The 57671-nt window shown below is 59.7% G+C and carries 50 protein-coding genes and 1 tRNA gene (2 of these 51 only partly in view); 24 read left to right on the plus strand and 27 right to left on the minus strand.

What is annotated here, in order from left to right:
- Positions 1-68 carry the end of a hypothetical protein gene (locus V8G57_RS02760; protein ID WP_342828123.1) on the plus strand. The gene continues 175 nt to the left of window position 1, outside the view, so only the last 68 of its 243 coding nucleotides appear in the window; its start codon lies off the left edge, out of view; its stop codon occupies positions 66-68.
- A 2-nt stretch (positions 69-70) separates the two neighbouring features.
- Here V8G57_RS02760 and V8G57_RS02765 read toward each other — a convergent pair whose 3' ends face one another.
- A complete protein-coding gene (locus V8G57_RS02765) occupies positions 71-346 on the minus strand; it encodes a hypothetical protein (RefSeq protein ID WP_342828124.1) in 276 nt (91 codons plus the stop codon).
- 143 nt (positions 347-489) lie between these two features.
- Here V8G57_RS02765 and V8G57_RS02770 point away from each other — a divergent pair, with 143 nt between their 5' ends.
- From V8G57_RS02770 to V8G57_RS02785, 4 genes are read left to right on the plus strand one after another with little or no spacing between them, the layout of a single operon-like run.
- A complete protein-coding gene (locus tag V8G57_RS02770; RefSeq protein ID WP_342828125.1) occupies positions 490-1401 on the plus strand; it encodes a ParB/RepB/Spo0J family partition protein in 912 nt (303 codons plus the stop codon).
- Positions 1398-1805: a hypothetical protein gene (locus V8G57_RS02775; RefSeq protein ID WP_342828126.1), complete on the plus strand. Its 408-nt coding sequence runs from the start codon at positions 1398-1400 to the stop codon at positions 1803-1805. Before V8G57_RS02770 ends, V8G57_RS02775 begins: the two co-directional genes overlap by 4 nt.
- The gene (locus tag V8G57_RS02780; RefSeq protein WP_144740464.1) at positions 1802-1999 is read left to right on the plus strand and encodes an excisionase; all 198 of its coding nucleotides are present in this window, start codon (positions 1802-1804) and stop codon (positions 1997-1999) included. The genes V8G57_RS02775 and V8G57_RS02780 overlap by 4 nt, the downstream gene beginning before the upstream one ends.
- Positions 1978-3111, plus strand: coding sequence for an Arm DNA-binding domain-containing protein (locus tag V8G57_RS02785; protein ID WP_342828127.1), 1134 nt, complete (start codon positions 1978-1980; stop codon positions 3109-3111). The genes V8G57_RS02780 and V8G57_RS02785 overlap by 22 nt, the downstream gene beginning before the upstream one ends.
- 81 nt (positions 3112-3192) lie before the next feature.
- Here V8G57_RS02785 and V8G57_RS02790 read toward each other — a convergent pair.
- The 4 genes from V8G57_RS02790 to V8G57_RS02805 all read right to left on the minus strand — a co-directional run bounded on the left by V8G57_RS02790 (position 3193) and on the right by V8G57_RS02805 (position 5418).
- Positions 3193-3269: transfer RNA gene (locus tag V8G57_RS02790), tRNA-Val, on the minus strand.
- 66 nt (positions 3270-3335) lie between these two features.
- A complete protein-coding gene (gene dnaQ / locus V8G57_RS02795; RefSeq protein ID WP_342828128.1) occupies positions 3336-4073 on the minus strand; it encodes a DNA polymerase III subunit epsilon in 738 nt (245 codons plus the stop codon).
- Between the two features lie 73 nt (positions 4074-4146).
- Positions 4147-4581: a ribonuclease HI gene (rnhA, locus tag V8G57_RS02800; protein ID WP_092398366.1), complete on the minus strand. Its 435-nt coding sequence runs from the start codon at positions 4579-4581 to the stop codon at positions 4147-4149.
- Between the two features lie 51 nt (positions 4582-4632).
- Positions 4633-5418: a class I SAM-dependent methyltransferase gene (locus V8G57_RS02805; RefSeq protein ID WP_092398368.1), complete on the minus strand. Its 786-nt coding sequence runs from the start codon at positions 5416-5418 to the stop codon at positions 4633-4635.
- Between the two features lie 22 nt (positions 5419-5440).
- On the opposite strand from V8G57_RS02805, the gene gloB reads away from it, so the two are divergent.
- The 4 genes from gloB to V8G57_RS02825 all read left to right on the plus strand — a co-directional run bounded on the left by gloB (position 5441) and on the right by V8G57_RS02825 (position 10925).
- Positions 5441-6247 carry a hydroxyacylglutathione hydrolase gene (gloB, locus tag V8G57_RS02810; RefSeq protein ID WP_425458212.1) on the plus strand — a complete coding sequence of 269 codons (807 nt, stop codon included), beginning with the start codon at positions 5441-5443 and terminating at the stop codon, positions 6245-6247.
- A 214-nt stretch (positions 6248-6461) separates the two neighbouring features.
- Complete coding sequence (locus V8G57_RS02815; RefSeq protein WP_092398372.1) at positions 6462-7973, plus strand: transglycosylase SLT domain-containing protein; 1512 nt, start codon at positions 6462-6464, stop codon at positions 7971-7973.
- Between the two features lie 215 nt (positions 7974-8188).
- Positions 8189-8971, plus strand: a complete 783-nt coding sequence (fabI, locus tag V8G57_RS02820; RefSeq protein ID WP_092398374.1) for an enoyl-ACP reductase FabI — start codon at positions 8189-8191, stop codon at positions 8969-8971.
- Positions 8972-9518: 547 nt separating this feature from the next.
- Entirely contained in the window at positions 9519-10925 is a 1407-nt protein-coding gene (locus V8G57_RS02825; RefSeq protein WP_092398376.1) for a DEAD/DEAH box helicase, read from the plus strand.
- 105 nt (positions 10926-11030) lie between these two features.
- Here V8G57_RS02825 and V8G57_RS02830 read toward each other — a convergent pair whose 3' ends face one another.
- The 8 genes from V8G57_RS02830 to edd form a co-directional block, all read right to left on the minus strand.
- A complete protein-coding gene (locus tag V8G57_RS02830; protein ID WP_342828130.1) occupies positions 11031-11894 on the minus strand; it encodes an EamA family transporter in 864 nt (287 codons plus the stop codon).
- 148 nt (positions 11895-12042) lie between these two features.
- The gene (locus tag V8G57_RS02835) at positions 12043-13161 is read right to left on the minus strand and encodes an ABC transporter ATP-binding protein (RefSeq protein WP_092398379.1); all 1119 of its coding nucleotides are present in this window, start codon (positions 13159-13161) and stop codon (positions 12043-12045) included.
- A complete protein-coding gene (locus tag V8G57_RS02840; RefSeq protein ID WP_092398381.1) occupies positions 13158-13811 on the minus strand; it encodes an ABC transporter permease in 654 nt (217 codons plus the stop codon). The genes V8G57_RS02835 and V8G57_RS02840 overlap by 4 nt, the downstream gene beginning before the upstream one ends.
- Positions 13812-13820: 9 nt before the next feature.
- On the minus strand, positions 13821-14726 hold the full coding sequence (locus V8G57_RS02845; protein WP_342828131.1) for a glycine betaine ABC transporter substrate-binding protein: 906 nt from the start codon (positions 14724-14726) through the stop codon (positions 13821-13823).
- Positions 14727-14754: 28 nt separating this feature from the next.
- Positions 14755-15447: an ABC transporter permease gene (locus tag V8G57_RS02850; RefSeq protein WP_425458222.1), complete on the minus strand. Its 693-nt coding sequence runs from the start codon at positions 15445-15447 to the stop codon at positions 14755-14757.
- Between the two features lie 621 nt (positions 15448-16068).
- Positions 16069-17610, minus strand: a complete 1542-nt coding sequence (locus V8G57_RS02855) for a catalase (protein ID WP_425458213.1) — start codon at positions 17608-17610, stop codon at positions 16069-16071.
- Positions 17611-17971: 361 nt separating this feature from the next.
- Complete coding sequence (locus V8G57_RS02860; RefSeq protein WP_092398389.1) at positions 17972-18628, minus strand: bifunctional 4-hydroxy-2-oxoglutarate aldolase/2-dehydro-3-deoxy-phosphogluconate aldolase; 657 nt, start codon at positions 18626-18628, stop codon at positions 17972-17974.
- The gene (gene edd, locus V8G57_RS02865) at positions 18625-20505 is read right to left on the minus strand and encodes a phosphogluconate dehydratase (protein WP_342828133.1); all 1881 of its coding nucleotides are present in this window, start codon (positions 20503-20505) and stop codon (positions 18625-18627) included. Before edd ends, V8G57_RS02860 begins: the two co-directional genes overlap by 4 nt.
- 312 nt (positions 20506-20817) lie before the next feature.
- Here edd and pgi point away from each other — a divergent pair, with 312 nt between their 5' ends.
- The 6 genes from pgi to V8G57_RS02895 all read left to right on the plus strand — a co-directional run bounded on the left by pgi (position 20818) and on the right by V8G57_RS02895 (position 28705).
- Complete coding sequence (gene pgi, locus V8G57_RS02870) at positions 20818-22473, plus strand: glucose-6-phosphate isomerase (RefSeq protein WP_092398393.1); 1656 nt, start codon at positions 20818-20820, stop codon at positions 22471-22473.
- Between the two features lie 100 nt (positions 22474-22573).
- Positions 22574-24046, plus strand: coding sequence for a glucose-6-phosphate dehydrogenase (gene zwf, locus V8G57_RS02875; RefSeq protein WP_092398395.1), 1473 nt, complete (start codon positions 22574-22576; stop codon positions 24044-24046).
- A 22-nt stretch (positions 24047-24068) separates the two neighbouring features.
- Positions 24069-24923 (plus strand): SIS domain-containing protein, encoded by an 855-nt coding sequence (locus V8G57_RS02880; RefSeq protein ID WP_092398567.1) that lies wholly within the window; start codon positions 24069-24071, stop codon positions 24921-24923.
- Between the two features lie 44 nt (positions 24924-24967).
- The gene (locus tag V8G57_RS02885) at positions 24968-26188 is read left to right on the plus strand and encodes an AGE family epimerase/isomerase (protein WP_342828134.1); all 1221 of its coding nucleotides are present in this window, start codon (positions 24968-24970) and stop codon (positions 26186-26188) included.
- Between the two features lie 66 nt (positions 26189-26254).
- Positions 26255-27211, plus strand: a complete 957-nt coding sequence (locus tag V8G57_RS02890) for a carbohydrate kinase family protein (protein WP_342828135.1) — start codon at positions 26255-26257, stop codon at positions 27209-27211.
- A 369-nt stretch (positions 27212-27580) separates the two neighbouring features.
- Entirely contained in the window at positions 27581-28705 is a 1125-nt protein-coding gene (locus V8G57_RS02895) for a porin (protein ID WP_342828136.1), read from the plus strand.
- A 275-nt stretch (positions 28706-28980) separates the two neighbouring features.
- Here V8G57_RS02895 and V8G57_RS02900 read toward each other — a convergent pair whose 3' ends face one another.
- Positions 28981-30954, minus strand: coding sequence for a glucokinase (locus tag V8G57_RS02900; protein WP_342828137.1), 1974 nt, complete (start codon positions 30952-30954; stop codon positions 28981-28983).
- Between the two features lie 91 nt (positions 30955-31045).
- Positions 31046-32521: a glucose-6-phosphate dehydrogenase gene (gene zwf / locus V8G57_RS02905; RefSeq protein ID WP_342828138.1), complete on the minus strand. Its 1476-nt coding sequence runs from the start codon at positions 32519-32521 to the stop codon at positions 31046-31048.
- A 359-nt stretch (positions 32522-32880) separates the two neighbouring features.
- Here zwf (V8G57_RS02905) and V8G57_RS02910 point away from each other — a divergent pair, with 359 nt between their 5' ends.
- From V8G57_RS02910 to tal, 5 genes are all read left to right on the plus strand, one after another.
- Positions 32881-34134 carry an ABC transporter substrate-binding protein gene (locus tag V8G57_RS02910; RefSeq protein ID WP_342828139.1) on the plus strand — a complete coding sequence of 418 codons (1254 nt, stop codon included), beginning with the start codon at positions 32881-32883 and terminating at the stop codon, positions 34132-34134.
- A gap of 161 nt (positions 34135-34295) precedes the next feature.
- A complete protein-coding gene (locus V8G57_RS02915) occupies positions 34296-35249 on the plus strand; it encodes a carbohydrate ABC transporter permease (RefSeq protein ID WP_342828140.1) in 954 nt (317 codons plus the stop codon).
- Positions 35239-36132, plus strand: coding sequence for a carbohydrate ABC transporter permease (locus tag V8G57_RS02920; RefSeq protein ID WP_092398411.1), 894 nt, complete (start codon positions 35239-35241; stop codon positions 36130-36132). Before V8G57_RS02915 ends, V8G57_RS02920 begins: the two co-directional genes overlap by 11 nt.
- A gap of 58 nt (positions 36133-36190) precedes the next feature.
- Positions 36191-37336, plus strand: a complete 1146-nt coding sequence (locus V8G57_RS02925; protein ID WP_092398413.1) for an ABC transporter ATP-binding protein — start codon at positions 36191-36193, stop codon at positions 37334-37336.
- Positions 37337-37480: 144 nt separating this feature from the next.
- Positions 37481-38416, plus strand: a complete 936-nt coding sequence (gene tal / locus V8G57_RS02930) for a transaldolase (RefSeq protein WP_342828141.1) — start codon at positions 37481-37483, stop codon at positions 38414-38416.
- Between the two features lie 70 nt (positions 38417-38486).
- Here the strand turns inward: tal and purU are convergent, their stop codons facing one another.
- Positions 38487-39356: a formyltetrahydrofolate deformylase gene (gene purU / locus V8G57_RS02935; RefSeq protein WP_342828142.1), complete on the minus strand. Its 870-nt coding sequence runs from the start codon at positions 39354-39356 to the stop codon at positions 38487-38489.
- Positions 39357-39541: 185 nt separating this feature from the next.
- Positions 39542-40072 (minus strand): bactofilin family protein, encoded by a 531-nt coding sequence (locus V8G57_RS02940; protein WP_092398419.1) that lies wholly within the window; start codon positions 40070-40072, stop codon positions 39542-39544.
- Between the two features lie 345 nt (positions 40073-40417).
- On the opposite strand from V8G57_RS02940, the gene V8G57_RS02945 reads away from it, so the two are divergent.
- Complete coding sequence (locus V8G57_RS02945; RefSeq protein ID WP_342828143.1) at positions 40418-41212, plus strand: thymidylate synthase; 795 nt, start codon at positions 40418-40420, stop codon at positions 41210-41212.
- Between the two features lie 6 nt (positions 41213-41218).
- Here the strand turns inward: V8G57_RS02945 and V8G57_RS02950 are convergent, their stop codons facing one another.
- The 6 genes from V8G57_RS02950 to V8G57_RS02975 form a co-directional block, all read right to left on the minus strand.
- Positions 41219-42622: an efflux transporter outer membrane subunit gene (locus V8G57_RS02950; RefSeq protein ID WP_342828144.1), complete on the minus strand. Its 1404-nt coding sequence runs from the start codon at positions 42620-42622 to the stop codon at positions 41219-41221.
- 44 nt (positions 42623-42666) lie between these two features.
- Entirely contained in the window at positions 42667-43929 is a 1263-nt protein-coding gene (locus V8G57_RS02955) for an efflux RND transporter periplasmic adaptor subunit (RefSeq protein ID WP_342828145.1), read from the minus strand.
- Positions 43930-43993: 64 nt separating this feature from the next.
- Positions 43994-45865, minus strand: a complete 1872-nt coding sequence (locus V8G57_RS02960) for an ABC transporter ATP-binding protein (protein WP_342828146.1) — start codon at positions 45863-45865, stop codon at positions 43994-43996.
- Positions 45866-46012: 147 nt separating this feature from the next.
- A complete protein-coding gene (locus V8G57_RS02965; RefSeq protein ID WP_342828147.1) occupies positions 46013-47608 on the minus strand; it encodes an OpgD/OpgG family glucan biosynthesis protein in 1596 nt (531 codons plus the stop codon).
- Between the two features lie 34 nt (positions 47609-47642).
- Entirely contained in the window at positions 47643-50264 is a 2622-nt protein-coding gene (gene mdoH / locus V8G57_RS02970; protein ID WP_425458223.1) for a glucans biosynthesis glucosyltransferase MdoH, read from the minus strand.
- Positions 50237-51799, minus strand: coding sequence for a glucan biosynthesis protein G (locus V8G57_RS02975; RefSeq protein ID WP_305763970.1), 1563 nt, complete (start codon positions 51797-51799; stop codon positions 50237-50239). The genes mdoH and V8G57_RS02975 overlap by 28 nt, the downstream gene beginning before the upstream one ends.
- A 170-nt stretch (positions 51800-51969) precedes the next feature.
- On the opposite strand from V8G57_RS02975, the gene V8G57_RS02980 reads away from it, so the two are divergent.
- From V8G57_RS02980 to V8G57_RS02990, 3 genes are all read left to right on the plus strand, one after another.
- Positions 51970-52167, plus strand: coding sequence for a hypothetical protein (locus tag V8G57_RS02980; protein WP_139220068.1), 198 nt, complete (start codon positions 51970-51972; stop codon positions 52165-52167).
- Positions 52164-52676 (plus strand): dihydrofolate reductase, encoded by a 513-nt coding sequence (locus V8G57_RS02985; RefSeq protein WP_342828149.1) that lies wholly within the window; start codon positions 52164-52166, stop codon positions 52674-52676. Before V8G57_RS02980 ends, V8G57_RS02985 begins: the two co-directional genes overlap by 4 nt.
- Positions 52677-52971: 295 nt before the next feature.
- Positions 52972-55236, plus strand: a complete 2265-nt coding sequence (locus V8G57_RS02990) for an arginine/lysine/ornithine decarboxylase (protein WP_092398435.1) — start codon at positions 52972-52974, stop codon at positions 55234-55236.
- Between the two features lie 89 nt (positions 55237-55325).
- On the opposite strand, the gene V8G57_RS02995 is transcribed toward V8G57_RS02990, so the two are convergent.
- From V8G57_RS02995 to hrpA, 4 genes are all read right to left on the minus strand, one after another.
- A complete protein-coding gene (locus tag V8G57_RS02995; protein WP_092398437.1) occupies positions 55326-55538 on the minus strand; it encodes a DUF1653 domain-containing protein in 213 nt (70 codons plus the stop codon).
- A gap of 69 nt (positions 55539-55607) precedes the next feature.
- Entirely contained in the window at positions 55608-56828 is a 1221-nt protein-coding gene (locus V8G57_RS03000) for a hypothetical protein (protein ID WP_342828150.1), read from the minus strand.
- Position 56829: 1 nt separating this feature from the next.
- Positions 56830-57396: a dCTP deaminase gene (gene dcd / locus V8G57_RS03005; protein WP_092398441.1), complete on the minus strand. Its 567-nt coding sequence runs from the start codon at positions 57394-57396 to the stop codon at positions 56830-56832.
- 113 nt (positions 57397-57509) lie between these two features.
- Positions 57510-57671 carry the final stretch of an ATP-dependent RNA helicase HrpA gene (gene hrpA, locus V8G57_RS03010; RefSeq protein WP_342828151.1) on the minus strand. Its footprint extends 3873 nt past the window's final position, so 162 of the gene's 4035 nt are visible here — the last part of the coding sequence; its start codon lies beyond the right edge, outside the window — the gene reads right to left on this strand; the stop codon is at positions 57510-57512.

Raw genomic sequence — 57671 nt, forward strand, 5'->3', positions numbered from 1 at the left:
ACGAGGCCACCGGCATGTCCACCAAGGAAATCAAAGCGCTGGCGGGTGTTATGGCGAAGGTTGCATGAAATTAAAGATGCTTAACCGAGTGCAGAGGATCATTTCCGTCAACGATCGATTTCGCTCTTTTGAGCCCCGCTGCCAGCGCATCAGCTTCATTAGGAAACGTTGGAAGTGCCTGGGAGAAAAGGAATTTCTTGCCTCCCTCACGAGATTCGGTTTCTCCCGATCTGCAGATGTATGCACTGTACCAATACTTCGGATCCCTGAGCGGCGGCCCATATTCCGAAAGTGGAAGTACAGAAATTTCGAACCCGTTGTAATGAACACTCACCCGTTCAGCCATAACACCTCCCAAAAAGGACAAGTAATCCTGCCATGACTATAAAACGGAAAACAGTATCACAGCCTCCATCATTGCGGACTTTTCACAGCATTCAGTGAACAAATCTTATTCGCATTTATTCATAAAAATAAGGACAAAATGAAATGACCGAAAACGTATCAGGAGCTGTATCGCTCAAGGTGCTGGCAGAACGCAAAGCTGACGGCGTTCAGAAAACTACCAGATTCCAAGTAGATCCACGCATCATCGAAATTGAACCTGGATTCAATGGACGCCCAATCGACCAGGAGCATGTTGACTCCATTAAAGCATCTATCAAGGCCGGAGCTGAACTAGATGCATTGGTTGTGCGCGTCGAGGACGGTCGAATCATTCTAGTCGACGGCCACCATCGCCTGACAGCAATCCTGCAGCTAATCGCCGAGGGCTTAGAAATATTGCGGATCGATGCACGCCAGTTCCGTGGCAACGACGCCGAGCGTATCGCCCACATGCTTACCAGCGCCCAGGGTAAGCCGCTGACACCTCTTGAGCAAGGCTTGCAGTACCGCAAGCTGATCGGATTCGGCTGGACGAATCAAGAAGTCGCTTCGAAGGTGGGTAAATCTGCGAGCCACGTTTCGCAGATGCTGACACTGGCAGAGTCCAATAGCGACGTACAAGGTATGGTGGCGCGCAAAGAGGTCGCCGCTCATGTAGCTCTTGATGTTGTAAAAAAGCACGGCAGCGGTGCTGGGAAAGTACTCGCAGGCCATTTAGAGACCGCCAGATCCTCAGGAAAAATCAAGGTAACCAAAAAGACGGTAACGCCTACCGAGCAGCCTACGCCGCGCCCCATTTACGGTGACCTGCTAGATACACAGCGCCTCGACTATCTGATCGATCAGAAGGCTGTTGTTTTCCACGGCGGGAAAACGGTTTCCGGCGAGACCAAGAAGGGTTTCTGGTTATTGTGGCCGAATATTGACGAAACGCAGCCAGGTGTTTTTGAGAACTCCCGAGCAGCCATTGACGTCGCCATGCAACCCCAAGCGGAGAAAGAAAAAGCACAATGATTACAATTTTACCTGACGAATTCGCAGCGCTGCGCCGCATGAAGGATTGCTTCGAAGATGGCGAAGGTCACAATGTCGCTGTGCCAATGGTGCAGCGCCTCGCGTGCTTAGGCCTCATCCGTAGAACACATGCGCAACACTATGACTTTACTGAATTCGGCCGAGCCGTCGTGCAACACGGAAATTATCCAGCAACTGAATTGGGTGGCGATGACACTTTGCGCATAGATTGGCTTGATGCGCAGGAGCATATCCACGCGCAACAATGGCAGCATGGTCCGCGAGGTACTCCAATAAAGACTAGCTTCTACGATCGAAACCGTGTGCTGATTGCAGAGGGTATATCGCTGCGCCATGCCATCGATACGGCTATGCAGTCTTCGATAGCTAGGGAAAAATCATGAGTGCCATTGCCGCAAATATACGCTACACGCTAATTCCAGTATTTTGCGCCATCACTGGATATACCGATAAGGCCGTACGACGAAAAATCGAAGACGGCATTTGGATTGAAGGAACGCACTACCGGCGTGCGCCGGATGGACATATAACAATGAATGTTGAGGAATATTACAAATGGGTCGAGCAAGGGGCGTAGAGCTTCGCGAAAAGAGCATCCGTGTAGTTTTTATCTGGCGGGGGAAGCAGCGACGCGAGAAACTGGATTTACAGCCAACGCCAGCGAATATTAAATACGCTGAACGCCTGGTCGCAGAAATAAAATCAAAAATTTCGGTTGGGACATTCGACTACGCTGCCACTTTTCCAAACTCACCCCATGCGGCGGAGAGTACGACCGACACACCTACTTTCGCCGATGCTTGTGAGTTGTATCTTGAAACCAAAGGGAGACTGGCGGGTGCCACACAGTCGCAGTACAAAAACGCCTTAGAGTTCTGGAAGCGGAAGTTTGGCGCCGACACGCGAATCAACCTTATTACGCACGGAAAAATCGCCGCGGCTGTCGGTGGTCATCCATGGCCGTCGGCAAAATTATGTAATAACTACTTGATTCCGTTGCGCGGAACCTTTCTTCTTGCTGGCCGTGACATGCGGGACGTTGTCAATCCGATTGAGGGTATAGAGAACTCAAAGCATCAGAAAACACCGCCTGATCCACTGACTATTGTGGAGATGGAGCGCATTCTGGCCGATATGACCGAACGGTTCGATCGGCAAGTTACCCACTATTTCATTTTCGCTTTCCTAACTGGAATGCGGCCCGAGGAAATAATCGCGCTACGCTGGGATGATATCGACTGGAACAATCGGACGATTTGCGTATCGCGCGCGAAAACGTTCAAGGGCGGCCTCAAGGATCTAAAAACGAGTGAGGTCCGCGACGTCGACCTAGTTGATCGGGCCGTTAATATGCTTCAAGCCCAAAAAAGGTTTACTTACATGAAACGGGCGGAAATCTTTGAAAATCCGGTCACGGACAGGCCATGGCACGACGAGCGATCACAACGGGACCATTATTGGAAGCCATGTCTTAAAAAATTGGGGATACGAGCCAGGCGGGCCTATCAGACCCGGCACACCTATGCGACGACCGCGCTAATGGCCGGCGTAAATCCAGCCTATATTGCTAGACAGCTCGGCCATGCAAATGCCAAAATGCTATTTACAGTCTATGCGAAATGGATTGATGCCGCGGATCGCGGAAGGGAAAAAGCAAAAATGGAAGCCGTACTGCGCTTCCATTCATGATTTGCTAACGACGTTTTCACAACAATTTCTTTTGGAAAAAACCCAAAAAAAACCCAGAACCCTCGCAAACGTCGAGAATACTGGTAGGCACGATTGGACTCGAACCAACGACCCCTACCATGTCAAGGTAGTGCTCTAACCAGCTGAGCTACGCGCCTAAAGAAGCGAAATTATAATGGCAAATCTCGTTCGTGGCTAGTGTCTTGTATGGATTTTTTACAAGATCAGTTTTGCGGCGGGTTTTCCACCGCATCTGCAGCCGACTGGCGCCAGATGCACGCGCCCTTGGCATCCTTGTCCAGGCCATTGAGCAGCAGCTCATGTTCAGCCAGTTCTTCCGCGCTCGCCGCGCGCACCACGATTTCGGCCAAAGGCAGCAGCTCCAGCGCCGCACCGCCGCCATCCGCATCCTCATGCCCTGCTCCGAGATCGATGCTGAAACTGTTCTGGCCGCGCGTCATCGCCAGGTACACTTCGGCCAGCAATTCCGAATCGAGCAAGGCGCCGTGCAAGGTGCGGTGGGCGTTGGAGATGCCGTAGCGGTCGCACAGGGCGTCCAGCGAGTTGCGCTTGCCGGGGTACATTTCCTTGGCTTGCACCAGGGTGTCGATGACGCCGGCGATATCGCCGGAAAATGCGCCCTTGCCTAGCAGCTTGTACTCGGCATCGAGGAATCCCAGGTCGAAGGGGGCGTTGTGGATGATGACCTGGGCGCCGCGGATGTACTCGCGCAGCTCATCGAATATTTCGGCAAACTTCGGTTTGTCGCTGAGGAACGCGGTGGTCAGGCCGTGGACTGCCAGCGCGCCTTCTTCCGAATCGCGCTCGGGATTGATGTAGCGATGAAAATTATTGCCGGTCAGGCGCCGGTTCAGCAGTTCCACGCAACCGATTTCGATGACGCGGTCGCCGGTGCGCGGGTTGAGGCCGGTGGTTTCGGTATCCAGAACAATTTGTCGCATGGTCACTTAATCTTCAATACAAACATCTATTTATAGTAGCGCGCCGCAAACAGCGCGGCTGGCCATGGCGGCTTTATACAACCGTGGTCACGCCGCGGTTGGCGAGCTGGTCGGCGCGCTCGTTGCCGACGTGGCCGGCATGGCCCTTGACCCATTTCCACTCGATTTTATGCTGGGCCTGGGCGGCGTCCAGCGCTTGCCACAGGTCGACATTTTTCACCGGTTCGCGCGCCGCGGTTTTCCAGCCGCGCGCCTTCCAGCCATGGATCCATTCGCTGATCCCTTTTTGCACATACTGGCTGTCGGTAAATACCGTCACCTCGCAAGGACGAGTCAGGGCGGTCAGCGCTTCGATCACCGCTTTCAGTTCCATCCGGTTGTTGGTTGTATTGCGTTCGCCGCCAAACAATTCCTTTTCCTTGCCATCCGCTACCAATAGCGCACCCCAGCCGCCGGTCCCGGGATTGCCCTTGCAGGCGCCATCGGCATATATCTCTACTTTATCCATGCTTGTCTGTTTCACTTTCGCTGCTTGTTATATTTGAGAACCTTGCCTTGGCTACTCGGCGCCATTCCGGTCCGTCTTGTGTATCTTGTTGGTGGCCGGCACGCCGCGCGCAGCCTTGATCACCTGCTTGCTGAACGCCGGGCCGACCAGGTGCATGCCCTTCACCCGCTTGATCGCCTGCACGATATATACCGCGCCGAAATACGGCCACCAGCGATTGCCGGCCTTTTCCATGAACGCAAACCGGTGCAGCCATTTGCTGCTGGTGTACGGCGGCGCGTAGCAGCCGAAATGGCCGCGGTTGACTTCCATGTTCAGCAGTTTCAGCCAGTCTTTCAGGCGCAGCAGGCTGATGAATTCAGCGTTCTGCGGCAGGAAATGCACGCCCGACATGCGTCCGGCGGTCTGGCGCACGCCCCACAAGCTGGCCGGATTAAAACCGCAGATGATAACCTGCCCTTCCGGAATCAGCACGCGTTCGACCTCGCGCAAGATCTGGTGCGGCTCGGCTGCGAACTCAAGCACATGCGGCAATACCACCAGGTCCAGGCTTTGCGAGGCAAACGGCAGTTCGGCAAAATCGTGGGTCACCACCACGCCGGATTGCGCTTCGCCCGCTTCCGGCAGGCGGCTGTCTGTCAGCCATTTGTGGCGCATCCGGTTCGCTTGCAGGGATTTGATTTGCGGCACGCCGATCTGCATCGCGTTGAAACCGAAGATATCCGCCGTCATCGCGTCCAGGCGCGCCTGCTCCCACTCCAGCATGTAGCTGCCGGTGGGCGTCTGCAGCCAGGGGCCGAGCGCTATAATGGACTTTTCTGACGACGGATGTGCCATGCCTGCCTTAATTGATAACTCATTGAGTGAACCATCGGATAAGCCGTTAAGTGTATTGGCGGTGCCGGCGTTTAACGACAATTATCTCTGGCTGATTCACGATGGCCGCCATGCGGCGGTGGTCGACCCCGGCGATGCCCAGCCGATCCTGGCTGCGCTCGACGCCAATGGCCTGACACTTGTCGCTATTTTACTGACACATCACCATGCTGACCATGTCGGCGGCGTACAAACTTTGCTGCGGCACTTCGACATACCGGTATTCGGCCCTGCCGGAGAAGACATCGCCGGCGTCAGCCAGACGCTCAAGGAAGGCGACACTGCCACCGTTCCTCAGTTAGGCCTGACGTTGTCGGTGCTGGATGTGCCAGGCCACACCAGCGGCCACATTGCTTATGTGGCGCAAGGCCAGCCATGGCTGTTTTGCGGCGACACGCTGTTTGCCGGCGGTTGCGGCCGCCTGTTTGAAGGCAGCCCGGCGCAGATGGTCGACTCGCTGGCAAAGCTGAGCCGCTTGCCGTCGGACACGCAGGTGTATTGCGCGCATGAATATACCGTGTCGAACCTGCGTTTTGCGCTGGCGGTGGAGCCGGACAATCCGGCCCTGGTCGCCCGCATGGCCAGCGAACAAGCCAAACGCAAACGCCAGCAAGCCACCGTGCCATCGACCATCGCCCTGGAAAACGCCACCAATCCCTTCCTGCGCTACCAGCAAGCAACCATTATTGCCAGCCTGCAAGCCAGCGGCCGCCTCGGCGACCAGGCCAGGCAAGCCGATCCGGTGGCGGCATTCGCTGCCCTGCGCGAGTGGAAAAACAATTTCAAGTAATCCGGCAATCCGAGGCCGCACTCATCGTCATTGATTGTGATTGCCGGTTAGATAGTCTCCGCATATCGATTTATTAAAAGTAATACCTGATAAATCAATCACTTATCTCTTGTAACAGTGCAATTTCCGCTTGACGGGAGAAAACCGCCTTACGTACACTGCGTCTAATCCATTATTACCGGTTGATTACATCCCGGTCACATAAATTGAACCCATGTATCAGCTAAAACTCAAGACATTCGCTTTTGCCGCGCTCGCTTTTTTCGGCACTCCGCTCTTGGCCCAGGCCAACGACATTTCCATCTATACCCCCACTTTCAGCCTGATCGACCCGAACGACCCCAGCGCCGGCATGCTCGGCATGGAACAGATCGATATCTGGGCGCGCATCCGCAAAGGTTTCGGCATCCCTGACCTGGACAACCAGCAGGTAGTCAGCCAGACCGATTTTTACAGCGCCCGCCCGGAATATTTCGAACGCACCACGGTGCGCGCTTCGCGCTACCTGTTCCATGTAGTGCAAGAACTGGAAAAGCGCGGCATGCCGACCGAACTGGCTTTGCTGCCGTTCATCGAATCGGCGTTCAACCCGCAAGCCTATTCGAGCGCCAAGGCCGCCGGCATGTGGCAGTTCGTGCCCGCCACTGGGCGCGACTACAATCTCAAGCAAAACATGTTCAAGGATGACCGCCGCGACGTCCTGGCCTCAACCGATGCAGCGCTGACTTACCTGCAAAAACTGTACGGGATGTTCGGCGACTGGCAACTGGCGCTGGCTGCCTATAACTGGGGCGAAGGCTCGGTGCAGCGCGCCATCAACAAGAACCAGGCCGCCGGCCTGCCGATCGACTTCAACAGCCTGGCGCCGCTGATGCCGGCGGAAACCCGCAATTACGTACCCAAGCTGCAAGCCGTCAAGAACATCATCGCCGCGCCGGAGATGTACAACATCGCGCTGCCCAAGGTCGACAACCAGCCGTACTTCGTCACCATCGGCAAGACCCGCGATATCGACGTCAAGGTAGCGGCCCAGCTGGCGGAGCTGTCGCTGGATGAATTCAAGGCCCTGAATCCGCAATTCAACCGTCCGGTGATCATCGGCAGCAGCGACACCAAGATCCTGCTGCCAGAAAGCAATGCGGAGAAATTCAAGAACAACCTGACCAAATGGACCCAGACGCTTTCTTCCTGGACCTCGCATACAGTCAGCAGCGCCCGCGAACGGATTGAAACCATCGCCGCCCGCTTCGACACTACGCCGGCGATCATCCGGGAAGTCAACCACATACCGCCAAGAATGCTGCTCAAGGCCGGCTCTACCATCCTGGTGCCGAAAACCGAAGCCGCCAGCAGCGACATCACCGCCGAAGTAGCCGACAACGCCACCATGGCAGTCACTCCGGACGCGCCTGAAACCCGCCGCATCTATGTCAAGGTCGGCAAGCGCGACACCCTGGCTTCGATCGCCTCGCGCTATCGCGTCAGCGTGGCGCAGGTGAAAGCCTGGAACGGCTTGCACCGCGACAGCGTCAGCCATGGCCAAAGCCTGCAGCTGCAAGTGCCGAACCGCATGGTGGCCTCGAATTCCGGCGGCAGGAAAGCCGGCCACAACGTGCAATACCATAAGGCAACGGCAAGCGCCAGCCGCGGCAGCAAGAACAAGGTCGCGGCCAAAAAGAACACCAAACCGGTGGTCCTGGCGTCCTCCCGGGGCTCGCGCGGCTGATAGCTCCAGCAATGCCGGTCAAAAAGGCCCATGGCGCCGCCTTGCGCGCACCATGGGCTTTTTTCACTCGATGCCCGATATCAAAAATGCATGATTGGTGAACAAGCCGCCAGAGTTGCCGTGAGCGCGGCGAACCCCTACAATCTTGCCCTGTTCAACAAGAACTACACACCCAAGCGTCCGCAGCACCCGCGGCGCGCATCTCTGGAGTCAATATGGCATTCCTGCAAGGCAAAAAAATTCTGATCACGGGCTTGCTGTCCAACCGTTCGATTGCTTACGGCATTGCGCAAGCTTGCAAGCGCGAAGGCGCCGAGCTGGCCTTCACCTACGTCGGCGAGCGCTTCAAGGAACGCATCACCAATTTCGCCAAAGAGTTCGGCAGCGAACTGATTTTCGACTGCGACGTTGGCAGCGACGAGCAGATCAACGCCCTGTTTGCCGACCTCGGCAAGTCCTGGGACCACCTGGACGGCCTGGTCCATGCCATCGGTTTTGCTCCCGCCGAAGCCATTGCGGGCGATTTCCTCGACGGCTTGTCGCGTGAAGGCTTCAAGATCGCGCACGACATTTCCGCCTACAGCTTCCCGGCGATGGCGAAAGCCGCGCTGCCGATGCTGCGCCCGAATTCGGCGCTGCTGACGTTGACTTACCTGGGTTCGGAACGCGTGGTCCCCAACTACAACACGATGGGCCTGGCCAAGGCGTCGCTGGAAGCCAGCGTGCGCTACCTGGCAGGCTCGCTGGGCCCCAAGGGCGTGCGCGTGAACGGCATTTCAGCCGGGCCGATCAAGACCCTGGCCGCCAGCGGCATCAAGGGTTTTGGCAAGATCCTGGGGTTTGTCGCCGAGCACGCCCCGCTGCGCCGCAATGTGACCGTAGAGGATGTCGGCAACGCCGCCGCCTTCCTGCTGTCGGACCTGTCCAGCGGCATCACCGGTGAAATCACCTATGTCGACGGCGGTTTCTCGCACGTGGTGGGCGGCATCGCCGAATAATCTGCAGCAGCACGCTGCCGCACGCGGTTGGCACAAACAAATCAAACGCCCGGCATAGCTGGGCGTTTGTCTGCAGGTTATCCAGGCGATGGCATTATCCGACTGCAGCAACAGTTGCCTATGCTTCAACTGCAATCCCTGAAAATGCGCCGCAAACAACGGTACAGCCGCAAACCCGGCCTAATTTGCGGCAATCGCATGAATAAGGTGCATCAACCGTAAAAGTATTGTATTATTCTGTGCTGCGTTGCAATAACGAACGCAGGCAGCAAGTTACCGGGTCCTGATCCGGTGGCGCTGTAAAAACAATAAGTAGCTGCGCAAGCCTAAGCGTGTTCCGGCCTCAAATTGGAACATCGCATTGTAAAAGCCCTCCCGCCTTGTGTGTCGATCCTGACACCGTCCCGGCGCAAAGCTTTTGTGCCGAAATTTCTTTGTATTTGTTTCTTAGTCATTTCGTTGGTTGGCGTTGCTTTTTTGCGTTCGCTGCATTCATCGCATAGCGATTGTCTGTAGTTCATGACGCTGCACTTTACGAAAGAAAAAAATGACTTTTGAATCACTAGGCCTCCACACGTCCGTTATCAAAGCACTGACCGAAGCTGGCTACACAAAACCGACAAGCGTCCAAGAACAAGCCATCCCTGCTGCCATCGAAGGCCGTGACCTGCTGGTTTCCTCGCAAACCGGCTCCGGCAAGACCGCAGCATTCATGCTGCCTGCGCTGCACAAATTCGCCTCGGAGCAGCAAGCTGCCCCGGCCGCCGCAGGCAAGACACCGAATCAAGAAATGCAAGCTTCCCGTTCACGCGGCGAGCGTCCACGTTTCAAGCCTGCACAGCCAAAGATGCTGGTATTGACGCCGACCCGCGAACTGGCCCTGCAAGTAACCACTGCGACCGACAAGTACGGTTCGCACATGAAGCGCGTCAAGGCAATCTCGATCCTGGGCGGCATGCCTTACCCTAAGCAGATGCAATTGCTGGCGAAGAATCCTGAAATTCTGGTTGCTACTCCAGGCCGCCTGATCGACCACATGGAATCGGGCAAGATCGATTTCTCGCAACTGCAAATCCTGGTGCTGGACGAAGCTGACCGCATGCTGGACATGGGTTTCATCGACGACATCGAAAAAATCGTCGACGCAACGCCTGAATCGCGTCAAACCATGCTGTTCTCCGCTACGCTGGACGGCGTGGTCGGCAACATGGCAAAACGCATCACCAAGAACCCGATGATCATCCAGATCGCCGGTTCGGCCACCAAGCATGAAAACATCCAGCAGAAGGTTCACTTCGTCGACGACCTGTCGCACAAGAATCGCCTGCTGGACCACCTGCTGCGCGACGTCACCATGGACCAGGCAGTTGTATTCACTGCCACCAAGCGTGACGCCGACACGATCGCCGACCGCCTGAACATCGCCGGTTTCGCTGCTGCCGCACTGCATGGCGACATGCACCAAGGTGCGCGTAACCGCACCCTGGACAGCCTGCGCCGCGGTCAAGTCCGCGTGCTGGTGGCTACCGACGTTGCCGCTCGCGGTATCGACGTCCCGGCCATCACCCACGTATTCAACTACGACCTGCCGAAATTCCCGGAAGACTACGTCCACCGTATCGGCCGTACCGGCCGTGCAGGCCGTAACGGCGTTGCGGTATCGCTGGTGAACCACGCTGAAGGCGTCAACGTCAAGCGTATCGAACGTTTCACCAAGCAACTGATCCCGGTCGATGTGGTTGAAGGCTTCGAACCAAAGCGTTCGGCTTCGGCTCCGCGCTCGAACCACAAGCCAGGCGGCTGGAAACCAGGCGACAATCGTGGCGGCCCTGCCAAACCAGGCGGCCGTACCTTCAGCAAGCCAGGCGCACCGCGCAAAGACGGCGGTGGCGGCGGCTACAAAGGCAATCGTTCGAACGACAGCGGCGCACGTCGCTCGTTCGGCGACCGCTAAGTAGCTTGGGCGATCTTGATGATCACCCTGCAATCCTCGTAATAAATGAAAAGGCCGCTGGAAATTTCCAGCGGCCTTTTCTATTGTCTTGCCGCCAGCGTCAATTCAAGCCGACCAGCCCAGCAGCACGGCGCCCAACGCAATCACCGCGCAGGACAACAGCCTGCGCAAAGTCAGCGCTTCGCCCAGGAACATGCGCGCGATCAATGCAGCAAACAGCACCGAAGTTTCACGCAGGGCCGAGACCGGTCCCATCGGCGCCAGCGTGATCGCCCATATCACGATGCCATATGCCAGCAGAGACATGGCGCCGCCGCCCAGCGCATTCCAGGTAGCGCGCTCGCGCAAGCCAATCCGCAGGCTGCCGTGCATCGACAGGTAAATCGCAAGCAAGGGCAAACCGTCCAGCAGGAACATCCAGCCGGCATAGGACGCAGCGCTGCCGGCCAGGCGCGAACCGAGGCCGTCGACGATGGTATAGCCGGCGATGAAAACGCCGGTGGTAAACGCCGACAGCGGCGCATCCCACTGCTGCCAGCCGCCAGCCACGCTGCTGCCGCGCCTGAATTTGATTTGCGCCAGGCTGATGATGCCGGCCGAGATCAGCACCACCCCTGCCAAGGTCAGGACTCCCAGCTGCTCGCCGGCAAACAGGGCTGCGCCGAGCGACACCAGCAACGGCGAGGAACCACGCGCGATCGGATAAGACTGGCCGAAATCGCCGGCCCGGTACGCACGGACTAAAAAGAGGTTGTAGCCGGCATGCAGCACCACCGACATCAGGATATAAGGCCAGCTGGCAGGGGCCGGCAGCGGCGCCCAGAGCACAATGGGAACAGACGCCACCGCAGAACCGATGGTCATCAAGGTGATGGCCCATAAACGATCGCCGCTGCTTTTCAGCATGGCGTTCCAGGACGCATGCAGCAAGGCCGCGCACAATACCAAAGCAATCACGCCAGCCGTCATGCGCTAGCTCCGTGGGAACACCTTGGGTACCTGATCATGGATTTTGAAATGAGAAATGAGGCTGGCAAAACCTTGCATTGTAAATGCAACGCGGGGTTTACGCCTCATGACGTAAACCCCGCGCATTTCCCTGCCCGGACGAAACCGGTTAAGCGCGCGTGCGGCCGGAACTCAGGTAATCGGCGATCGAATCCTGGGTAACCTCGCCCAGGTAGCTGTTGTCCTGGCCGATCACCGGCATCCAGCTGGTGCTGTGCTTGTACATCTTGGACAGCACCACGCGCAGGTTTTCATCCGGTGCCGCGCTGACCGGGAACGGCTTCATCTTGTCGATGCAAGCGCCCTGCCCGCTGCGCGCATCGCGCCTGGCGACATAGCCGAGCGCATGGTTGGCGGCGTTGGTGACCGTCACGTAGCGGTAGTCGTTATCGTCCATCACGCCATAGGCGGCAGCCATGCTGGCGTCTTCCAGCACCGTCGCCGAATTGGCGGCGGCGTCGCCGGCGCGCACCAGCAGCAGCCGTTTCAAGGTAGCATCCTGGCCGACGAACGAGCCGACGAATTCATCTTTCGGACGCGCCAGCAAGGTATCAGGATGGTCCACCTGCACCAGCTTGCCGGCGCGGAAAATCGCGATCTTGTCGCCCAGCTTGATTGCTTCGTCGATATCGTGGCTGACCATGATGACAGTCTTGTTGAGCGCCCGCTGCATCTGGAAAAATTCATTCTGGATCGATTCGCGGTTGATCGGATCGACCGCGCCGAACGGTTCGTCCATCAGCAAAACCGGAGGATCGGCCGCCAGCGCCCGGATCACGCCGATGCGCTGCTGCTGGCCGCCCGACATCTCGCGCGGATAGCGGCTCAGGAATCGCTTGGGATCAAGCGCCACCATCGCCATCAGCTCGGTAGCGCGCTCGCGGCAACGCTTCTTGTCCCAACCGAGCAGGCGCGGCACCACGGTAATGTTTTCTTCGATGGTCATGTTGGGAAACAAGCCGACCTGCTGGATGACATAGCCGATTTTCCGGCGCAGGCTGACTTCATCCAGGCCGGTAGTGTCTTCGCCGTCCAGCAGCACGCGGCCGGAAGTCGGCGTGATCAGGCGGTTGATCATTTTCAGGGTAGTAGTCTTGCCGCAGCCGGAAGGCCCCAGGAATACGCAGATCTCCCCTTCGGCAACCGTCAGGTCAACTTCGTTCACGGCCTTGACCTTGCTGCCGTCTTTTTGGGTGAATACTTTACTGAGCTGGTCGAGTTGAATCATGGTTTTTGCATTCCTTTCGGTGTAAGCAGCCGCTGCAGCACTTGCAGCAGCATGTCGGCGACAATCGCCAGCACGCTGATCAGCACCGCGCCGACCACCAGTTTTTGCATGTTGCTTTGACTGATGGCGTGCAGAATCAGGACCCCGAGACCGCCGGCGCCGATGATCGCCGCCACCGCCATCACGCCGATGTTCATGACCACGGCGGTGCGGACGCCGCCCAGGATGACCGGCACCGACAAAGGCAGGTCGACCAGCCGCAAGCGCTGCCAGAACGTCATGCCGATGCCGATGCCGGCTTCCTTGATGCCGTGGTCGATGCCATCCAGCGCCAGGTAAGTGTTGCGCATGATCGGCAACAAGGAGTACAGGAATACCGCGGTAATCGCCGGCAGCGGCCCCAGTCCCTGGCCGAAGCGGGAAAACAGCGGAATCATCAAGCCGAACAAGGCGATCGACGGCAGCGTCAGGATGACTGTCGCCAGGCCCATCATCGGACTGGCCAGCCAGCGGTGGCGGATCATCACGATGCCGAGCGGCACGCCGATCAGGATCGCCAGGCCGACCGCTATCCCCACCAGCATCAGGTGCTGGATCGTGAGCTGCAGGATTTCTGGCCAGGCGCTCGTCAAATAATCAAGAAAATTCATGCGGCATCCTTATATCAAGCCTTCGGCGCGCAGGAAATCTGCAGCGACCTGGGCTATCGGCAGCTGGTCGATATCCACTTTTTTATTCATCTCGGTCATCTTTGCGGTATCGATCTTTGCCGACAGCGCGTTGAGCTGTTCGGCAAGCTTCGGATTGGCGTCCAGGATCTCCTGGCGCACTACCGGCACCGCGCTGTAAAAGGCGAAGAACCCCTTGTTATCCTGCAGCAGCTTCAGGTTGAAGCCCTGCACCCGGCCGTCGGACGAATAAGTCAGGCCGACATTCAGCTGGTCGTTGCGCAGGGCGGTATACACCAGGCCGGCATCCATCTGCTTCACCTGGCTGCGGTCCAGGCTGAAACCGTACAGTGCTTGCAGCGGCTCAAGGCCGTCGGGGCGCGAAGCGAATTCGAAATCCATGCCCATCAGGTATTTTTTATCCGGATCCTGTTTGCCTGCCTGGTTGATTCTATCGGCCAGGTCCTCGATGGTGTTCAAGCCCTCGTCCTCGGCGCGTTGCCGCGGGACCGCCAAGGCATAGGTATTGTTCAGTTCGGATGGCTGCAGCCAGACCAGCTTGCGCGGCGCGTCCAGTTCCTTGACCCGCTGGTAGGATTGGTCCCGGTCCAGCTTTTCATCTATCTTGTTGTACACGACCAGCGCGGTGCCGGTGTAGTCCCAGACGATGTCGATCTGCCCGCTTTCCAGCGCCTGGCGCATGATGGTGGTGCCAAGGCCGTTTTTCAGGCTGGCCGTGTAGCCTTTCGCGTTCAGGTATTGCTGCGTCATGGACGACAGGATCAGCTGCTCGGTAAAGTTCTTGCCGCCGACCACCAGGCCGGCCGCATTCGCTTGCATCGCGCCGAACAGGCCGAGCGCAAAAGCCAGCAATGCTGTCATACGGAATTTATGCATGTTTGTTCCTTGTCAGAATAGGTGGCGCTCAGCGCAGCAGGCCGCGCTTGCTCAGGTAAGCATTGCTGCCCAGCGAAACGATCGCGTCCAGCATCAGCGCCAGCACGGCGGTGGCGGTGGCGCCCAGCAGCAACTGCCCATGGTTGTTCAGGTAAATGCCAGGGAAGATCAGGCCGCCCAGGCTCTCGCCGCCGATCAGGATGGACAACGGCGCGGTGCCGACATTGATCGCCAGCGCGGTGCGGACGCCGCCGACGATGATCGGCAAGGCATTCGGCAGCTCGACCCGGAACAGCACCTGCAGCGGCCGCATCCCAATGCCCTTGGCCGCCTCTTTCATCGCCGGAGAAACCTGCTTCAGGCCTTCATAGGTATTGCGCACGATAGGTAGCAGCGACGCCAGCCACAAGGCGAGGATGGCCGGCTTGTCGCCGATGCCGAACATGGCCAGCGCCAGCGCCAGCACCGCCATGGAGGGGATGGTGTTGCCGATATTGAAGATCTGCATCCATTTTTCGGCATGGCGGGAAAAGTACGGCCGGCTCAGCACGATGCCGGCGGGGATCCCGCACAGCAGCGCCAGCGACATCGACCAGGCCACCAGCACCAGATGACGGCCGGTGTAGTAGACCAGGTCGCCCTGGTACTGGCGGATGACGGCAGGGCCGATCGACCAGCCGATGGCGGCCACGACCAGTAATGTGACGGCGGCGCCGACCATGGCGTTGCGATAGCGATTCGTCATGCTTACTCCCTTGCACAGGCAGCGGCGGCAAACGCGTGGCGCCGCACGCCGGCTTTTTGCCTGCGGCTACGCCAACGGTTTTTCTTTTCCGCTGCATATTGCATGACCGCAAAACACGGAACGGCATAGCCGGAACCTGTCAGCGCGACATGCAAACTCAATTTTTTATAATCTCGTCCGGTCTTCCCGCAGGGAGGACATTGAACAAGCCGACTGCCGCATGGGGCGGCAAAGAATGCGAGGAATTCCCCGACTTTGGCGACACTCCGGCGTTGCCGAAGCGTGAGACAACCCGCTGACGCGAGTCACGAAACCCAAAAATGTGCCGTTGAGGCAGCACCATGTTGTTGAGAGTTTGCCATTATAGCCAATTTTCTTGATGACGTCCAGTAATGGGTTTGTCGAAAGCTATTACCCAAATGTCTGAGAAGAGATCGAAAGAGGCCTTTTCGCCCGCGACAAGCCTGTTTTCCGCCGAATAAACAAAAATGCGAGACCGCCGGAAAACGGCGATCTCGCATGTCATTGTGATGCCGGCGACGCGGCATGCAGGCCAGTTTCAGCTGCATGCCTGGCTGGCTACCGAAGCCCGGGCAATCAGCCCTCGAGCTTTTTCGCCCGCGCCTGGACGTCAGCCAGGTTGCCGTTCACCGCGGCAGTCAAGCGCGTACCGTAATCAGCGTCGGCCTTGTAAAAATGGCTTAGCATGATTTGCTTGATTTCCGGATTGGCGACCTTTACCAGGTCGCTGGCAAGATTGCCGATCAGGTTCTCCTGCTCCTGCCGGGACAATGCGCGGTAGAAATCGCCGGCCTGGCTGAAGTTGTCGGTTCTGGCGACACGCGCCTGTTGCGTGCTGCCGCTCAGCGGCGTCTGCACCGCCTTGTATTGCGCATCGTCGGCATAGCTGCCGGCCTGGCGCGACGGCTGGTAATTGACATCGCCGGGCGGATTGGCGACAGCGCCGGCGCCGTTGGAGTTGTAGTTATTCACCTTCACCAATGGCTGGTTGATCGGCAAATGCTGGTTGTTTGCGCCCAGGCGGTGGAACTGCGTGTCCGCATACGAGAACAGGCGGCCCTGCAGCATGCGGTCTTCCGACGGCTCGATGCCCGGCACCAGGTGCGAGGGCGCCATGGCGACCGATTCGGTGGTTTCAAAGAAATTCTCCGGCACCTTGTTCAAGGTCATGGTGCCGATCCTGGTTTCGGCGATGCCGGGCCAGATCTTGGTGGCGTCCAGGGCATCGAAAGCAAATTTGCCCAAATCTTCTGGCTTCACCACCTGCACGTACAGATCCCATTTTGGAAATTCGCCACGCTTGATGGCAGCGTAAAGGTCATCGGTCAGGTTATTGAAATCTTCGCCCTGTACTTTGGCCGCTTCGGCACGCGTGAGATTCTTCACGCCTTGCTGGCTTTTCCAGTGGAATTTCACATAACTGACCTGGTTCTGCGCGTTGACCATTTTAAATGCGTGGACGCCGTTGCCATCCATCATGCGGTAAGAAGCCGGGATGCCGAGGTCGGAATACACGCGCGTCAGCATGTGGGTGCTTTCCGGCTGGTGGCTGAAAAAATCGAAGAAGCGGTTTGGATCCTGCGTATTGGTGATCGGCGACGGTTTCAGCGAATGGACCATGTCGGGAAACTTGATGGCGTCGCGGATAAAAAATACCGGCAGGTTGTTGCCGACCAGGTCCCAATTGCCTTGGTCGGTATAAAACTTGGTGGCAAAACCGCGCGGATCGCGCAGCGTCTCCGGCGAGCCGCTTGGGTGGATCACGGTAGAGAAACGTACGAACACAGGTGTCTTTTTACCGGCGGCGGCAAACAGGCTGGCGCGTGTCAGTCCGGACAAATCGCCGGAGGAGACAAACTCGCCTGCGGCGCCGGTGCCGCGCGCATGGACCACGCGCTCTGGAATCCGTTCGCGGTCAAAGCGCTGCAGCTTTTCAATCAGATGCGTGTCTTGCAGCACATCCGGCCCGCTCGGACCGGCGGTCTGCGAATTCTGGTTGTCGCCGATCGGCGAGCCATTGTCTCGAGTCATGGTTTGGGCGGTAGCAGTGGATGCCAGCAATGCGCCGAAGCCCAAGGCCGCGATGCGCGAGAGTGAAAACTGTCTGGATATCTTCATAATTTGGCCTCTATGTTTTGTCATGTGCGGGGATACGCCGGCAAATTATGAAGTTCCAAAACATCTTTTCATATTGATAATTTCCAATGGGAAATATAGTCAAATACTATCAATATGCGCAATTCAATTTATAACAATGAATAGCATCCGGCGGCCGATGGGATCAAAACAATCGCCCCAACCAAGCCCTCCTCATCCGAAAAAGCGGGCAGGCAGAAGCATGGCCGAAGACCTGCGGATTCCGGTTGGCGAAATTCCAGGATTAACGCGGCAATAGAAAAACAGAAGGGAAAATGAGATGCGGCTTGCAGCCGCCGTCACTATTGGCTAACCGTGACGGCGGAAGAATGAGGAGGATGAATCAGAGCGCCTTGCGCAATTTGCTGGCGGCAGCGGCCAAGGCGGTGATGCGCGCCCAGTCGCCGGACTTCAGCACATCTTTCGGCGTCAGCCAGGAACCGCCGACACAGGCGACGTTCTTGCAGGCGAGGAAATCCGGTGCGCTTTCCAGCGAAATGCCGCCGGTCGGGCAGAACGTGACGTCGCCCAGGGGGCCTGCAATCGCATTGAGCATGCCGACGCCGCCGGCCGGCACTGCCGGGAACAGCTTCAGCTGGCGGAAGCCGGCTTCGCGCGCCGCCATCACTTCGGACGGCGTCATCACGCCAGGCAAGAGCGGCAGGCCGCTGGATTTGGCGGCGGCGATCAGGGCCGGCGTCAAGCCGGGCGAAACGCCGAACACCGCTCCGGCATCGCGCGCGGCGACGAATTCGTCAGCCTGGGTCAACGTGCCGACGCCGACAATCGCGCCCGGCACCTGCTCGGCGATGGCACGGATGGCCGGCAAGCCATGCACCGTGCGCAGGGTCACTTCAAGCACGCGGATCCCGCCCGCGACCAAGGCTTTGGCCAGCGGCACCGCATGCTCGATATCGTCGATCGCGATCACCGGGATCACCGGCGACGCGCGCATGATGTCCAGCAGCTGGTTGCCGTAAAGGAGATTTGTGGATGTCATATCGTTGCTTTCTGTGGTTGTTCTGAATGTGCGGCAGCTTCCGGATTGTGCAGGACGGGCGGCAAACCAAAGCTGGTGGCGCCCTCTTCCGCTGCGCTCACCGTGGTGCGGAACATGGCAAACAGCTCGCGGCCCATGCCGACGTGGTTGGCAGTCAGGTCGATCGCCAGCGGCTGGCGCTGCGCCCATTCTTCGGCCGGCACCAACGCTTCCAGTATACCTTGCTCGGCATCCATGCGGATCATGTCGCCGTCGCGCACCAGGCCCAGCGGGCCGCCGGCCAGTACTTCGGGCGTCACATGGATCGCTGCCGGCACTTTGCCGGAGGCGCCTGACATGCGGCCGTCGGTGACCAGGGCGACATGGCGGCCGGCGTCCTGCAGGATGCCCAGCGCCGGCGTCAATGCATGCAGCTCCGGCATGCCGTTGGCGCGCGGGCCTTGATGGCTCAGGACGGCGACAAAATCGCGGTCCAGCTCACCGGCGCGGAACGCCTTCATGAACGCTTCTTGCGAATGGAACACTACTGCCGGCGCCTGCACTACCCAATGCTCTTTCTTGACCGCGGAAATCTTGATGACCGAGCGTCCCAGGTTGCCGGTCAGCAGCCGCAAGCCGCCATCGGCGGAAAATGGCGCAGTGGCCGTGCGCAGCACCGAATCGTCGCCGCTCACTGCGGGAGCCGGCTTGAACACCACCGCTTCGCCATCCAGGAATGGTTCGGCGCAATGGGCGCGCAGGCTGCCGCCGAGGATGGTTTTGACATCCTCATGCATCAGGCCGGCATCCAGCAATTCGCGGATCACGAAACCGGTGCCGCCGGCGGCATGGAAGTGATTGACGTCGGCGTCGCCGTTCGGATAGATGCGGGTAACCAGCGGCACTACCGCGGACAGCGCATCGAAATCGTTCCAGTCGATGACGATGCCGGCCGCCTTGGCGATCGCCACCAGGTGCAAGGTGTGGTTGGTGGAGCCGCCCGTCGCCAGCAGCGTGACGATGGCGTTGACGATGCTCTTCTCGCTCACTACATGGCCGACCGGCAGATACTGGTTGCCGCGGTCAGTGATTTTCAATGCCTGGCGCGCCGCCTCGGCCGTCAGGGCATCGCGCAACGGCGTGTTTGGCGTGATGAATGCGGAACCCGGCAGATGCAGGCCCAGCGCTTCCATCAGCATCTGGTTGCTGTTGGCGGTGCCGTAGAAAGTACAGGTGCCGGCGCTATGGTAAGACTTGGCTTCCGCCTCCAGCAGTTCGGCGCGGCCGATCTTTCCTTCAGCGTAGAGCTGGCGGATCTTCACCTTCTCCTTGTTGGTCATGCCGCTGGTCATCGGCCCGCCAGGGATGAACACCGCCGGCAGATGGCCGAAATGCAGCGCCCCGATCAGCAATCCCGGCACGATCTTGTCGCAAATGCCGAGATAGACCGCAGCGTCGAACATGTTGTGCGACAACGCAATCGCAGTCGCCATCGCAATCGCGTCACGCGAGAACAGCGACAGTTCCATGCCAGGCTGGCCTTGGGTCACGCCATCGCACATCGCTGGCGTACCGCCGGCAAACTGGGCGACGCCGCCGGCAGCATGGACTGCATCCTTGATGATTTGCGGGTAGCGCTCGAACGGCTGGTGGGCCGACAGCATGTCGTTATACGAAGAGACGATCGCGACCGATGAACTTTTGTCCTGTTTCAGCCTCAATTTATCATTCGTTGGAAACGCGGCGAAACCGTGTGCAAGATTGGTGCACGACAGCGCTCCGCGCTGTACATCCTGGCGACGCGCATGCTCGAGGCGCGCCAGATAAGCGCTACGATAAGGCTGGCTGCGCGCAACGATACGTTCGGTGACTTTGGCGACGCTGGCTTGAACAGACATGATTAGATCCTTGAAACAGTAGGAATTTGAAATTTTACTACAAAATAATGCAGCAACGCTAATTTGCCGCCCTTTTTTCCACCCTTGCCTGCCCCCATCCATCTTTTACGGCAGCCCCGCCTCACCTACGAAGCAGCACTCTTAGCCGTACGACAAGCTATGACCGTTATCTGGAGAAAACCACAAGCCGCCCGACCAATGCGGACCGCAAAGCCACGCTAAACAAGCGCGCTACAAAATATTTTGTAGTGAAATTACCGATAACTGTTGTATAGTCGTATAAATTCCTGACCGACAATAAAGACTCCGGATATGCCACAACCAGCGCTTAATACTACCGCCAGCTTCCAAGCCTTGCATGCCCATTACGCAGCAGTCAAAGATACGTCGTTGCGCGAACTGTTCGCCGCCGCCCCGTCGCGCTTTGAACAGTTCTCCGTCAAGGCAGCCGGCCTGTTCCTCGATTATGCAAAAAACAATGTCACCGCGGAGACCATGGGCCACCTGTTTGCCCTGGCCCGGGAACGCCAGCTCGAAACCCGGCGCCAGGCGATGTTTGCCGGCGCCAAAATCAACACCACCGAACACCGCGCAGTCCTGCACACAGCCCTGCGGGCGCCGCGCCTGCCAGCCCTGGAACTTGACGGCCAGCAGGTCAGCGCCGATGTGCATGCGGTGCTTGAAAGAGTTCAGACTTTCACCGCCGCAGTTCGTTCCGGTACTTGGCTTGGCTACAGCGGCAAGCCGATCAAGGATATCGTCAACATCGGCATCGGCGGCTCCGACCTCGGCCCCAAGATGGTGTGCCAAGCCTTGCGTCCTTATCAACAGGCCGGCCTCACGCCGCACTTCGTATCCAATGTCGACGGCGACGACCTTGACGCCGTGCTCACGCAGGTCGATCCGCAAACCACGCTGTTCGTGATCGCCTCGAAAACCTTCACCACTGCAGAAACCATGATGAATGCGCATTCGGCGCGCAACTGGTTTTTGCAGAATGCCGCCGGCGCGCAAGAATCCGACCTGCGCAAGCATTTCGTTGCCGTTTCCACCAATGTCGAGGGCGTCACCGCGTTCGGCATCGATGCCGCCAATATGTTTCCGTTCTGGGACTGGGTCGGCGGCCGTTATTCAGTATGGTCGTCGATCGGCTTGCCGGTTGCGCTGGCGGTCGGCTTCGAGCATTTCAGCGAATTCCTGGCCGGCGCCCACGCCATGGACCGGCATTTCCAGGATGCGCCGCTGGAACAGAACATGCCGGTGATCCTGGCTTTGCTGGGTGTCTGGTACCGCAATTTCTTCGATTACCGCTCGGTATCGATCGCCCCCTACCACCAAGACCTGGGCAACTTCCCGTCCTACCTGCAGCAGCTGGAAATGGAAAGCAACGGCAAGCGCGTCAGCCTCGACGGCGCCACGCTTGAGGCAGCATCTTGCCCTATCATCTGGGGCAATGTCGGCACCAATGGCCAGCACGCTTATTTCCAATTGCTGCACCAGGGCACGGACGTTACGCCGGTCGATTTCATTGCAACCCTGCACGCCAGCCACCAGCTGCCAGGCCACCAGGCGGCGCTGCTGGCCAACTGTTTCGCCCAGTCGGAAGCCCTGATGCGCGGCAAGCACGCGGACGAAGTGCAAGCGGAAATGCAAGCCAAGGGCATGCCGGCCGACCAGGTCGCCGCCCTGCTGCCGCACCGCACTTTCCCCGGCAACCGCCCTAGCAACACGATCCTGATGGAAGCGCTGACGCCGGCCAGCCTCGGCGCGCTGATCGCCTTGTACGAACATAAAGTGTTTGTCCAGGGCGTGATCTGGGACGTCAACAGTTTCGACCAGTGGGGCGTCGAGCTGGGCAAGGTCCTGGCGAGCAATATCCTGGGCGAACTGACCACAGCTCCTGATCCACAAGGCCATGACAGTTCAACCAACGGCCTGATCGCGTTGGCGCGTACAGCTTTGTCATAACAGGGTTATATTTCTCGGCAGGATGGGAAGGCCCAAGGCTGCGCCAACCATCCTGCATCTATCTCTCAATAGCGGCAGCAATTTATAGGTCTTAATTATCATGGCTCTTGCAGAATTCGATTTGGCAATCTTTGGCGGTACCGGCGACCTGGCGATGCGCAAGCTGCTGCCGGCAATGTATGCGCGCGACCGCGCCAACGACTTGCCGCCGGGAGCGCGCATCCTGTGCATCGGGCGCCATGAAAGCAGCGACGCGGATTTCCTCAAGCACGTAGAACAAGACGCCAAGCCGCACATCAGCAAGGAAAGCCTGGACGCCACGGTCTGGCAGCGTTTTTGCAAACGCATCAAATATGTCGGCATGGACGCCACCGATACCGCCTCCTACAAGGCGCTGGTGGAAGCCATGCGGCCTGACCACGCGATCACCAATGTGTTTTACCTGGCGACTCCGCCCAGCCTGTTTTCAAAAATCTGCAAGAACCTCGCCGCCTGCGGCCTGGCCACTTCCAATTCGCGCGTAGTGCTGGAAAAGCCCTTGGGACGCGACCTCGCCAGCGCCAAGCAGATCAACGCCGAAGTCGGCGAGGTATTTGCCGAATCGCAGATTTTCCGTATCGACCACTACCTCGGTAAAGAGACGGTGCAGAACCTGCTGGCGCTGCGCTTCGGCAACGTGCTGTTTGAACCGTTGTGGCGCCGCGAATGGATTTCCGATGTACAGATCACGATTGCCGAAGAGCTGGGCGTCGGCAACCGCATGGGTTACTACGAGACTTCCGGCGCCCTGCGCGACATGCTGCAGAACCACTTGCTGCAGCTGCTGTGCATCGTTGCCATGGAACCGCCGGTATCGATCACGCCGGATGCGGTCCGCGATGAAAAGCTGAAAGTCCTGCGCTCGCTGAAGCCGTTCACGCCGACTACGCTGGCGCAAAACGTGGTGCGCGGCCAATACCGCTCCGGCCACGTCGAAGGCGTCGCCGTACCGGGCTATCGCAAGGAAGCCGACGCCAATCCGCACTCGCGCACGGAAACCTTTGTCGCCCTCAAGGCTGAAGTCGATACCTGGCGCTGGGCCGGCGTGCCGTTTTACCTGCGCACCGGCAAACGCATGGCCGATTCGCTGGCGGAAATCGTGATCCGTTTCAAGACCATTCCGCATTCGATCTTCGCCCAGCCGAACAGCAGCTTCGAGCCGAACTGCCTGGTGATCCGGCTGCAGCCGGATGAAGGCCTGACCCTGAACCTGATGGCCAAGACTCCCGGCGACGGCATGCGCCTGAAGCCGGTCGAGCTGGAACTGAATTTCCGCGAGAGTTTCAAATCGCCGCGCATGGAAGCTTATGAACGGCTGCTGCTGGACGTCTTGCGCGGCCAGCTGACGCTGTTCATGCGCAGCGACGAACTGGAAGCGGCATGGGAGTGGGTAGAACCGATCCTGGAATTCTGGGACCAGGAAGAAGACGATCCGATTCCGTACACCGCCGGCACCTGGGGCCCCGCTGCGGCCAGCGCCCTGATTGCGCGCGACGGCTTGCAATGGCGTGAAGAAGCGCTGCCAGAACTTTGACCGGGCTGGAACTCGAATGACGATGCTGCTGGACGCGATCCGGACCCAGATCGACTTGCTGTCGAAGTCGGAGAAGAAGGTCGCACTGACGATTCTCGACAATCCGCAGCTGGCGCTGGCGGAAAACATCACCGCCCTGGCCAAGAACGCACAAGTGTCGGAGCCGACGGTAGTGCGTTTTTGCCGCGCCATCGGCTACGAAGGCTGGCACGATTTCAAGCTCAAGCTGGCGCAAAGTCTGGCGGTGGCGCTGCCGGGCGCGAACGAAATGCTGGCGCAGGACGATATCGCCGCCGACCTGGTCAACAAGATCTGCAGCCGCTCGATCAACACCCTGCTCGACCTGCGCAACCACCTGAGCGCCGATGCGATCCAGAAGGCGCTGGACGTCCTGCTCAAGGCGAACAAGATCGAGTTCTACGGCCAGGGCACTTCCGGTATTGTGGCAGCAGATGCCCAGCACAAATTCTTCCGCTCCGGCGTTCCCACTGTCGCCTACTCCGATCCGCATATCCACAGTATCGCTGCGTCGCTGCTGCAACCGGGCGATGCAGTGGTAGCCATTTCGCAGCGCGGCGGCAATGCCGCCCTGCTGCGCAGCGTGCAGCTGGCCAAAAAAGGCGGCGCCGACATCATCGTGCTTGGCCCCAGCGGCACGCCGCTGGCTGAGCTGGCCACGGTGCTGGTGCCGATCGACCTCAGCTTCAACATCGATCCCTATACGCCGATCTCGGCGCGCCTGGCGCACCTGGTGGTGATCGACATCCTGGCGGTCGGCCTGGCGCTCAAGCGCGGCCCAGAATTCCGCAAGAAAATGCAGAACGCGCAAAAAGCCTTGCAGCAGTTCGACATGCAGTTCGATTCGTTTTTTCGCTGACGCCGCCCTGTGCCGCCTGCGACGCATCTATAAAAAATACATACATGAGACCAGATTCCCCAGCGCCCGATTACCGCGATCCAGAATTCCTGCGCGACAGGATGCGGCGCGACATCGCCTTCTTCCATCCGCGCGCGATTGATCCAGCCGGCGGTTTTTTCCATTACCTGAACGACGACGGCAGCGTCTACGACAGCGCCAGCCGGCACTTGGTCAACAGCAGCCGGATGGTGTTCTGCTACGCCCTCGCCTGGCGCCTCGACGGCAAGGAAGAATATCGCGAGGCAGCCCGCCATGGTTTGCGCTTCCTGCAGCAACAGCACTGGCAACCGTCATACGGCGGTTACGCCTGGGTGCTCGAAAACGGCGTCGCCGTCGATCGCACCCAGCATTGCTACGGCCTGGCGTTCGTGCTGCTGGCGCATGCCCATGCCCTGCGCATCGGCATCAGCGAAGCCGCCGACGGCATCGCCGCCACTTTTGACCTGATGGAAAAACTGTTCTGGTCAGAAGCAGACGGTCTGTACGCCGACGAGGCGACGCCGGCAGGCGTGGTGTCGCCTTACCGTGGCCAGAACGCCAATATGCACAGCTGCGAAGCCTTGATTGCGGCGTTCGAGGCCACCGGCGAGCAACGCTACCTGCAGCGCGCCGAGCTGCTGGGGCACAACGTCACGGTGCGCCAGGCGGCGCTGGCGGACGGCTGGATCTGGGAACACTACCATGCCGACTGGAGCGTGGACTGGGAATACAACCGCCACGACAGCAGCAACATGTTCCGCCCGTGGGGCTTCCAGCCCGGCCACATGACCGAGTGGTCCAAGCTGCTGTTGCTGCTGGAGCGCCATCGTCCGCATTTGCAAGGCGACGCCGGCTGGCTGCTGCCGCGCGCGCGGCAGCTGTTCGATGTCACCATGCCGGCCGCCTGGGACCAGGCATCCGGGGGCATGGTGTATGGACTGGCGCCGGATGGCAGCGTCTGCGACGGCGACAAGTATTTCTGGGTACAAGCCGAATCGCTGGCCACCGCGGCGCTGCTGGCCGCGCGTAGCGGCGACCAGGCTTACTGGGTCAGCTACGGCAAATTGTGGGATTACAGCAGCGCGCACCTGATAGACCAGGAACGCGGCGGCTGGTACCGCATCCTGCGGCAGGACAACCGGCGCTATGGCCCGGAAAAACCGCCGCACGGCAAAACCGATTTCTATCATCCGATGGGCGCGTACCTGGAAGCACTGGCGGCGGTCGGCAGTCCGCTTGAATAAGTTGAATAAGCACTCAGTTGAATAAGCACTTGAATCAATTCCTTTAAACATTGCATGGATGCTGTCATGTCTGACAAACCCGTTCTCACTTTTCCTCAATTCATCAGCGCCGGCGAAGCACTCACCGACCTGATACGGGTCGGCGCCGACCAGTGGCTGAGCAAGACCGGCGGCTCGACCTGGAACGTGGCCCGCGCCGCCGCCAGCCTGGGCGTTTCATCGGCGTTTGCCGGCGCCATCAGCCAGGACTGGTTCGGCGACGAACTGTACGCTGCCAGCCAGGAAGCCGGCCTCGACCTGCGCTTCCTGCAGCGCGCCGCGCGTTCGCCGTTGCTGGCGGTGGTCTATGAAACCTCGCCGCCGCAATACAATTTCATCGGTGACAACAGCGCCGACCTGTCGTTCGACCCGGGAGTGCTGCCGAGCGGCTGGCAGCAGGCGGCACAATGGGTGCACTTCGGCGGCATCAGCCTGACCCGTTCACCGCTGGCGGAGCGCCTGATCGAACTGGCGGAGGACCTGCACAGCCGCGGCGTGAAAATAAGCTACGACCCGAATTTCCGCAGTGTAATGGGCCAGCGTTACGACGCGGTGCTGAAAAAGATGGCGCAACTGGCCGATGTCATCAAGGTTTCGGACGAAGACCTGGCCGGCCTGTTCCGCACAAACGACACCGAAGCCGCCCTGGCGACGCTGCGCGGCTTCAATCCGGACGCAACCGTGCTTCTGACCTTGGGCTCCAAGGGCGCCGCGATCCATGCCGGCGACCAGTACTGGCAGGTAGCGCCGCCGCCGATCACCGTGGTCGATACGGTGGGTGCGGGCGACGCCGGCATTGCCGGCCTGATCTATTCGCTGATACAGGAAGCTGCTGCACCTGCAGCATCGGACAGCCAAAATACAGCACCCGACTGGCTGCAACACCTGCGTTTTTCGATTGCCTGCGGTTCAGCCGCCTGCCTGAATGCCGGGGCCAAACCGCCGCAACTGGGGCAGGTTCGGGCCTTGCTGGAAAAAATATAAGGTGTTGGCCCGCCATCCCGCACTGCAAGATAAATGTATCTAAATTACTTGTAGTAAAAATACAGATAAAAAAATTTCCACAAGAAAACAAATAAAAAAATCACCAAACAAGGGCATTTTTTAATAGACCTTTCCGTTGCCACAACTATGCATTCGACGCATGAAAAATTTGCCGGTGCTGTAAATTAGCAACACAAATATAGTAAAACTACACAAATAAAACAAAAATTTCATAAACAGGTTTACCATTCTTAACAACAAAGAAATCGGCATTACAAGAAGCAAGAACGAAGGTCCGGTTCAAGAATTTCGAGCTACACAAGACTCGGAAAGCAGTGGTCAACGCCACATTTTTACTTAGGAGATGAAATGAGAAAATCTGTTCTGAAAGCCATGCCGTTGGCCAAGCCACTCGCGGTTGCAGCAGCCCTGGCTTGCGCCCTTGTCGGCTCGGCCCAAGCGCAAACCAGCGTGACCATCTACGGTCGCGTTGACGCAGGCATCAACTACCAAAGCAATCAAGTAGGCAAAGACGCAAACGGCAACACCATCCGCGGCGGCCAATGGGGCATCGGCGGCAATGAGTGGGGCACCAGCATGATCGGCTTCAAGGGTGTTGAAGATCTGGGCGGTGGCCTGAAAGCGCTGTTCACGTTAGAAAGCGGCTTCCAAGCCGACACCGGCCGTTTCAACGGCACCGGCCTGTTTAATCGTCGTTCGACCGTTGGTTTGAACGGTGGCTTCGGTACCGTGAAAATCGGCCGCGACCTGGCGCTGCCAAGCGACCGGGTATGGAGCATCGATCCTACCGGCCAGCAGAACATGAGTACGTCGACCTTGTTCAAAGGTCGTAACTGGCCACAAACCAGCAACCAGATCCAATACGTCACACCAGACATGGGCGGCCTCTACGTGCACCTCATGTACGGTGCGGGCGAAGCTGCAGGATCGACTACACGCGGACCAACTGGTTCAGGAATCGGTAACAGCACCGGTATCGCAGTCGGTTTCGTACAGCCTACCTATGAATTGCTGGCGATGTACGATACGGCACATGACGAAAACGGCACTTACGACAGCTTGTTCTCCCGCTCCAAGGAAATCACTGTCGGCGGCAACGTTACGTTCGGCGCTACAAAACTGTATGCCGGCTGGCAAAACCTGTCGGCTCCGGCCCAGCCTCTGACAACCAGCGGCATTGGCGCAGCTAACAAAGCCAACCAGTTCTGGCTCGGCGCCAACTTCCAGGCGACTCCGGCTCTGACGCTGATCGGCGCGGCTTATCACGTCAAGCTTAACCACGACGTAGGCAGCGCAAACCTGTTCATGGTGGGCGCCAACTACAACCTGTCCAAACGCACTCTGCTGTACGCGAGCGTCGGTACTATCCGCAATGGTTCGAACACCGATTTCCAAGTTCAAACCGGCGACAGCACTGGCTTGACTGGACAGAACCAGAACACGTTCTACACTGGTATCAGCCACTCGTTCTAAGACAGCAGGCAACAGCCGGTGCGCCGCTTGAGCTCGGCGCCTCGGCTGAGCCTGCCAGCACTACTGTTGTGCTTGCCGCGTGAGTGGCAATTAGTGAGAGACGTCCCTGGGTAACTCCCAGACTTTGCCCATTCGCGTGCGAATGGGCATTTTTTATGGGTGAACGGTTTGCACGAATGCAAAGCGACGAAAGTGTATGGGAAGTGGCGGAACCGCCGGAAGACGCCGCTTACTTTCCTGGAACAAGAAAATAAGCGGCTACAGGCTACAGATGATTACTTGATATGGGAAATGACATTCGGCGACAAGGTCACCTCTTGGTCGCTGCGCGCCGATTGCACCGGCTTGCCGTCGCGCTCGGCGGTGATCTTGTCGCTGTCCGATTCGCCCAGTGAAGCGATATGGGTCAGGATGCCGCGCTTGGCCTGGCGCTGCAGTTCGGCAAACGGACTGGAACGGTTGAGCGACACGCCCACCGCCAGCACATCGATCAACAGCAGCAGCAGGATCCGCGACACCATCGGGATGTGCATCATGCTGCTTTCATCGTGTTCGACCGCCAGCGTGTAATGTGCGCGCTTGGCCAGCTGCGAATTGCTCGGCGCCAGCGCAATGATGGTAGCGCCGGAATGCACCGCGACCTCGACCGCCGGCGCCAGGTGGCGCAAACGTCCTGAATTCGAAATCACCACCACCACATCGCTGCTTTTCAGCATGGCGGCGGAAACTTCCTGCAGCTGCGGATCGGTATATGCCGAGGATGGAATGCCCAGGCGGAAGAATTTTTGCTGCGCATCCTCGGCCACCAGGCCACAGCTGCCGAAGCCGTAGAACTCGATGCGGCTGGCCTGGCTCAATACTTCAATCACGCGCGACAAGGTATCGGCGTTGAGGTTGTCGCGCACTTCCATCATCGCCGAAATGGTGTTGTCGACTACCTTGACGCCGACATCCAGCGAGGAATCGCCGACGTGGACCTGGCTATGCGCGACCGGCACCGTGCCGGTGACGCCGGAAGCCAGCTTCAGCTTGAAATCGGCCAGCCCCTGGCAACCCATGGTGCGGCAAAAACGGATCACGGTCGGCTGGCTGACATCGGCGCGCCTGGCGATTTCTGAAATCGGCTCGCTCATCACGGCGCGCGGATGCGCCAGGATCAGGCTGGCGACCTTCTGTTCGGCCGGTGAAAACTGGTCGCGCGCCTTGCGGATCTTTTCCAGGATAGGCACGGCATTGCCGCCGCCCAGGTGCTCGGAAAGGATCGCCGCGACCCCGACAAAAGCCGGGTACGGCGCGGTGATGACAAAGGTCGGGATCTTTGCCAGGTAATTGCTGAAACGCCCTTTGCTCTCGAAACGTGCGCGGAACGGCGAACGCGCGAAATACTCGCCCAGGCGCGGCACCACGCCGCCGCCGATGTACAAGCCGCCCAGGGTGCCCAAGGTCACCGCGACGTCGCCGGCCACCGTTCCCAGCATCGCGCAAAAACATTCGACCACTTCCATGCACAAGCCGTCCTGGCCTTGCAACGCCCGTTCGACAATCTGCGCAGTCTGCAAAGGCTCAGGTTTGGCAATACCTTGCAGGTCGGCCAGCGCCTGGTAAATCATTTCAATGCCGGGGCCGGAAACCAGGCGCTCGGCGGAAACGTGAGAATAAGTGCGCCAGCAGTAAGCCAGCACCGCCGCCTCGCGCGCATCGCCAGGCGCAAAGGTGACGTGGCCGCCTTCGCTGCCCAGCGCGATCCAGCGGCCTTCGGTGGGAATCAGCCCGCCCACGCCAAGCCCGGTGCCGGCGCCGACCAGGCCGACCACGCCGCCGCTCAGGGCTCTGCCGGCGCCGACCTGGATGCAATGCGATTGCTCCAGGTGCGGCAAGGACATCGACAGCGCGGTGAAATCATTGACCACCAGCAGCGTATCCAGGTTCAGGCGGCGGCGCGTGGTTTCTATCGAAAATTCCCAATCGTGGTTGGTCATCTTGATATCGTCGCCCTGCACCGGGTTGGCGATCGCAATCGCCGCATGCCGCACCTGCGGATGCTGGCTGGCCGACAAGTATGCCTCGACCGCCAGGGCGAATTCGGCATAGTCGGCGCAACGCAAGGTCTGTATCGAGTCGATCTGGCCCGGCGCCCGCTCCAGGCCGAAGCGCGCATTGGTGCCGCCGACGTCTGCCAGCAGGCGCGGACCATCCAGATAGCTAGTTGCCGGATTCTCGCTAGCGCTCATGATCGTGGATGAAGACATGGTGTAAAACTTTCACTTAAATACTGTTAGTAGGATGGGCGGCGGCGATTGCTTCGCCATGCCACGCTTCGCAAATTTTTCGGTCAGGGACTCAACGATCTTCCGGCCACTGGGCGCCGGCCCGCGCCATCATCGCGAACGATGCGGTCGGCCCCCAGCTGCCTGCCATATACGGTTTGGGCGGGGCCGAGCTGCTTTGCCAATGACGCAGCAGCGGCCCCACCCAGCGCCAGGCTGCTTCCTGTTCGTCGCGCCGCACGAACAGGGACAAATTTCCACGGATTGCGTCAAGCAGCAAACGCTCATAGGCTTCGGCCCGGCGTTGCTTGAACGCCTGGTCGAAAGCCAGGTCGAGCGCCACCGGCTCTACTGTCATTCCATCGCCAGGCTGCTTTGCCAGGCAATGCAGCTGGATCGACTCATCCGGCTGCAAGCGGATCACCAGGCGATTGCTGCTGCCGCCGGCCAGGCCGCCCGGCATCGGCAAGATGGCGTGCGGGATAGGCCGGAAAGTGATCACGATTTCCGCCGTGCGCTGCGCCAGGCGCTTGCCGGTGCGCAGGAAAAACGGCACGCCGGCCCAGCGCCAGTTATTGATCTCGGCATGCAAGGCAACGAATGTTTCGGTCTGCGACTCCGCCCCTACCCCTGGCTCTTGCCGGTATGCCGCCACCGATTTGTCGTCGACCGCGCCCGCTACGTACTGGCCGCGCACCGCCTTGAGTTCCATGTCTTCCGCCGAAAACGGCTTGAGGGCGCGCAATACGCGCAACTTCTCATCGCGCACCGCATCCGCATCCAGCGAGGTCGGCGGCTCCATCGCCACCATGCAGAGCAGCTGCAGCAGATGGTTTTGCACCATGTCGCGCATGGCGCCGGTGGCGTCGTAGAACTCGCCGCGCCCTTCTACACCCAGCTGTTCAGCGATCGTCAGCTGCACATGCGCCACCGATTCGCGCCGCCACAGCGGTTCAAACAAGGAATTGGCGAAACGCAGGGCCAGCAGGTTTTGCACCGCTTCCTTGCCTAAATAATGGTCGATGCGATAAATCTGCTCTTCGGCGAAGACCCGCGCTACCGCATCGTTGATCGCGCGCGACGACAGCAAATCGTGTCCCAGCGGCTTTTCCAGCACCAGCCGCGCCTGCGACAGGTCGATCTCGCTGGCAGCCAGGTTGGCGCAGATCGGCTCGAACAGCGAGGGCGACGTCGCCAGGTAAAACACCGACACCGCCTTGCTGGCAGCCAGCGCCTCTGCCAGCGCCCGATACCCGGCGCGGTCCGTCAGGTCCAGCGGCAGGTAAGTGATGCGCGCCAGGAAGCTCTGCCAATGCGCATCGTCCTCGGCTCCCGCCACGCCGCTCTTTACATAGGGGATGGCGCTCTTGCTGACCCACGCCAGGTAGTCTTCCTGGCTGAAATCCTGCTTGGCGACGCAAATAATGCGACCATCCTGGTGCAGCTTCCCTTCCCGATGGGCAACAAACAACGCCGGAAGTATCTTCCGCATCGATAAGTCGCCGGTCGCTCCGAACAGCGTAAAAGTAAAAGGAATAGTTGGCTGCATCAAAATTTTTGTAATAAATAAAAAACTTATATTGCAATATTAATGTAGCATTACTACAATTACAAGCGGCGTAAGGAGTAAATCCTTCATATTTACAGGGAAACTCAAGATCGCATGTAGTTTTACTAGTTTTTCACATGATACACATGGGCGGATAATTTCGCAGGGTTCGAACTGGTAAAAGAACGTAGCCTTGCGGCATTTCCCGGCCGTTGCGTACATGCAGGTTTGAAGTGGGAGCAACAAAGCAGTGTCAGGCCTGGCGGCAGCCACAATAGGGTGCCGGCAAGCTTTTGCAAGGATTATCATCAGGTAGCAAAGTATTCATCGCAGATTAATTCTCAACACAGGAGACAAGAATGAAACTGAATCAAATAATAAAATCGGTATTCGCAACTACTGCACTGCTGTCCAGCGCCGCCGCGGTTCACGCGGCTGAGGTCGAAGTGCTGCATTACTGGACATCGGGCGGCGAAGCCAAATCAGTCGCTGAGTTGAAAAAGATCATGGAAGCCAAGGGCGTCACCTGGAAGGACTTTGCGGTTGCCGGCGGCGCAGGCGAAAACGCCACGACCGCGCTGAAAGCCCGCGTGATCGCAGGCAGCCCTCCGACAGCGGCGCAGATCAAGGGACCATCGATCCAGGAATGGGGCCAGGAAGGCGTGCTGGCGAACATCGATGCCGCGGCTACCGCGGGCAAATGGGATTCGCTGCTGCCCAAGGTGGTCTCCAACACCATGAAATACCAAGGTCATTACGTGGCGGCTCCGGTCAACGTGCATCGCGTCAACTGGCTCTGGATCAATCCGGAAGTCTTGAAAAAAGCCGGCGCCAAAGTGCCCACTACCTGGCCTGAATTCTTCGACGCTGCAGACAAGATCCAGAAAGCCGGCTTCATCGCCGTCGCCCAAGGCGGCCAGCCTTGGCAAGATGCGACCGTGTTTGAAACCGTTGCGCTGGGCGTAGGCGGCGCCGACTTCTACAACAAGGCGCTGGTCAAGCTCGATCCGGCCACCCTGACCGGCCCGACCATGATCAAGACCTTCGATACGCTGGGCAAGATCAAGGGTTATATCGACAAGGACGCTCCAGGCCGCGACTGGAACCTGGCGACTGCAATGGTCATCAACGGCAAGGCCGGCATGCAGTTCATGGGCGACTGGGCCAAGGGCGAGTTCACCGCTGCCGGCAAGCAGCCAGGCAAGGACTTCCTGTGCGCACCAGCTCCTGGCACTGCCAAGTCGTACACCTACAACATCGACTCGATCGCCATGTTCAAGGTCAAGAATCCTGATTCGCAAAAGGCTCAGCTGACCCTGGCCACCGCCATCATGAGCCCTGAGTTCCAGGAAGTGTTCAACCTGAACAAGGGTTCGATCCCGGTCCGCCCTGACATCCCGCGCACCAAGTTCGACAGCTGCGCCATCGAATCGATGGACGACATGGCCGCTTCCAGCAAAGCCGGCACGCTGGAACCAAGCATGGCGCACGGCATGGCTGTCAGCTCCGCGGTACAGGGCGCGATGTTCGACGTCGTTTCCAAGTTCATGCATTCGAACATGACTTCGCAGGCTGCGGCACAGGCGCTGGCAAAAGCAGCAAAGACACAATAAATTACTAGTAAATGAGTATTTTTGCTGTTTGCCTAGTGTTTTTTTAGAGTAAATGAGAACCGGGGCCGAAGCGAGTAACATCGATTCGGCCCCCGCCGTGTCCGGCGGTGTCCAACAGAACACCGCCGGCGCCGGCTCTGATCCTGCTTCAGGAGACTTGCATGTCCGATCACACCCTCCCCTACACAGCTGCGGCTGCCGGGAGTCCAAGCCACACGCCCAAGCAGCAAGGGCGCATTGCGGCAATCGCCGATGCCTGGCTGCCACGCCTGGTATTGTCGCCCACCATCATCCTGTCGCTGGTCTTCGTATACGGCTTCATCGGCGTCACCGCCTGGCTGTCGCTGACCAATTCACGCATGATGCCGAATTACGAGATTTCCGGCTTCAATCAATATGTCACGCTGTTCGGCCTGGACCGCTGGTGGGTAGCTGCCGCCAACCTGGGCATTTTCGGCGGCCTGTTCATCCTGTTCTGCCTGGCGATCGGCCTCATCATGGCGATCCTGCTGGACCAGAAGATCCGCGCTGAAGGCGCTTTGCGCGCAATCTACCTGTATCCGATGGCGCTGTCCTTCATCGTCACCGGCGCCGCCTGGAAATGGATCCTCAATCCAGGCCTGGGCCTGGAAAAAATGATGCACGACTGGGGCTTCGCCAACTTCCATTTCGACTGGCTGGTGAATTCCGATTTCTCCATCTATACCGTGGTGATCGCCGGCGTCTGGCAATCCTCGGGATTCGTGATGGCCCTGTTCCTGGCCGGCCTGCGCGGCATCGACGACAGCATCATCAAGGCTGCCATGGTCGACGGCGCCAGCCTGCCGACCATCTATCGCCGCATCGTGATCCCGGCCCTGCGCCCGGTGTTCTTCAGCGTATTGCTGGTGCTGGCGCATATCGCGATCAAGAGCTTCGACCTGGTGATGGCGCTGACCGCAGGCGGACCGGGGACTTCCTCCGACCTGCCGGCAATTTTCATGTATCAGTTTTCTTTCTCACGCGGTCAACTTGGCTTGGGTGCGGCATCGGCGATGATGATGCTGGCCACCGTACTGGCAGTGCTGGTGCCCATGATGTACCTGGAAACCAAAGGAGCGCGCAATGGCCGCTGACAGCACCAGCAACACCATCTATAACGAAAACAGCAAGCTCAGCGTCGGCCGCATCGTCATTTATGCGCTGCTGGTCCTGTGCGCGCTGTACTACCTGGCTCCGCTGTACGTCATGCTGAGCACCTCGGTCAAGACGCTGGATGAGATCCGCTCGGGCAACCTGCTGTCCTTGCCCATGTCTCCTACCGGCGCGGCCTGGAGCAAAGCCTGGAGCACCGCCTGCACCGGCGTCGACTGCAACGGCCTGGAGCCGTTCTTCATGAACTCGATCAGGATGGCGGTGCCGGCGGTCCTGATTTCGACCTTCGTCGGCTCGCTCAACGGCTACGTGCTGGCGCACTGGCGTTTCCGCGGTTCGGAAATCCTGTTCACCGCCTTGATGGTGGGCTGCTTCATTCCGTTCCAGGTCGTGATCCTGCCGATGGCGCGCCTGCTGGGCACGGTCGACCTGGCCAACACCACGCCCGGCCTGGTGTTTGTACATATCGTCTACGGCATCGCGTTCACCACGCTGTTCTTCCGCAACTACTACGTGACAGTGCCGGAAGAACTGGTCAAGGCGGCCCGTATCGACGGCGCAGGTTTCTTCATGACTTACTGGAAAATCATCTTCCCGCTGTCGCTGCCGATTTTCATGGTCTGCTTCATCTGGCAATTCACGCAAATCTGGAACGACTTCCTGTTCGGCGTGGTGTTCGGCGGCTCCGACGCCAAGCCGGTCACGGTCGCCCTGAACAACCTGGTGAATACGTCCACCGGCGTGACCGAATACAACGTCAACATGGCGGCGGCCATCATTGCTGCCTTGCCGACGCTGGTGGTGTATCTGCTGGCGGGTAAATATTTTGTGCGCGGCCTCACTGCCGGAGCGGTCAAGGGCTAAAGGCAGGCAGCTCTGCCCCATAACAAATAAGTAAAATTATTTAAGGAATGATTTAAAGATGGCAAGCTTATCAATTCGCAATGTGCGCAAGGTCTACCCGAACGGCAATGAAGTCCTCAAGGGCATCGACCTGGAAATCGAAGACGGCCAGTTCCTGATCCTGGTCGGCGGTTCAGGCTGCGGCAAGTCGACGCTGCTGAACATGATTGCCGGGCTGGAAACGGTGTCCGAAGGACAGATCATGATCGGCGACCGCTGCGTCAACGATGTAGCGCCCAAGGAGCGCGACATCGCCATGGTGTTCCAGTCCTACGCCTTGTATCCGACCATGACGGTGCGCGAGAACATTTCGTTCGGCCTGGGCATTCGCAAGGTGCCGAAAGCAGAACAGAAACAGATCGTCGACCGCGTCGCCACCACGCTGCAGATCACCCACCTGCTGGACCGCAAGCCGGCCCTGCTGTCGGGCGGGCAGCGGCAGCGCGTCGCCATGGGCCGCGCCATTGCGCGCGATCCGTCGCTGTTCCTGTTCGACGAACCGCTGTCCAACCTGGACGCCAAGCTGCGGGTCGAGATGCGCGCGGAAATCAAGCTGATGCATCAGCGCCTGGGCAGCACCATCGTGTACGTCACGCATGACCAGATTGAAGCGATGACGCTGGGCGACCGTATCGCCGTGATGAAAGACGGCGTGGTGCAGCAGTTTGGCAGCCCGCAGGAAATCTACGACAATCCAAGCAACCTGTTCGTGGCCGGTTTCATCGGATCGCCGTCGATGAATTTCATGCGCGGCAACCTGGTCGCCAACGGCCACGGCCCGGCGTTCGAACTCGAACACGCGGGACAAAAAACCCTGCTGCCGCTGGCGCCGGTGCAAGCGCAGGATCCGCAGATCGCATCCTGGATCGGCCGCGAAATCATCCTTGGCATCCGTCCGGAGCACGTTACCGACGCCCAGAGCGCACGCGGTTCGGAAGTCAGCGACAGCAATGGCAGCTACCATCCGACCGAAGTCGGCTGCACCGTCGAGCTGACCGAACCTACCGGCCCCGACACGCTGGTGTTCACCACCTTCAATAACGCCCGCGTCACCTGCCGGACCCACCCGCGCGCTGCAGCCAAACCCAAGGACCAGATGCAACTGGCGTTCGACCTCTCGAAAGCAGTCCTGTTCGATGCCCAGACTGAAGAACGCATCAGCTGAATGCATTGCTACCGCCACGCAGGATATTGCTGATCTGTCCATGCGTGGCAAACCGCTGTAAATTGCGTAGAATGACAGGGTGGTATTTCCGCAGTACTCCCGCGCAGTATTTCCGACTAACCGTCCCTGCCCTTCTACGCTGCCATGAACCAACTCGAACAACTCAAGCAATTCACCACCATTGTTGCCGACACCGGCGACTTCCAGTCGATCAAGGCGTTTGCGCCGCGCGACGCCACCACCAATCCATCGCTGATCCTGAAAGCGGTGCAGAAGCCGGAGTACCAGCCGCTGCTGAGCCAGACGGTCAAGGAACACGCGCAGCTGTCGACTGCCGACATCATCGACCACCTGCTGATCACCTTCGGTAAGGAAATCCTGAAAATCATCCCGGGCCGGGTCTCCACCGAAACCGATGCCCGCCTGTCGTTCGATACCCAAGGCAGCATCGATAAAGGGCACGCCCTGATCAAGCTGTATGAAGCCGCCGGGATAGACCGCGAACGCGTGCTGATCAAGATCGCCTCTACCTGGGAAGGCATACGGGCGGCCGAGGTGCTGCAGAAGGCCGGCATCCATTGCAACCTGACCTTGCTGTTTTCGCTGCCGCAGGCGATTGCCTGCGCCGAAGCCAAGGTGCAGCTGATTTCGCCGTTTGTCGGCCGCATCTACGACTGGTACAAGAAATCCAGCGGCCAGGACTACAGCGGCGCCGACGATCCCGGCGTGCAGTCGGTCAAGCAGGTCTACAACTACTTCCGCAAATTCGGCTACGCCACCGAAGTCATGGGCGCCAGCTTCCGCAACACTTCGCAAATCGTCGAACTGGCCGGTTGCGACCTGCTCACCATCAGCCCCGACCTGCTGCAGAAACTGGCCGAGAGCGACGCCCCGGTCAGCCGCAAGCTCAACCCTGAAGAGGCGAAGCTGAGCGACCTGAAGAAAATCGACCTGGACGAGACTACGTTCCGCACCATGCTGAACAACGATGCGATGGCTACTGAAAAGCTGTCGGAAGGAATACGCCAGTTCAGCGCCGATGCGGTCAAGCTGGAAAAGCTGGTGGACGCTTTGCGCTGAAAGCCGCCGCGGCATCCCGCGACGCAATGAAAAAATGGCCTCGATTCACATCGAGGCCATTTTTTTATTCTTACTTGAACACCACCGTCTTATGCCCGTTGAGCAAGATCCTGTGTTCGACAAACCATTTCACCGCCCGCGCCAGCACTACGCACTCGACGTCGCGTCCGATTGCCGTCAGGGTATCCGGCTCCATCGCGTGATCGACGCGCGCCACGTCCTGTTCAATGATCGGCCCCTCGTCCAGGTCGCCGGTGACGAAATGCGCGGTGGCGCCGATCAGCTTGACGCCGCGCTCATGCGCCTGGTAATAAGGTTTGGCGCCCTTGAAACTGGGCAGGAAGGAATGGTGGATATTGATGGCGCGCCCGGCCAGCGCGGTGCACATGGCCGGCGACAGTATCTGCATGTAGCGCGCCAGCACCACCAGGTCGATGTTGTTGGCCTCGACGATGTCCAGCACCTTGGCTTCCTGCGCCTGCTTGGCTTCCTTGGAAGCGCCTGCGGCCAGGGGCAGATGGTGGAACGGAATGTTGTAGCTGGCGGCCAGCTGGTAGAAATCGGTATGGTTCGATACGATGGCCGAAATTTCCACCGGCAGCAGGCCGCTCTTGTAACGGAACAGCAAGTCGTTCAGGCAATGGCCGATTTTCGACACCATCAGCATCAGGCGCGGCTTCTTGCACGCATCATGCAGCTGCCATTGCATCTGCATGGTGTCGGCCAGCGCGGAAAATTCCGCCCTCAGGCGCTCTTCGGCAACCGCCGCATCTTCCGACGAAAAATGCACGCGCATGAAAAACAGCTGGGACTGGGCGTCGCCGAACTGGGCCGAATCGATGATGTTGCAGCCGTGGTCCGCCAGGAAGCCGGAGACGCGGTGGACGATCCCGCGCTGGTCGAGGCAGGACAAGGTAAGGATGTATTCTGGATAGCTCATGGTTTTGTGTGAGGCGGAAAGCGCTTTAGCGTTGAGCCAAAGCCGCTATTGTCGCATGCCTGCATGTACATGACAAAAAACCAGGGTGGCTTGACGCCACTCTGGTTTTTGCCGCAGACAGACAACGCAGGCCAGACAGGCCGCGGGCCTTGTCGGCAGGACGCCGCCCGGCCGGGGGCAGCCTCTTATGCTACAGCAGTAACTGCAGCCGGCTTGGCGGCGCTGGATGCCGCCGAGGTGCCGACTTGCACTTCACCGGTCAGCTGGCCGCCTTCTTCGATGACAACCTTGCCATAGCGGATTTTGCCGGAAACCTTGCCGGTCGAATAAATCACCAGCTTTTCACGGACAGTCAGGTCGCCGTCGAATTCACCGTAGATTTCGGCCAGGTCGATTTCAGCCGAACCCTTGAAGGCGCCTTTTTCAGCGATATGGATCACGCGCGAATTCATCGTCGCCTCAACCCGGCCCTCGACCACCAAGGTGTCGCAATCGGTGATTTCGACGCCCTTGAGCTTGATGTTCGGGCCGACGATCAGCTTGCTGCCAACTTCGTTGGTGCTGGATGCGGAATGGCTGGCTTGAGTGCTCACAGGATTATTCGCCTTTGGAATGGAGGTGCTACCGGAAGTCAGGTTGCTGCTGGCGCTGAACGGGGAGTTTGGTGTCGGTGTTTCTCGCTTGCCGCCGAAAAACGAATTCTCTGATTTAAGCATGGGGTCTCCTGGAAGGTATTGCTTGCACTAACGGGTCAGCGCTTCGATAACAATGAAATGACCATATATGACATAGGTCTACAGCGTTCGAGAAGACCCTCTGCAAAAAGTTCATAGCTAAAATCATTAATTTGTAACCGTCGCCCGGATGCGGCGACTGGTAAAAACCACCCGCATGCGCTTTTGATTATCAATCATTTATCTTCTGCGTGTACAACAAAGATAAACGGCCGCAGCAAAACGCCAATGCTGATATTGCTATGACAATACCGGATCGGCGGCGCCGGCGATCCGGCCGCGGCAATGCGTTACAATCTCACGATCCGTTTCCGTTATCACAAAAAAATGCGCCAATACCTAGATCTCATGCGTCATGTGCAACAACATGGCACAGTCAAAACCGACCGCACCGGCACCGGCACCCGCTCCGTGTTCGGCTACCAGATGCGTTTCAACCTGCAAGACGGCTTTCCCTTGCTGACCACCAAGAAACTGCACCTGCGCTCGATCATCCATGAACTGATCTGGTTCCTGGCGGGCTCCACCAACATCAAGTACCTAAAAGACAACGACGTAAAAATTTGGGATGAATGGGCCGACAGCGACGGCAACCTGGGGCCGATCTACGGCTTTCAGTGGCGTTCATGGCCGGCGCCGGGCGGCGCGCACATCGACCAGATCAAGCAGGTTGTGGAGCAGATCAAGCACAACCCGGATTCGCGCCGGCTGATCGTTTCAGCCTGGAACGTCGCCGATATCCCGCAGATGAAACTGCCGCCCTGCCACGCCTTCTTCCAGTTCTACGTGGCCGACGGCAAGCTGTCCTGCCAGCTGTACCAGCGCAGCGCCGACATCTTCCTGGGCGTCCCCTTCAACATCGCCTCCTACGCCTTGCTGACCCACATGATGGCCCAGCAGTGCGGGCTGGAGGTTGGAGACTTCATCTGGACCGGCGGCGATTGCCATTTGTATTCCAACCACGCGGCGCAAGTCGAAGAACAGCTGTCGCGCAGCCCGGGGCCGCTGCCGCGCCTGGAGATCAAGCGCAAGCCGGAATCGATTTTCGATTATCGGTTCGAGGATTTCGAGATCTTCGACTATCACCCGCAAGCGCACATCAAGGCGCCGGTCGCGGTATAAGCGGCGCTAGCTGCCCTGTGTCGGCTCGGCGGCGGGCCTGGCCTGTACGTCCTGCCAGCCTCCGCCCAAGGCTTTATACAGCGATACCGTGGCTTTCAGGCGCTTGAGCTTGATCTGGCCAAGTTCGTTCTGCACCTCTGACAAGGAACGCTGGGTATCCAGCACCGTCATCAAATCTTCGGCGCCGACGCGATAACGAATTTCCGACAATTCGAAAGCAAAGCGCGCCTGCTCCATTTCCGTGACTTTCAACTTGCGCTGTTCATCCAGGCTGCGGATCTGCCCCAGCGCCGTATCGACTTCGGACAATGCCGCGATCACCGTCGAACGGTAAATCTGCACCAGCTCCTGTTTCTGGGCGATCGCCAGGTCGCGCTGGCTGCTCAGGCGGCCGGCGTCGAAAATAGGCGCCACCAGTCCGGCGCCGAGGTTGGCCAGCATGTTGGGGCCGTTAAACAGCGACAGCAATGCGTTGCTCTGGCCGCCGGCCGAACCGGTCAGGCGGATGCTGGGAAACAGCGCGGCGCGGGCGTTGGCGACGTTGGCATTGGCGGCGGCCAATTCAGCCTCGACGTGGCGTATGTCGGGACGCCGCGACAGCAATTCCGACGGTAAGCCGGGAGTCACCTGCGGCAGCAAAATCTTGGCCAGTCCCGCCTCGTTGACGGTGAAGGTCTGGGGCGGCCGTCCCAGCAGTATCGCCAATGCAGTCTGCGCTTCGCGCTCCTGCTGCTTGAGATCGGGAATCACGGCTTTCTGCCCGGCCACCGCCGAGCGCTGCCGCGCCAGGTCCAGCGGCGAAGCAGAGCCGGCGCGGCTTTGCGCCGACACCAGTTTCAGCACCCGCTCCGCATTGTCGACGTTTTGCTGGGCGATTTCGATGCGGTCGCGCAGCGACAGCACTTGCAGGTAAGTCGAGACAATGCCGCTGGTGACGGTCAGCGCCACCGTTTCCCGGTCATAGCGATTGGCTTGCAAAGACGCTTCCGCGGCGGCCAGCCCGGCCCGGTTCTTGCCCCAGAAATCGACTTCATAGCCGATCTCGACCAGGCCGCTGGTAGAGGTCACGGCGCTGCCGCTGGAGGCGAGCGGCAACGCCCGGTTGATGCTGGTTGAAAAATCCGCATTGGGCAGCAAAGGCGCGCCGGCAATCCGTGCTTGCGCCTCGGCCTGGCGCACCCGCGAGATGGCGGCGGCAATTTCCAGGTTGCTGCTCTGTCCTTGCGCCACCAGCTGGCTCAGCTCGTCGCTGCCGAAGCGCTTCCACCAGCCGCTGTCCGGCCAGTCCTGCTCGCCGGTGTTGGCGGACAGGTCCCAGCTTTGCGGAATCTCCACGCTGGGCGTAGGCTCCCTGATCTCGACCTGGCTGGCGCAGGCTGACAGCAGCAGCACGCTCACGCAAGCAGCCATATAACTCCGGCGGCGAAGAAAAAAGCGATTCATCGGCGACTCCATCAGCGCGCTTTCGGCGCTGAGGCTGCTGCCGCCGCGGGCGCCGCGGCATTTTTTGCCGCCGGCGCCGGTACTGGCGCAACCGCGGCCGCCCCGGCCACCACTACCTGCTCGCCGGGCTCCAATCCAGACAATACCTGTGCCATCTGCTCGCTGCGAATGCCGATTTTTATCTTGCGCGGACTGGCCTGCTGGCCGGCCCCGGCCACATTCACCAGATAACTGCCGTCGACTTCCGGCTTGCCCAGCAGCGCCACCGGCAGCAGCACCGCATTTTGGGCTTGTGCCAGCACAAAGCGGACCTGGGCGCTCATGCCGCTCATCAGTTCCTGTTGTGGATTGTCGACTTCGAACAAGACGTTGTAGAAAGTCTGCTTGCCCTGCTCGCCCGAACTGTCGGCCGGCACCGGCACCACTTGCCGCAACTTGCCCGACCAGCGCTTGCCCGGATAACCCGGCGTGCTGAAATAGGCGGTCATTCCCTTGCGCAGCAGCGGCACGTCGATTTCCGCCACCCTGGCCTGCACCGTCAGCCGGCCCAGGTCGGCGATCCGCAACAAAGGCACCATCGTCTGGCCGACGCCTATCGCCTGGCCCGGGCGCGCAGCCACCGACACCACGGTGCCGCTGATCGGCGCCGCTACCTGCGTATGGCTGCGCGTTTCTTCATCGTCCTTCATGGTGCTTTCGGTCTGGCGGATCTGGGCATTGATCGCCTCCACCCTTGCCGCCGCCGAATACATGCTCATGCGGCTCGACTCGAAAGATTCTTCGCGCGTGGCGTTTTCCGCTTTCAGCTGCGTCTGGCGCTTGAACTGCAGCTCGGCGAAATCGAGCTGCGCGCGCTGGTCCGCCAGCTCCGCCTGCAGCCGCGCCAGCTGGGCGCGGTTGCTTTCCAGCCGCGCCGACGGCAGGGTCGGCGTGATCTCGACCACCATCTTGCCGGCCTTGACCTCGTCGCCCACCGACACCAGCACATCCTTGACCTGGCCCGACACCTGGGCCACGACGTCGCTGTATTTATGCAGCTGCAGCTTGCCGCTGGCAAGCACCGCCTGTTCGATATCGCCGCGCTGCACCGTTTCAGTCTGCAGCCGCACCGGCGCAGGTTTAGGCGCCGGCGGCGGCCGCTGCCCGAACGCCTTCCATACCAGGAAGCCCGCTCCCGCTGCAATCAGGAGCGCCAGGATGGCAGTCAGCCAGCGCCGGCCGGAGTGGCCGAACGCGGTTGGCAAAGCGGATTTATCGGTCGGTTCAACAGTCATCGGTGCAAACTCAGGAGTAATCGGATTTCAGGAACAACGAACAGCGCTTTTTTTTGAGTTTGTTTCAAGCCAGTGCAGCCTGGGCCTCGCCCGGGAGCACATCTTCGTCCACTTCCTCGCCGAGGAAACCGCCGCTCTGGTGCGCCCACAAGCGCGCATACAGGCCGCCGCGCTCCAGCAAGCTGCGATGGTCGCCCTCTTCCACTATGCGGCCCTTGTCGAGCACAATCAGGCGATCCATGGCGGCGATGGTCGATAAACGGTGCGCAATCGCCACCACCGTCTTGCCTTCCATCAGCCGGTACAGGCTGGCCTGGATTGCCGCTTCGACTTCCGAATCGAGTGCGCTGGTGGCTTCATCCAGCAACAGGATAGGCGCATCTTTCAGCATCACGCGCGCAATCGCAATCCGCTGGCGCTGGCCGCCGGACAGCTTGACGCCGCGTTCGCCGACATGGGCGTCATAGCCGGTGCGGCCCTTGGGATCGGTCAGGGTCAGGATGAAGTCATGCGCCTCCGCCCGCTGCGCCGCCACCAGCATGTCGGCGTCGGTGGCGTCAGGGCGGCCGTACAACAGGTTGTCGCGCACCGAACGGTGCAGCAGGGACGTATCCTGCGTCACCATGCCGACCTGCGCCCGCAAGCTGTCTTGCGTGACGTGCGCGATATCCTGGCCATCGATCAGGATGCGGCCCTGCTCGACATCGTAAAACCGCAGCAGCAGGTTGACGATAGTCGATTTACCCGCGCCGGAACGGCCGACCAGGCCGATCTTTTCGCCGGGGCGGATATGCAGGGACAACTGGTCGATCACCGGCCGCTGGCCGCCATAGGCAAAACCGACGCGCTCGAAATCGAGCGTGCCCTGCCTGACCTGCAGCGGCTTGGCGCCGGCCTGGTCCACCACTGCCTGCTGGCGCGACAAGGTGTTGATGCCGTCCTGCACCGTGCCGACCTGCTCGAACAAGGAAGCGAATTCCCACATCACCCAGTGCGAGATGCCGTTCAGGCGCAAGGCCATCGCGGTCGCCGCCGCCACCGCGCCGATGCCGACCTGGCCCTGGGTCCACAGCCATAGCGCAACGCCGGCGGTGCTCAGGATCAGCAGCATGCTCAAGGTGTGGTTGACGATTTCAAAGCCGGTCACCAGGCGCATCTGGCCGTGCACCGTCTGCAGGAATTCCTGCATCGCCGAGCGCGCATAACCGGCTTCGCGGCCTGCATGCGAGAACAGCTTGACGGTAGCGATGTTGGTGTAAGCGTCGGTAATGCGGCCGGTCATCAGCGAACGTGCATCGGCCTGGGCCTTGGCGACCTTGCTCAGGCGCGGCACGAAATAACGCAGCGCCGAGGCATACAGCGCCAGCCAGCCGAGGAACGGCACCAGCATCCAGCCGTCGAAACTGCCGACCACCGCCACCATGGTGACGAAATAGATCATCACGAACACCAGGATGTCGCACAGGATCATGCAGACGTCGCGCACTGCCAGCGAGGTCTGCATGACCTTGGTGGCAACCCGGCCGGCAAACTCGTCCTGGTAAAAGTGCATGCTCTGGTTCAGCATCAGACGGTGGAATTTCCAGCGCAGCAGCATCGGAAAGTTGCCCGCCAGCGCCTGCTGCTTGAACATGCTTTGCAAGGCGACGATCACCGGGCTGGCCAGCAGTATCCCCGCCAGCAACAGCAGGTTGCCGCTTTCATGGCTCCACAGTTCCACCGGCTGCACATGGCCCAGCCAGTCGACGATGCGTCCCATCATGGCAAACAGCAAAGCTTCGAACGCGCCGGTGACGGCGGTCAGCAAGGTCATCGCAATGATGTAGGGACGCAGGCCCTTGGTGCAGGCCCAGACAAACGCAAAAAAACCGCGCGGCGGCGGCGTCATGACCGTATCCGGATACGGATACAACAGTCTTTCGAACCAACCAAACATGGAAATACTCCAAAAATAGGCAGGGCAAAAAGCTGACCCAAGCCCAACAGTATATTGTAAATTTAGCAGGCGGTTCTGAACGCAGCCAGGCAGGACGGCACAAGTGGCCGCCCTGCTTTTGACTCGCGAAACCGTTGTAACAGTCTGCTAATAAATGCGCTTGGCCGGCGCCGGCGGAGTCCACTGGTACAGCCAGGTCTCGCTCAGCGGCTGGCTGTCCGCCGCCAGGTAGACCCGGATATCGATCGGCTCGACGCTGTCGTCGACAGGCTTCAGGTCGAACATCACGCGATAGCCGTGGATCGCGTCCAGCGGACGCGCCGAAGTAATCTCGACCTTGCCGCGCGAAACGCTGATCATCGGCTTGACCTTGGCGTCCTTGCCCAGCAAAGCCAGGTCGCCGCCGGCAAAATCGATCGCGAAACGGCGCGAGTAATAAGCCCGCTTCTGGCCAACCACGCCGCCCATGCCGGTGCGGGTCGCCATGACTTGCGCCAGCGGCGGCGTGAACGGCATCTTGCTGCCCCAGTGCAGGCGGTAGGCAAACAGCCGTTCCTGACCGGCTTGCGGCTTGTCGGCCGGATTCCAGAAGGCGACGATATTGTCGAAGGTTTCGTCGGCGGTGGGGATTTCCACCAATTGTACCGCGCCCTTGCCCCAGCCTGATTTCGGCTCCACCCACAGGCTCGGACGGCGGTCGTAGAACACGCCGTCATCCTGGTAATGGTCGAAATTGCGGTCGCGCTGCAGCAGGCCGAAACCGCGCGGATTTTCATCCTGATAAGCGTTGAAGCGCAAGTGTTCGGGATTGACCAGCGGACGCCAGATCCATTCGCCGTTGCCGCGCTGCATGGCAAGGCCGTCGGAATCATGGATTTCCGGACGCCAGTCGTCGCTGGCGCCGATGCGGCGGTCGTTCTCGCCATACTGGAACATGCTGGTCAGCGGCGCCACGCCCATCCGTTCGATGGTCTTGCGCGGATACAGCGCGACATCCACATCCATCACCATGGTGGCCGACGGCTGGATTTCGAAGCGGTAAGCGCCGGCGACGCTTGGCGAATCGAGCAGCGCATAGACCACCAGCTTGCCGGAATCCTTGGCCGGGCGCTCCAGCCAGAAACTGGTAAACATCGGGAATTCTTCCGGCTTGTCCATGCCGCAATCGATGGCCAGGCCACGCGCCGACAAGCCGTACTGCCATTCGGCGCCGACTGCGCGGAAATAGCTGGCGCCCAGGAACGCCGTGATGTCGCGCTCGAGGTCGGTATGGAAATTCACGCGGAAGCCGGCAAAGCCGAGATCCTTCGGCATATGATCAGCCTTCAGGCCGCTCTTGCCGTAGTTGAACATGGCCGAGTCGTAAGCCAGCTCTTGCGCCTGGCCGTTCTTCAATTCGTAGATCTGCACCGGGCTCTTGAAGAACAGGCCGAGGTGGAAAAACTTGACCTGGAAACGCAGCTGGTCTTCGCCCCACAAGGCATGGCCGTCGCGGTAGCTGATTGCCTGGTACTGGTCCCAGTCGAGCGCCTTGACCTCGGGCGGGATATGGTTCACCGGCGGTTCATAGGCTTTGCCGGCGAGTTGTTTTGCATGGCCCTTGAGCCAGGCGTAATCAAAGGCTTGCGGCTGGCCCAGGAATTTCAATTGTGCCGGCGCGGTGCCCGCGGCCAGCAGCGAAGCTGCAGGAAAACCGGCGGCAGCGAGTGCCGCCGACGCCTTCAGAAAATCACGTCGTAACATGGTGCTCCTTATTGAATTAGAACGATGAGCTGGCTCAGCGCGCTGCGGCAGTCAGGGCCTGCCAGCGCCGGTTGGCTTGCTCCGAATTCCAGACTTCGAAATGCAGCTGGGACAAGGTCAAGGGATCATCCAGCAATGCATTCTTTTGACGCGGCGACAAACCGTCGGGGCCGCCTTTCAATGCGGCCTGCAGCAGCGCCGCACGCCCCGCCCGGGTCGCCGCCGGCACGCCCGGACGGGCGCTTACCGCCGCGCACACCAGGGCGTTCACGACCGGGTCGATCACCGCATCGTTGAATTTCGCCAGCACCTTGCCATTGTCGTTATACACGGTGGTGGCCGCCAGTTCAGCCGGCAGGTCGACCTCTTCCGGGATCACGAACAGGCGGGCGTGGCGGAAGCTGCGGCCGAGCGTCACCCGGCTGGAGAACACCGACAACGGGATCGACAGCATCAGCGAACCGACGATCGGCAACAGCCACCACAGGAATCCCGGCTCCAGCCAATACACGCCGCCGCCCCACAGCAGGCCCAGCAACGTATGGCCGCCGTGGCGGCGCATCGCTTCGCCCCAGCTGGTTTCGGCGTCCTCGCGCGGCGGCGATTTCCAGCTGATGGTCCAGCCCAGGAAAGCGCCGATCACGAAGCGGGTATGGAACAGCATGCGCACCGGCGCCAGCAGCATCGAGAACAGCAGTTCCATGATCATGCTGAGCGTCAGGCGTATGGCGCCGCCGAACTCGCGCGCGCCCTTGACCCAGATCAGCACCACGCTCAGCACTTTGGGCAGGAACAGCAAAGTTGCGGTTGCGCTGAACAAGGCCAGGGCGCGGTCAGGATGCCATTCCGGCCACACCGGGAACAGCTGTCCAGGCGTCACGAAATATTCCGGCGCCACCAGCGTATGCACCGCCAGCAATACCGTCGACAGCATCAGCGACAGGAACCACAGCGGCGCCGACAGATACGCCATGACGCCGGTCACGAACACTGCGCGGTGCACGGCATGCATGCCGCGCGCCAGGAACAGGCGGAAGTTCATCAGGTTGCCCTGGCACCAGCGGCGGTCGCGCTTCAGTTCATCGAGCAGGTTGGGCGGCATTTCCTCGTAGCTGCCGGCCAGGTCGTAGGCGATCCACACGCCCCAGCCGGCGCGCCGCATCAGCGCGGCTTCGACAAAATCATGCGACAGGATCTCGCCGGCCAGCGCGCCCTCGCCCGGCAGCGGCGCCAGCGCGCAATGCTCCATGAACGGCTGCAGGCGGATGATGGCGTTGTGCCCCCAATAATGCGACTCGCCCAGCTGCCAGTAGTGCAGGCCGGCGGTAAACAAGGGGCCGTAGACGCGCGTCGAAAACTGCTGGATGCGCGCATACAAGGTATCGCGGCCGGCCGCGCGCGGCGCGGTCTGCACAATACCGGCAGTGGGATTGGCTTCCATCAGGCGCACCAGGGTGGTCAGGCAGCTGCCGCTCATGACGCTGTCGGCATCGAGCACGATCATGTAACTGTAGCTGGCGCCCCAGCGCCGGCAGAAATCGTCGATATTGCCGCTCTTGCGCTTTACGCGGCGGCGCCGGTGCCGGTAAAAGATGCGGCCGAAGCCGCCAACGGTGCGGCACAGGCTGGCCCAGGCGTCCAGCTCGGCGCTGCAGATATCGCTGTCGCCGCTGTCGCTCAATACGAAGAAGTCGAAACGGTCCAGTTCACCGCTGGCGGCAACCGACTCGTAGGTTGCGCGCAGGCCGGCAAAGACCCTGGTCACGTCTTCGTTACAGATCGGCATCACGATCGCGGTCCTGGCGCTGGCTGGAATCGGCCCTGGCGCGGCGTCTTCGCGCGAGATCACATAACGGTCGGTGCCGCGCATCAGCACCAGGAACCCGGCCATCGCAGTCCAGAAGCCGGCCGAAACCCAGCAGAACAGCAAGGCGAACAAGCCCAGCGTGACCAGTTCCAGCGGCTTGTCGCCATGGTACGGCAGCACCGCGCTCATGAAATACGTCGCCATTGCCGTCTGCGCCAGCATCAGCAACAGCAGCACGATGCGCCGCAGGTTGCCGCGCGACTTGCTCTTGTGCTGGTCCTGGCTGTCGGCCTCGGCGACCGGCAGCGGTTCCGGCTGCGGCAGCTCGGTCGAACGCGCCGCCTTTTTATGGCGCCGCTGTTTGGCGCGCGGCCGCAAGTCAAACTGCTTGTTGGCGGTTTCGATCCAGCGCACCAGCGGATTCAAGGTTCCCCACGGATGGGCCACGATCGGCGTACGCTGCAGGGGCGGTGCAATCGCGATGCGGGTGCGGCCTGAGCCATCGGTGCAAACGTCCGGCATCTGATGCGGCTCGGCCGGCCTGGCTTGCCCGGCAACCGGCGCTTCCATAAAAGCCAGCTGCAGCCGCGCCGCCACCGAACCATAGGCAGGATTAGGGTTGGCAAGGTCGGCGGCCAGCGGCGTCGCGGCGCCGGTGCCGGCTTCCCCGGCCAGGGCCCGGTGCAAGGCGGCCATTGGCGTATCGCCGTCCACCGCCAGCTGCCGGGACAAACTCGCGCGCCGCTCCGCCGACATGGGCAGGCGCTCTAGATAGCGATCACAATTATCCGGCAGGCCCGCTTCGGGCAACTGCTTGCGGTCTAGTTGGGCGGTAATATGTAACTCCAGGTTTCAGATAAGGTTGTGCTGCCGCCACGCAAGAATCCGCGCAGTTCGACCGGTTTGTTTTCTTCGTTGCGGCGTACCCGCACCATCATGCGCCAGCCGCCGGTAACGTCGTTGCGGAACACCTTGGTCTCCAGCACCTTGCCGTTGTCGTCGGCGCTGACTACGCCTTCAGGCTGGACCTTGTCGGACAGTTTCTTGAATACCGGGCCTTCAAAATCGACCACCAGGCCGAGGCTGTTGTCGTCGCTCTTCTTCTGGAAGCCAAAGCCGCGCCGGGTCTGCGTCACCCATGACAAAGGCGGCCGCTTTTCGGCATCCTTCTGCCATGACAAAGTGTATTCCAGATTGAAGGGCTGACCAACCTTGGGCGCGGTTTCCGGCACCCAGAATGCCACCACGTTGTCATTGGTTTCATCCGGCGTCGGGATCTGCACCAGCTCTACCCTGCCGCTGCCCCAGTTGCCCTTGGGCTGGACCCAGGCGCTGGGACGCCGTTCGTACTTGGCATCGAGGTCCTGGTAGCTGGCGAAATCGCGGTCACGCTGCATCAGGCCGAATCCGGCCGGGTTGCTCAGCGAATAAGACGTCACCAGGAGCCGCTTCGGATTGACCAGCGGCCGCCAGATCCATTCGCCGGTGCCGGAGGCTACCGACAAGCCGTCCGAGTCGTGCACCTCAGGCCGGTAATCCTCGCCTTGCGAACGCTGGTTATCGCCATGCAAGTACATGCTGGTCAGCGGCGCCAGCCCTAGCTTGCTGACATTTTCGCGCAGGTACAGCTGGGCCTTGACGTCGACCGTGGTGTCCGAACCCGGCTTCAGCACAAAACGATAAGCGCCGGTGACACGGCGCGAGTTGAGCAAGGCATAGATGGTCAGCTCCTTGTCGCTGGCTTTCGGCCGTTCAATCCAGAACTCGGTAAAACGCGGGAATTCCTCACCAGAACTCAGGCCGGTATCGATCGCCAGGCCTCTTGCCGACAGGCCATAAGTCTGGTCTTTGCCCAAGGCGCGGAAGTAGCTGGCGCCGAGGAACGACAAAACCTCATCCTTGTATTTATTCGTATTGAGCGGGTAATGCACACGGAAGCCGGCGAAACCCAGCGAGCGCAGCTTGCGCGTATCGACCTTGTTGCTGCCGTAGTCGAAGTCGTTGGGGTCGAAGCGGATTTCCTTCACGCTCTGGCCGTTGATCTCGTTGATCTTGACCGGCTGGTCGAAGGCATATCCTTCGTGGAAGAACGCCAGTTCAAAGGGCAGCTTCTGGCTGCGCCAGGTAAATTTTTCAGGAAGGAAGCGGATGTCCTTGTATTGCTCGTATTCGAGGTTGCTGATTTCTTTCGGCAGGTTGCCCTCTGGCTTGCTGTACGAACTTGCCGCAAGTTCCTTTGCCTGCCTGGCAACATTATTGAAATCGAAGGCGGAAGCATTGCCGCCTATTAATGGCAGCAGCAAGGCAACCGGCAGGACAACTGAGCGTGCCCGCGCTAGAGCGGGGATGCGCGGCTGCGCCCGCTGAAACAAATTTAAATGCATTGGATTCCCATCTGACACTGCTGTTATGACCTGCCCGAGTGCGCCGGCGCTGGCTGCATCGAGAGTAGGCGGTAGTTTATCAGTGTTCTATAATTTTTTATGTCCATCAAGAAACTGGTTGGCAACACTTTGTATCGGCCCTTGCGTCACCACCATGCAAGGACTGCGCCATGGCAGAATTGCCAAATCGGCAGCAAAATAACACCATACAAGTGAAAAATGAAGAAAAATCCCTGCCCCAGGTTAACAGGCCCTGGCATTTAAGAGCAATGACAAGCGGACAAAGTTCCTTGCAAGACTTTATAGTAATATCACCCTTTTTTACCCAGCCCGCAAATAAGCAGGCCCATGCACCACAGCGCCCATGACTCCTCGCCTCACCATTATCGTCGCGACCGACGCCCGCAACGGCATCGGCATCCGCAACACCCTGCCCTGGCATTTGCCGGAGGACCTGGCGCATTTCAAACGCACTACCTCGGGCCATCCCATCATCATGGGCCGCAAGACCTTTGAATCGATAGGCCGGCCGCTGCCGCAACGGCGCAATATCGTCATCACGCGCAATCCCGGCTGGCGCCATGACGGCGTCGAAAGCGCGCCTTCGCTGGCCGCGGCTGCCGCCATGGTCGGCGCCGCCGAAGCCTTCATCATCGGCGGCGCCGAGATCTACGCCGCGGCGCAGGACCTGACGCAGCGGCTGATCGTCACCGAAATCAAGCATAGCTTCGACTGCGACGCCTTTTTCCCGGCGCGCGATCCGCTCCAGTGGCAGGAAATCTCGCGCGAAACCCACCATTCCGAGGCCAACGGTTTCGACTACGCGTTTGTGGTTTACCAGCGCCGTTCGCCCAGCCTCGACGAGGCCGGCAGCTGACCCGGCCCGGTGATGGAATGACAACTGTTGTTTTCTGCAGGAATTCCCTCATCTTTATCCCCTAATCCGTGCATATCTGCGAAAATTCGACTTTCTTTTTTCAGCGGCCGCGAGGCTGAAACTGATCACGATTTTGGTGCAGCCGCCATCTGCGGCTGTGCTGGAACAGCAGGCTGCACGTGCTCTATACCCAAGCAGTTCCCGGAGTGCTTTTTAGCGCCAGCCGGGACAACGACTTTTAAGCGCCATTTCGATTGGCAGCCTTGTTATCAACCACCGTCTCCTGGAGACCTTGATGAAATTCCGCTTCCCCATCGTCATCATTGACGAAGACTTCCGTTCCGAAAACACTTCCGGCCTCGGCATCCGCGCACTTGCCGACGCCATGGAGGCAGAAGGCATGGAGGTGCTGGGCGTCACCAGTTACGGCGACCTGTCGCAGTTCGCCCAGCAGCAGTCGCGGGCGTCGGCTTTCATCCTGTCGATCGACGACGAAGAGTTCGGCGCCGGTTCGTTCGAAGAAACCGACCACGCGCTGAAGTCGCTGCGCGCCTTCGTCGAAGAAATCCGCCACAAGAACGCCGACATCCCGATCTACCTGTACGGCGAAACCCGCACCTCGCGCCACATCCCGAACGATATCCTGCGCGAACTGCACGGCTTCATCCATATGTTCGAAGACACGCCGGAGTTCGTGGCGCGCCATATCATCCGCGAAGCGAAATCGTACCTGGACGGCCTGTCGCCGCCCTTCTTCCGCGCGCTGGTGCATTACGCCCAGGACGGTTCCTATTCCTGGCATTGCCCAGGGCACTCGGGCGGCGTGGCTTTCCTGAAATCGCCTATCGGCCAGATGTTCCATCAATTCTTCGGTGAAAACATGCTGCGCGCCGACGTCTGCAACGCGGTGGAAGAACTCGGCCAGCTGCTCGACCATACCGGCCCGGTAGCCGATTCCGAACGGAACGCTGCGCGCATCTTCAACGCCGACCATTGCTACTTCGTCACCAACGGCACCAGCACCAGCAACAAGATGGTGTGGCACTCGACCGTGGCTCCGGGCGATATCGTGGTGGTGGACCGCAACTGCCACAAATCGATCCTGCACTCGATCATCATGACCGGCGCGATCCCGGTATTCCTGATGCCGACCCGCAACCACCTCGGCATCATCGGCCCGATTCCGCTGGAAGAATTCACGCTGGAAAGCATCCGCAAGAAAATCGAAGCCAATCCGTTTGCGCGCGAAGCCGCCAACAAGAAGCCGCGCATCCTGACCATCACGCAATCGACCTACGACGGCGTGATCTACAACGTCGAAACCCTGAAGAACATGCTTGACGGCGAGATCGACACCCTGCACTTCGACGAAGCCTGGCTGCCGCACGCCACCTTCCATGATTTCTACAAAGACATGCACGCCATCGGCAAGGATCGCCCGCGCGCCAAGAAATCGATGATCTTCTCGACCCAGTCGACCCACAAGCTGCTGGCCGGCCTGTCGCAAGCCTCGCAAATCCTGGTGCGCGAATCGGAGAGCGTGCAGCTGGACCAGGACGCTTTCAACGAAGCCTACCTGATGCACACTTCGACTTCGCCGCAGTACTCGATCATCGCTTCCTGCGACGTCGCCGCCGCCATGATGGAAGCGCCCGGCGGCACTGCGCTGGTGGAGGAAAGCATCCTGGAAGCGCTGGATTTCCGCCGCGCCATGAAGAAGATCGACGAAGAATGGGGCAAGGACTGGTGGTTCCAGGTGTGGGGACCGAACAGCTTCTCGGAAGACGGCATCGGCAGCCGCGAAGACTGGGTCATCCGCGCCGAGGACGACTGGCACGGTTTCGGCAACCTGGCGCCTAACTTCAACATGCTCGACCCGATCAAGGCGACCATCGTCACGCCGGGCCTGTCGCTGGAAGGCAAGTTCGGCGAGAGCGGCATCCCGGCCTCGATCGTCACCAAATACCTGGCCGAGCACGGCGTTATCGTCGAGAAGTGCGGCCTGTATTCGTTCTTCATCATGTTCACCATCGGCATCACCAAGGGCCGCTGGAACACGCTGCTGACCGCCTTGCAGCAGTTCAAGGACGACTACGACAAGAACCAGCCGATCTGGCGCATCCTGCCTGAGTTCGCCGCCGCCAACCACGGCAAGAACGCGCGCTATGAGCGGCTCGGCCTGCGCGACCTGTGCCAGCAGATCCATGAAACCTACAAGTCATATGATGTGGCGCGCCTGACCACCGAAATGTACTTGTCCGACATGCAGCCGGCCATGAAGCCATCCGACGCTTTCTCCAAGATGGCCCACCGTGAAATCGACCGCGTGCCCATCGACCAGCTCGAAGGCCGCGTCACCTCGATCCTGCTGACGCCTTATCCGCCGGGCATTCCATTGCTGATCCCGGGCGAGCGCTTCAACAAGACCATCGTCGACTACCTGAAGTTTGCGCGTGATTTCAACGAGAAATTCCCGGGCTTTGAAACCGACGTACACGGCCTGGTGAAACGCGAAGTAAATGGCAAGCGCGATTACTTCGTGGACTGCGTACGGCAGTAAATTCAGCAATAAGCGGGCGCGCTGCTGGCAATAAAAAGCCGGGGCCAGGAATCGAATCCTGGTCCCGGCTTTTTTTCGTGCGGCGAGCTTTACAGTGGCGCAAACCGGCGCGCGCCGTTCTCAAGCAGGCCGTTGAACAGCTCGGCAGGCCGCACCCACAGCCCCGGCGCATGCGGCCACAGGTGTTCATAAACCACCATGGCTTCCTCGGTTTCCGAGTGCCTTGCAAGGCCGATATAGCGGTACAAGCCGCCTTTGTAATGCCGATGGGTGGCAATTTTTTTTGCGTCGTCTTCAGTCACTCAATTTTCTCCAGGATATCTCGCCTGACGCTGCAACAGCGTCAGGCTGCTTGGTCTAGGCGACCCCGTCTAGGCGCCCCCGTAAGGCTGCACTTCCGACGGCTGGCCGTCGGCTTCAAATCGCAGCGCCACCGCCAGCGCCGTGACGCCGATGGTACGCAGCGCATCGTAGGTATCGTCGACTTCCACCTGGAGGTCGGCGCCGGCGGCCAGCGGCTTCTCCGAGGAAGCCAGCAAGGCGCCGTCCTTGCCGTACAAATTCACCCGCAGCATCATGTCACCGCGCACATCGGCCGGACCGACCACGGCGTTGGCGTCGAAAGACGCAACGCCATGCTGGTCGAGGCCATGGTTCAGTTCGGACATCATCTGCAGCGTGAAGTACTCGGCAATGCCGCGTTCCTTGCCGCCGTGGAACAGGTCCTGGTACAGGAAATGCAGCTCGATTTCGCTGCCGTCGGTCACCAGGCAGCGCTTGAGCAAGGGTGCGACCTGCCCGGTCCAGCTGTGGAAGCGCTCTTCGCGTGCGCCGAAGTATGCATCGGCGCCGGCTTCATCTTCCGGCACCGCATAAAACGCGTCGTCGGTTGCCTTGAGCGAAAAGCCCAGCAAGAAACGCAGTTCGACCGCCTCGTCGTCCGGCCCGAACAGGTTTTCCGGCCAGCCGCTGATGCTGCGCTCAATGGCGGTGGTCGCCGCCAGCTTCTTGTCGGCCATGGCGCCGAATGCATCGCGGTTCATTTCAAACAGATGGCTGTAGCGGATGCTGTCGATTTCATCGAGGTGGTAGGCGTGGCTGACCAGCACTACGGTGGCGTCCGGCCCCTCCAGCTGCGCCTGCTTGAAGCTGGCCGACAAGGCATCGAAGGCTTCCTGGTCCTGGAAGCATTGCTCGCACTTGAGGCCGCCCGCGGCATGCGCGAAGAACGGCACCACGAACGCATTCAGTTCCAGCACCTTGCCTTCATCCCGGCGCACCAGCAAAATCTCCGAGGCTTCTTCGACCTGCTCTTTCAGGAATCGCCAGGCGTCGAGATCGGCGTACTTGGCACGCTCGATCGCGTCATACAGGATGTCATCCTTTTTTTGCTGCAGGCTCTTCTTGATGATCTTGTGGAAATCGATGCCGGCCTGCTGCAAGACGGCGCCGGCGGCAACGCCATCGGCTTCGTCGCCATCCTGCTCTGCCAGGTCTATCGCCAGGTTGCACAGCTGCTGGGTGACGGCTTCGTCTTTATCTTCGGGGGAAATGCTGGATTTCCGCGGCGCCGGGCGCTTGTTCTTCGGCATGTCAGGTCTTCGGCAGCGTCACGCCGTGCTGTCCCTGGTACTTGCCGCCGCGGTCCTTGTAGGACGTTTCGCAGATTTCATCGCTCTCGAAAAACAGCACCTGGGCGCAGCCCTCGCCGGCATAGATCTTGGCCGGCAGCGGCGTCGTGTTGGAGAATTCCAGCGTGACATAACCTTCCCATTCCGGCTCGAACGGCGTCACGTTGACGATGATGCCGCAACGCGCGTAGGTAGACTTGCCGAGGCAGATGGTGAGCACGCTGCGCGGGATGCGGAAATATTCCATGGTGCGCGCCAGCGCAAACGAATTGGGCGGGATGATGCAGACATCGCCGCTGAAATCGACGAACGATTTCTCGTCGAAATTCTTGGGATCGACGATGGTCGAATTGATATTTGTGAAAATCTTGAATTCGTTGGCGCAGCGGATATCGTAGCCGTACGACGAAGTGCCGTAAGACACGATCTTGTGGCCGTTGGCCTCGCGCACCTGGCCCGGCTCGAAAGGCTCGATCATGCCGGTTTCCTGCGCCATGCGGCGTATCCATTTGTCGGACTTGATGCTCATTGCGTATTTCCTCTTGTTCTGCCTGCAATAGTTTATGGTGTGTATTTGGCGCAATTTTACGCGAAAACCCTTTTAAAACAGCGGTTTCACGCGCTACCGGCGGTCTATGGCTTCTAACGCTGCATGGTTTCCCATACTTTCTGCAAGCGCTTGACCGAAACCGGCATCGGCGTGCGCAATTCCTGCGCAAACAGCGACACCCGCAGCTCTTCCAGCAGCCAGCGGAACTCGGCCTGCTTCGGATCGCTCTTGCCGCCGCGGTCCTTCTGCGCCCG

Source organism: Collimonas rhizosphaerae, assembly GCF_038896935.1.
GTDB classification, from domain to species: Bacteria; Pseudomonadota; Gammaproteobacteria; order Burkholderiales; family Burkholderiaceae_D; genus Collimonas; species Collimonas rhizosphaerae.

What these genes read in the sequence shown, in the direction of transcription:
- V8G57_RS02765 (WP_342828124.1), bottom strand. Translation starts at nt 346, where the DNA reads ATGGCTGAACGGGTGAGTGTTCATTACAACGGGTTCGAAATTTCTGTA.
- V8G57_RS02770 (WP_342828125.1), top strand. Translation starts at nt 490, where the DNA reads ATGACCGAAAACGTATCAGGAGCTGTATCGCTCAAGGTGCTGGCAGAA.
- V8G57_RS02775 (WP_342828126.1), top strand. Translation starts at nt 1,398, where the DNA reads ATGATTACAATTTTACCTGACGAATTCGCAGCGCTGCGCCGCATGAAG.
- V8G57_RS02780 (WP_144740464.1), top strand. Translation starts at nt 1,802, where the DNA reads ATGAGTGCCATTGCCGCAAATATACGCTACACGCTAATTCCAGTATTT.
- V8G57_RS02785 (WP_342828127.1), top strand. Translation starts at nt 1,978, where the DNA reads ATGGGTCGAGCAAGGGGCGTAGAGCTTCGCGAAAAGAGCATCCGTGTA.
- dnaQ (WP_342828128.1), bottom strand. Translation starts at nt 4,073, where the DNA reads ATGCGACAAATTGTTCTGGATACCGAAACCACCGGCCTCAACCCGCGC.
- rnhA (WP_092398366.1), bottom strand. Translation starts at nt 4,581, where the DNA reads ATGGATAAAGTAGAGATATATGCCGATGGCGCCTGCAAGGGCAATCCC.
- V8G57_RS02805 (WP_092398368.1), bottom strand. Translation starts at nt 5,418, where the DNA reads ATGGCACATCCGTCGTCAGAAAAGTCCATTATAGCGCTCGGCCCCTGG.
- V8G57_RS02815 (WP_092398372.1), top strand. Translation starts at nt 6,462, where the DNA reads ATGTATCAGCTAAAACTCAAGACATTCGCTTTTGCCGCGCTCGCTTTT.
- fabI (WP_092398374.1), top strand. Translation starts at nt 8,189, where the DNA reads ATGGCATTCCTGCAAGGCAAAAAAATTCTGATCACGGGCTTGCTGTCC.
- V8G57_RS02825 (WP_092398376.1), top strand. Translation starts at nt 9,519, where the DNA reads ATGACTTTTGAATCACTAGGCCTCCACACGTCCGTTATCAAAGCACTG.
- V8G57_RS02830 (WP_342828130.1), bottom strand. Translation starts at nt 11,894, where the DNA reads ATGACGGCTGGCGTGATTGCTTTGGTATTGTGCGCGGCCTTGCTGCAT.
- V8G57_RS02835 (WP_092398379.1), bottom strand. Translation starts at nt 13,161, where the DNA reads ATGATTCAACTCGACCAGCTCAGTAAAGTATTCACCCAAAAAGACGGC.
- V8G57_RS02840 (WP_092398381.1), bottom strand. Translation starts at nt 13,811, where the DNA reads ATGAATTTTCTTGATTATTTGACGAGCGCCTGGCCAGAAATCCTGCAG.
- V8G57_RS02845 (WP_342828131.1), bottom strand. Translation starts at nt 14,726, where the DNA reads ATGCATAAATTCCGTATGACAGCATTGCTGGCTTTTGCGCTCGGCCTG.
- V8G57_RS02850 (WP_425458222.1), bottom strand. Translation starts at nt 15,447, where the DNA reads ATGGTCGGCGCCGCCGTCACATTACTGGTCGTGGCCGCCATCGGCTGG.
- V8G57_RS02855 (WP_425458213.1), bottom strand. Translation starts at nt 17,610, where the DNA reads ATGAAGATATCCAGACAGTTTTCACTCTCGCGCATCGCGGCCTTGGGC.
- V8G57_RS02860 (WP_092398389.1), bottom strand. Translation starts at nt 18,628, where the DNA reads ATGACATCCACAAATCTCCTTTACGGCAACCAGCTGCTGGACATCATG.
- edd (WP_342828133.1), bottom strand. Translation starts at nt 20,505, where the DNA reads ATGTCTGTTCAAGCCAGCGTCGCCAAAGTCACCGAACGTATCGTTGCG.
- pgi (WP_092398393.1), top strand. Translation starts at nt 20,818, where the DNA reads ATGCCACAACCAGCGCTTAATACTACCGCCAGCTTCCAAGCCTTGCAT.
- zwf (WP_092398395.1), top strand. Translation starts at nt 22,574, where the DNA reads ATGGCTCTTGCAGAATTCGATTTGGCAATCTTTGGCGGTACCGGCGAC.
- V8G57_RS02880 (WP_092398567.1), top strand. Translation starts at nt 24,069, where the DNA reads ATGCTGCTGGACGCGATCCGGACCCAGATCGACTTGCTGTCGAAGTCG.
- V8G57_RS02885 (WP_342828134.1), top strand. Translation starts at nt 24,968, where the DNA reads ATGAGACCAGATTCCCCAGCGCCCGATTACCGCGATCCAGAATTCCTG.
- V8G57_RS02890 (WP_342828135.1), top strand. Translation starts at nt 26,255, where the DNA reads ATGTCTGACAAACCCGTTCTCACTTTTCCTCAATTCATCAGCGCCGGC.
- V8G57_RS02895 (WP_342828136.1), top strand. Translation starts at nt 27,581, where the DNA reads ATGAGAAAATCTGTTCTGAAAGCCATGCCGTTGGCCAAGCCACTCGCG.
- V8G57_RS02900 (WP_342828137.1), bottom strand. Translation starts at nt 30,954, where the DNA reads ATGTCTTCATCCACGATCATGAGCGCTAGCGAGAATCCGGCAACTAGC.
- zwf (WP_342828138.1), bottom strand. Translation starts at nt 32,521, where the DNA reads ATGCAGCCAACTATTCCTTTTACTTTTACGCTGTTCGGAGCGACCGGC.
- V8G57_RS02910 (WP_342828139.1), top strand. Translation starts at nt 32,881, where the DNA reads ATGAAACTGAATCAAATAATAAAATCGGTATTCGCAACTACTGCACTG.
- V8G57_RS02915 (WP_342828140.1), top strand. Translation starts at nt 34,296, where the DNA reads ATGTCCGATCACACCCTCCCCTACACAGCTGCGGCTGCCGGGAGTCCA.
- V8G57_RS02920 (WP_092398411.1), top strand. Translation starts at nt 35,239, where the DNA reads ATGGCCGCTGACAGCACCAGCAACACCATCTATAACGAAAACAGCAAG.
- V8G57_RS02925 (WP_092398413.1), top strand. Translation starts at nt 36,191, where the DNA reads ATGGCAAGCTTATCAATTCGCAATGTGCGCAAGGTCTACCCGAACGGC.
- tal (WP_342828141.1), top strand. Translation starts at nt 37,481, where the DNA reads ATGAACCAACTCGAACAACTCAAGCAATTCACCACCATTGTTGCCGAC.
- purU (WP_342828142.1), bottom strand. Translation starts at nt 39,356, where the DNA reads ATGAGCTATCCAGAATACATCCTTACCTTGTCCTGCCTCGACCAGCGC.
- V8G57_RS02940 (WP_092398419.1), bottom strand. Translation starts at nt 40,072, where the DNA reads ATGCTTAAATCAGAGAATTCGTTTTTCGGCGGCAAGCGAGAAACACCG.
- V8G57_RS02945 (WP_342828143.1), top strand. Translation starts at nt 40,418, where the DNA reads ATGCGCCAATACCTAGATCTCATGCGTCATGTGCAACAACATGGCACA.
- V8G57_RS02950 (WP_342828144.1), bottom strand. Translation starts at nt 42,622, where the DNA reads ATGGCTGCTTGCGTGAGCGTGCTGCTGCTGTCAGCCTGCGCCAGCCAG.
- V8G57_RS02955 (WP_342828145.1), bottom strand. Translation starts at nt 43,929, where the DNA reads ATGACTGTTGAACCGACCGATAAATCCGCTTTGCCAACCGCGTTCGGC.
- V8G57_RS02960 (WP_342828146.1), bottom strand. Translation starts at nt 45,865, where the DNA reads ATGTTTGGTTGGTTCGAAAGACTGTTGTATCCGTATCCGGATACGGTC.
- V8G57_RS02965 (WP_342828147.1), bottom strand. Translation starts at nt 47,608, where the DNA reads ATGTTACGACGTGATTTTCTGAAGGCGTCGGCGGCACTCGCTGCCGCC.
- V8G57_RS02975 (WP_305763970.1), bottom strand. Translation starts at nt 51,799, where the DNA reads ATGCATTTAAATTTGTTTCAGCGGGCGCAGCCGCGCATCCCCGCTCTA.
- V8G57_RS02980 (WP_139220068.1), top strand. Translation starts at nt 51,970, where the DNA reads ATGGCAGAATTGCCAAATCGGCAGCAAAATAACACCATACAAGTGAAA.
- V8G57_RS02985 (WP_342828149.1), top strand. Translation starts at nt 52,164, where the DNA reads ATGACTCCTCGCCTCACCATTATCGTCGCGACCGACGCCCGCAACGGC.
- V8G57_RS02990 (WP_092398435.1), top strand. Translation starts at nt 52,972, where the DNA reads ATGAAATTCCGCTTCCCCATCGTCATCATTGACGAAGACTTCCGTTCC.
- V8G57_RS03000 (WP_342828150.1), bottom strand. Translation starts at nt 56,828, where the DNA reads ATGCCGAAGAACAAGCGCCCGGCGCCGCGGAAATCCAGCATTTCCCCC.
- dcd (WP_092398441.1), bottom strand. Translation starts at nt 57,396, where the DNA reads ATGAGCATCAAGTCCGACAAATGGATACGCCGCATGGCGCAGGAAACC.